Origin of the sequence: Streptomyces sp. WI03-4A (assembly GCF_033792105.1) — a bacterium.
In the GTDB taxonomy this organism is placed as follows: Bacteria; Actinomycetota; Actinomycetes; order Streptomycetales; family Streptomycetaceae; genus Streptomyces; species Streptomyces collinus_A.
In genome coordinates, this window is sequence record NZ_JARAUO010000011.1 from 102,894 (window position 1) to 159,831 (window position 56,938).

The window sequence follows — 56,938 nt, forward strand, 5'->3', positions numbered from 1 at the left end:
CCCGACCGGTGGACCCGGCGTAGTACAGGATGCGATCACCGCTGAGCGCCGTGATCTGCGTCCAGTCCGTGGCGAAACTGCCCGCCGGGAAGACCCTGACGTCCGCGAGGCCGTTGTCGGCGTCGACCGAGCCGACGCAGCCCCGACCGGTGGACCCGGCGTAGTACAGGATGCGATCACCGCTGAGCGCCGTGATCTGCGTCCAGTCCGTGGCGAAACTGCCCGCCGGGAAGACCCTGACATCCGCCAGTTCGCCGCTCTCCACATCGACGGAGCCGATGCAGCCGCGCCCGGTCGCCTTGGCGTAGTACAGAATGCGATCACCGCTGAGCGCCGTGATCTGCGTCCAGTCCGTGGCGAAAGTGCCGCCGGGGAAGACGGTCTCGTCCGCGAGATCGTTGTCGGCGTCGACGGAGCCGATGCAGCCGCGCCCGGTGGGCTTGGCGTAGTAAAGGACGTGATCGTCGCTGAGTGCCGTGACCTGGGTCCAGTCGGTGGCGAAAGTGCCGCCCGAGTAGACGGTCTCGTCCGCGAGATGGTTGTGGACGTCGACGGTGCCGATGCACCCACGCCCGGTGGGCGCGCTGTAGTAAAGAATGCGATCCGACATCACATCGCCTTTCTGGCCTGTTTCCTCGTCTGCGAACCACGGCAGGGACCTGGCCGGTCGCACGATAGGAAGGCAGGCGTGACGCCGGTCGGTAACCGGCATCACCAGGATGCGAGGCGCTCGCTTCGATGGCGGGCGGCCGCCCCCTCGGCGCTTCTGCCACTTACTACCTCAGCCGGCGCGACCCCTGTCCTGCCACCGCTGCTTTCACGAGCGCGAAGACCGCTCGGTGCCGGGGGCCGGTATCGCACTTCTCCCAGTATGGGCACCGGGCGTCGCATCATGCGACTTGGCGTCGTGGTGGCCGAGGGGTGACGTGGTGACCTGACTCGCCTTCATCCATGCTTCAACCAACCCGCTGGTTGCAGACGTTGAGGGTTGTAAATCATCCAGCGTTCAATGGTTCTCGCCGTATCCATTCGATTTCGGACCACCGGCCGCTTGTTGTCTCCGCATCAGAGCAACTGTTCTCGCTGTGAACGTCGTTGTGGTCACGCTCCCGGCCGATCCCGTGCCGCTCTCCGTGGGGTGTGGGTCGGGTCGGTCTGCCGGGGGAAGCGGGTCGCCGCTGCCAGACCGGCCAGGCCGATCACGGCCAGGGAGAGCATCGCCGCCGCGTAGGCGCCCTTGGTCAGGCCAGAGACCAGGATCGTGCCGGCGATGGCCGTGCCGAAGGACGAGCCCAGGTTCGACACGCTCCGGGACAGTCCGGAGATCTCGCCCTGGCGCTCCTCCGGGAAGCTGGACTGCACGACGTTGACCGACGGGGTCAGCATGACGCCGAGGCCGAGGCCGATCAGCAGGAGGCCGGGGACGAACGCCCACGCCGTCGTGAAGGCGCCCGCCAGGACGACCAGGACGACGACGCCGAGGATGCAGAGGACGAAGCCGGTCACCACGAGCGTGCGCTGGGAGCGCCGTTCGGCCAGGCGCTCGGCGGACAGGGACGTCAGCAGCAGACCCAGCGTGGCCGCCGTGAAGACGACCCCGGTCTGGATGGCGTCGTAGTGGCGTACTACCTGGAGGTAGGCCGCGACCGTGAAGGACACGCCCATCAGCATCAGCCACTGAACGTTCTGGGTGACCAGCCCCAGGTTGGACGTGCGGTTGCGGAACAGGCTGAGCGACAGCAGCGGTTCCCTGCCCGACGCCTCCCTGGCCCGCACGTAGCGGAAGAACCACCACAGCACGCCGGCCCCGAGGACCAGCAGGGCGACCATGAGCCAGATGTCGTTGTCCGCGGCCAGGATGCCCATGACCACCAGGACCAGACCGGCTGACGACAGGACCGCGCCCAGGGTGTCGAAGGTACGGGTCGGATCGGGCGGCAGCGGATCGTCCATGTGGCGGCTGAGCAGTATGATCACCGCGATGATCATGGCCTGGAACACGAAGGCCGCGCGCCAGCTGACGGCCGTGGTGATCAGGCCGCCGATCAGTGGTCCGGCGGCGGCGCCGAGGCCGCCCAGCGCCATGATGATGCCGAAGGCGCGGGCCCGTGAGGTGACGTCCGGGTAGAGCAGCGTCGCGAGGATGTAGACGGGTGGGATGAGCAGGGCGGTGCCGACGCCCTCCAGGATCGAGTTGCCGAGGATCAGTACCCCGAGCCCCGGCGAGGCCGCGCTCAGCAGGGCCCCGATCGCGTAGACGACGAGGCCGGTCAGGAAGCACCGTTTGCGTCCGTAGCGGTCGGTCAGCTTGCCGCCGGGGATCATCAGCGCGGCCATCACCAGCAGGAAGACGGTGATCGCCACCTGCACCCCCTGGACGGTGGTGTCCAGGTCGGTGCTGATGTCGTTGATCATCACGTTCATGTTGGAGCCGGCGAAGCTGCAGATGAACTGGGCCAGAGCCAGCGCGGCCAGCACCTTGCGCTGCCCCGCCGCCCGCTCGCGCTCGACTGTCTCAGCCACGAGGCCAACCCTCCGGCAGCACCGCGGGCGATGCCTCACCCCTCGGGGGTGAGATGGACGCCCGGAACACGCGCGGACGTCGGGGTCAGTGCTCTTCGGCCGGTCGTACGGCGTTGGTCACGGCGGAGACGACGGCGGTGCCGACGAAGGTCCCCACCATGACGAGCCCCACGCCGATGACGAAAAGGCCGCTGGAGTCGTCCGACCAGTCGACGTAGGCGGCCGCGGTCAGGCCGGCCGTGGTGCCGAGGACGGCGCCCGCGACGTAGTCCCGGTAGGCCGCCCAGCCGACCGCAGCGAGCAGGGTCAGCACCAGGCCGATCACCTGCCATGCCTGGTACGGGCCGGTCGTCGAACCGTCGGGGTGCACGTCACGGTGCTGGTCCCAGCCGAGCCAGGCGGCCCACAGAGCCGGGGCGAGCGCGGCCAGCGCGAGGATCGACACCAGCTGGGCAACGGGTTTGTGCAGTCCTGTTCGCATGCCCCCAGCGTCGCGGCTCCTGCGGTCACCGCCCAGAGCGTTCGTACTCAGTCCCGTCCGAGTACGAACGCCCGGGCGTCGGGTGGCCGTCAGGCGGCCAGTTCCGTCTCCGCCTCCAGGCGCTCCGCCTCGCTCTTGGCGGCCAGGGCGTTGGCCGCCGCGTTGAAGCGCTCCATGGACGAGGGATGGTCCGGGCCGAGGACGTACTCCTTGAGGGTGCGGCGGGCCAGGGCCATCGGGTCGGTGCGCGGGGCGCGGACCGAGTCGAGGATCTCGGTCAGGCGGGTGCAGTCGCGGTCCAGCAGGTAGGCGCCGCCCGCGGTGGTGTAGGCGGCCCGGAACTCCTCGTCCGGCAGGTCGTGGGCGTTGGTGAGGACGTAGGGCTTCAGGCTCGCCACGAAGTCCGCGACGACCGAGGAGACGTCGCTGATCAGGATGTCGGCCTGGTTGAAGCAGTCGTAGAGGGTGGGGAGGCTCTTGAGGATCACGTTGTGCCGGACCGGGCCCCTGGTCTCCCAGAAGATGCGGTGCCACTCGGCGCGCAGCTCCTGCCACTCGGCCGCCGCGGCGCGGTCGGGCAGCCGGGCCTCGCGCAGCTGCTCGGCGTCGTCGCCGCCGAGGCGGCCGGCCAGCTCGTCGAGCCGCTCCTGGATCTCCTTCAGGCGGGGCCTGGCCGCGGCGACGGCGGCCTCGGCCTCGGCGGCGCCGCGCTGCTCGTTGTCCGTGCGCAGCAGCTCGCGGATCGCCCGGTCGGCCTCGGCGGCCTCGGCCGAGCGCTTGCCGGTGAGCGGGTGCGGCTTGTAGACGACGCGGACGTTCTCCTGGAGGAGCTTCTCGATCAGGGGTACGCCCATCGGGATCAGCGACGTGTGGCAGTCGTCGTCGCTCCAGCCCTCCCAGGTCGGCGCGTACAGGACCACCGGGAGCGGGCCGGGGGTGTGCTCGGCGTGCAGGCGGATCGGGGCGAGCTGCGGGCGGCCCACCTCGACGATGGCGCTGTCGCTGATGGCGTGCCGGACGCGCTGGTAGCGGTCGCGGCCCGCGCGGCCGGCCACCCAGATCTCGTCGTACACCTTGCTGACCCGGTTGCTGCTGGCGAGCTTGTCGCTGTCGCCGTGGCCGATGAAGACGTGCTTGGCCTCGGCGACGCGCAGCATGTGCACGTTCTTGCCGGCGTTGCCCGGGTAGAGGACGACCCGGACGCCGGACAGCTCCAGCTCCGCCAGGTCGTCGGCCTTGGGGACGCAGACCACCGGGAGCCGGGTGCGGCTGAGATGGCGGAAGGAGGCCCGCTCCCGCAGGATGATCACCGGTCGCATGTCGAGTTGCTCCAGCGTCTCGATCCACATGTTCACCTGGTACATGAAGTCACGGGAGACCGCGGCGAAGCTGAAGTAGAGCGCCACCTGGGGACGGTAGTCGGCGAGCCGGCGGTTGACCTCGGCGAAGACCTCGTCCCGCGCGGGCATCCGGCGGACCCTGCGGTACTGGAGCAGCAGCGCGAGGACGCCGAGCACGGGGACCGCGACGGTGACCGCGAAGCCGGCGTACGCCAGGCCCCAGCCACCGGTGGCCAGCGCGGCGAGCAGGCCGGCGTGGGCCGGCAGGTCCAGGTGGAGCAGCTTGCGCAGGAAGCGCCGGTACAGGAAGCCGGGCGGCTGCTTGGGTATGGGCAGCTCGCTCATGTCCAGGTTGCGCACCCCCAGCGGCAGCACCCGGCGCCGGCGGACGGCGTGGTGCAGGGCGGTGTAGAGCATCATCGCCGCGAAGTGGGCGCTGAACACGGCGAGCGCGGTGACGAGCACCGCCTCCGGCGCGTCCGTCCGGCTGGCCAGCGCGAGCAGCATCACGGTACGGACCGCGAACCGCAGCGGGCGGGTGAGCTGGAGCGTCGCCAGTCTGCGCACGAAACCCGGGGCCCTGGAGTGCAGCACCTCGTCGGCGATGTAGGTCACGGCCGACGCCGCGACGAAGCCCCACAGGGAGGGCAGCAGCGCGAAGACGGGCAGCGCGGCGAAGCCGCCGGCGAGCAGGAGCACGAGCAGCAGGTCGGTGACCCCGCGCACGCGCAGGGCACCGCACAACCGACGGATCGTCATGGGCAGGTTTCCTCTTTCCGACTGGCGCGCACGGTGGGGCAAACGCCGTTGTTCACCAGTTCGACGTAAGAAGCGGGCGAAGAGTTGTACACCGTCCGGAAAGAAGACATCCACATTCCGTTTCCCTGTGGTAAGCCCCCGACCAGCCCTGTGACCTGCCGGTACAGTCACCGCAGGGAAGCGGGGGTACGGGAAAGCCGGGGACCGCGAAACGGGGAAGGGGAGACGGCGTGCGACTTCGCTGTGCGGTGCTGGACGACTTCCAGGGGGCGGCCACCGGGTCGGCCGACTGGTCGGTGATCGAGGACCGGGTGGAGGTCGTCGCGCTGCGCGAGCACCTGGACGGCGAGGACGCCCTCGCGGCGGCGCTCGCCGGCTTCGACATCGTCGTCACCCTGCGCGAGCGCGTCCCGTTCCCCGGCTCGCTGCTCGCGCGTCTCCCCCGGCTGCGCCTGCTGGTCGCCTCCGGGATGCGCAACAGCGTCATCGACTACGCGGCGGCCGAGGCGCACGGGGTCACGGTGTGCGGTACGGCGAGTTCCTCCACGCCTCCGGTCGAGCTGACCTGGGCGCTGCTGCTGGGCCTCGCCCGCGGGATCGTCACGGAGAACGACGCGCTGCGCTCGGGCGGCCCCTGGCAGTCCACCGTAGGCGCCGACCTGCACGGCCGCCGGCTCGGGCTGCTCGGGCTCGGGAAGATCGGCGAGCGGGTGGCGCGGGTCGGACTCGCCTTCGGCATGCACGTCAGCGCGTGGAGCCGGAACCTGACCGGGGAGCGGACCGCGGAGGTGGGCGTGGACCTCGCCCCCTCCAAGGAGGACCTGCTGGCCACCAGCGACTTCGTCTCCGTCCACCTGGCCCTCTCGGAGCGCACCCGGGGACTGGTCGGCGCCGCCGAACTGGCCCTGATGAAGCCGGACGCCTATCTGGTGAACACCTCGCGCGCCGCGATCGTCGACCAGGACGCCCTGCTGGCCGCACTGCACGAGGGCCGGATCGCGGGGGCCGGTGTCGACGTGTTCGACGTCGAGCCGCTGCCCCCGGGTCACCCGATGCGCACCGCGCCCCGCCTGCTGGCCACGCCCCATCTCGGCTATGTCTCACGGGCCAACTACGCGACCTACTACGGCCATGCGGTGGAGGACATCGCGGCCTACCTGGCGGGGGCTCCGGTACGACGGCTGCCCTGACGCCCGTGCCGGACCGGCCCCGGCCGGTCAGCCGGCTTCCGGCCGGCGGTAGACGCCCTCGCTCCGGTGCAGGTGGTGGAGGTCCACCAGGTAGCGCCGGAGCGTCACATGGTCGACGCCGTCGGAGTCCTCGCACCAGGCCCGCAGCCGCTCGTTCACCACGCGTTCCGGATACGCGGCGCCCGGCTCGAAGGTCTGCTCGGCGATGTGCCGCAGCACCAGCTTCTTCCGGGTCCACTGGGCGGGCAGGCGCAGCAGCCGCCCGTCGCGGACGAAGGTGGCCAGGACGGCGGCATCCGGCCCGCCGCCGGTCCGGAGCGCCGGCCGGCCGCGCCGGAGCAGCCCGCGGAACAGGTCGTAGGAGACGGTCAGTCCGTCCGGTGTGCCGTCCACGACCACGCCCTGCTCGCGCAGTCGCAGCAGGGCGAGGGCCGTGTCCTTCGCGGACAGCCCGGCCACCTGGGCGACCCGCTCGGGACCGTCCGCGCCCAGCGCCACGGCGGCCAGGGCGCGCATCCGGCTCTCCTCCGCCAGCAGTCCGATCAGCCGCCTGGCCCGCTCGGCCGCATCGGTGTCCGTGTCCGTGTCGGTCTCGGTGTCGGGGGTCATGACCGGAGGTTAGGCGGGCCGCCGGACCCGGCGCCTCCCATTAACGCCGGTCGCTGTCACCGCAGCGCAGCGGCACCGCCCGTTGAAAGGGTGATCTCCCGCTGATCAGCGTGACCCGCCCGGCGCGACACCGTTGACCGGGAAAGTGCGGTGGCTGGTCCGCCGCCGCACACCACCGAGCAACAAAAGGAGAACGTGATGTCTCGCTTCGCGAAAGCGGCCGCCGTCGCTCTCGGTACGGGTGCCGTGGTCATCAGCGGCGCCGGTCTGGCCCTGGCCGACGCGGGCGCCCAGGGTGGGGCCGCCAACTCGCCCGGCGTGCTGTCCGGCAACGTGGTCGAGGTTCCCCTCCACGTGCCCGTGAACGTGTGCGGCGACACCGTCGACGTCATCGGCCTGCTGAACCCCGCCTTCGGCAACGGCTGCGCCAACACGCACACCACCCCCGTCACCCCGGGCAACCCGGGCCCCGGCGACGACGGCTACGGCAGCTGATCGCGTCCCACGGACACGGCTCACGCGTACCGGTAGATCCGGCTCATGTCCTCCAGCTCGTCCGGCGTCACACCCCAGGGCGGCAGCTTCTGGTGCCGGGCGACGACCCGCTTGTGCTGGGGGTCGCCGGTGCCGGGCGGATCGGCGGGCAGGTAGCGGTGCGACCGGTGGGCGCGCTGCCACCGCTCCCACTGCAGGTCGAGGAAGGCGTGGTGCAGCCAGAACACCGGGTCGTTGACGGACGCGCCGCCGAGCATCGCGCCGCCCACCCAGCGGTGCACCCGGTTGTGGTTGCGCCAGGAGGAGCTGCCGGTGCCCGGCCCCCAGCCCTCCAGCTTGTTGCGGAAGCCGCGGGTGACCGTCGAGTCCCAGGGGCGGACGTCGTAGACGGGATCGTCGAGGGCCCACTGCAGCTCGCTGCGGGTGGGGAGCTGGAGGGGTGCCGCGGCACGGCCGAGGTCCCGGGTGAGGAACCTGCCGTCCGTGATGCCCTCCTTGATGGTCCAGTGGCCGGCCGCGTAGGCGAACGGACCGGTCGTCACCTGCCGGTCGGAGCGCCGCCCGTTGCCGCCGAGCAAATCCTTCGTCCAGGGTGAGGACGTCGTCGTACGGTCCCGGGTCCAGTCCCAGTACGGCACCGTCACCGAGGAGTCCACGCGGCGCAGCGCCCGCTCCAGCTCCAGCACGAACCTGCGGTGCCAGGGCAGGAAGGACGGCGTCATGTGCGCGGTGCGCAGGCCGGCCTCGCCGTCGGCGGTGTAGTAGTCGATGTGCATGCGCACGAAAGCGTCGTACTCGCCCCGCCGTTTGAGTTCCAGCAGGGCGTTGACGAACCGCCGGCGCTCGGTGGGGGTGAGTGCGCTGACGTTCTTACGCACGTACGCCATGCTGTCCCCCCATGTCGTGCCCCATCCGCCCGCCGCCCGCCGGACCGGGCGCGAGCTCGCGCAGGCGCTGGCCGGGGCCCATCTCGTCCACGGCCGCGCGGGTCGCCTCCAGCGGCGTCCGGTACGAGCTGTAGTGGTCGACCATGCTCAGCCAGGTGCCGTCGGCCCGGCGCATCAGGTGCAGCGGGCGGCCGTCGATGGTGACCTGCCAGTCACCCCCGACGAGGCCCCGGTGGCCGGCGACCGGGATCACGACGCCCTGGATGCGGCGGCCCCGGTACGTCTCGTCGAAGGAGCCGCCCACGGGTCCGTCCGACATGGGCAGGGGGCGGGAGGCGGCGACCACCGGCGCCAGCGCCACGGCGGCGGCGGAGGCCAGCAGCCCCCGCGCCACCTCTCTTCGCGAGACTCTTACCGTCCCCACCGCGACCTGCTGTTCGGCTCCCACCGCGACGCCACCGGCACCCACGACCATCTCTCGCTCCTCGTCCCGTGATCGGATTCCGCACGGGTAACCGCCGGAAGGCGCGCGGGGTCACCGCCGAGGGGCCATCCGGTGGGTGCGGGAGCGTGTACGGCCGGTGTCAGAGGCCGGGGCCGAGGCCCAGGTTCGCGGCGGGCACCGTGCGCACGACCGGGGCGAGCAGGCCGGCCTGCGGGAGCTTGGGCTCCGGCAGGCCGAAGTGGTGCGGGTCGGGGGCGGTCAGCGGGGCGTCCAGGGACAGGCCAGGGCCCGCGGTGCGCAGGTCGGAGGCGGGGGCGTCGACACCGACGTGGTCGAAGTCGTCGCCGGGGACGCGCGGCAGGGGCGCCCGCAGGTTCGCGCCGGGCAGTGCGCTGTGCAACGGCACCTGGGGCAGCGTGCGCTCGGGCAGCAGCCGCCCGGTGACGTACCGCGGCCCCTCGGGGGCGCCGGGCTTCACCAGCGGCACTTCGAGGCCGACCTTCGGCACCTCGGTGCCGAGGGACTCGGAGACGCCGTTCAGCGGCACGGGGACGGGGACCGCGCCGGCCGCCAGGGCGGGGGCGGCCGCTCCCACGGCGGCCGCGACCCCCGTGACGACGGCGGCAAGGGTTCCTCGGGTGGTCGGCTTCATGTCAGGTACGGTCCTTTTCGGGGTGAGCGGAGTTCGAGGTCCGTATCGCCCAACGAGCCGGGAAACGGCTTCAGTTCACAATTCGCCCGGCCGCAGCAATGGTCAGCTCGTCCAGAAATCCCACCAACGGGTCGCGACGATCGTGGCGGCCCGGGCCAGTACGCCGTAGGCGACCAGTCCGAGACCTCTGCCGCCGGCCAGGGTCCGGGGCATCAGCGGCGCAGGCTGCGGGCGGGCAGGATGATGTGGGCGGCGCCGGTCAGGGTCTCCTCGGCGCCGGCGAAGGCGGCCAGCGCGGCCGGTTCGACGACCTGGCCGGGACGTCCCTCGGGCCAGGCGAGGGTGGTGAAGACGAGGTAGGCGTAGCCGCGCGCGGCGACGGCGGCGAGCCACTCCGGCGGTGCCTCGGCCTGGGCGACCATCTGCGGCATGTTGACGACGGCCTGGCCGGCCTCGACGAGCAGGGTGATGGGCAGGCTCGGCTTCGAGGTGCCGTCCACCACCTGCCCGCCGACCGGCAGGTTGTTGCTCGTCAGCAGGTGCCTGATCGCGGCGGCGGTGGCCTCGGGGCCGCCCTCCGTGTCACCGAGGGAGTAGGCCAGCAGGTACGGCATGTCGGTGCCGTCGGGTGCCTCGCCGCTCCAGGCGAGGACGACGAGCGTGCCTAGGTCGGCGGGGCGGAAGGGACGGGCTTCGCTTGGGCTTGAGGTCACCGCGCGACCCTATCGACGGGGCGCGGCGCGGCCCGGTGGCGTCTCACCCGTCCGGACCAGTACCCGCAGCCGCTCCACACGATCGGGGGAAGCGGTCTCGAACAGGCCGGGAGCCGGCTCCGCGGTGTGCGGTGCCGGCTCCTCCCGGTGGTGCGGGCGGCTGCGTCAGCTCTGCAGCGGCAGGCCGCCGAGCAGCGGGTTGTGCTGGTTCAGGGCGGCGGTGGCGCCCTTGACGGAGTGCAGGACGGAGTCGGCGTTCTCGGTGTCGAGCGCGTGCGACTGCTGCTGCAGCGGCATGACGTCCTTGACGGTCAGCCCGCCCCGGGTGATCGAGTCCACGGCGCCGTTGAGGCTGGTGGGGGTCAGCTCGGCGGTGGTGTGGGCGAACGCGGGCGCGGCGACGCCGGCGAGAGCCACGGAACCGGCAAGGACGGCGGCGGCCTTCAGGGACTTCATCGGGTTCCTCTCTTCGGCGACTCGCGTCACCCCGGGGAGACGTACTGGCGCCGTGCCTAACGAGTGCCCGCGGGGCCGGAAACCCCGGCCCCGGAAGACATATGAGATCCCGTGGGCGCCCGCCGCCCGCGCGTCACCCGGTCGGCAGCGCGGGGGCCTGCGGCAGGCTGGGCAGGGCCGTGCCCGGCGCGGTGGGCAGTCCAGCGAGGGTCGAGTCGATGAGTTCGAGCAGGTCGTCCACGACGCCGTTGGCGGCGGACAGCACTCCGTCGAGGTCGGCGGTGACGGCCTTGAGCAGGTTGTCGATGGCGGTCTGCAGCGCGGCGAGCAGGTCGCCGGCGGCGTCGCGGGCCGCGGGCTCCTTGGCGGCGGTGCCGGTGGTGAGCGAGGTCAGGGCGGCCGGGGACGGCACGGCGGAGCCGCTCGCGTCGGTGGCGACGCTCGGGGTGACGGGGGCGCTCGGGACGGCGGGCGCCGTCGGGGTGGCCGCCGTGGACGGCGTGGCGGCGGTGCTCGGCACGGCCGGGGCGGTGGGAGCGGTCGAAGCGGTCGGCGTGGCGGGGGTGCTCGGCGTCGCCGCGGAGGTGGGGGTCGCCGCGGAGGTGGGGGTGGCCGCCGTGCTCGGGGCCGCCGCCGCGGCCTTGGCGATGGCCTCCCGGGCCGCGTCGCCGAGCTTCTTGGCCTCGCCGGGGGTGAGCCGCCCTTTGCTCAGCGACTCGTCGACCAGGTCGACGACGGGGTCGAGGCCCGCGTCGGTGCCGTGCAGGGACCGCACCTCGGCGAGCAGCGCGTCCGCGCCGGGTACGGGCGAGTGCGCGCTCGTCCGGGTGCGCTCCCGGGCCGAGTCGGCGGCGACGGCGACGGGACCGGCGATCCCGATCACGAGGGCGGCGCAGAGGGTGGTGGACGCCAGGCGCCGTACGGGCAGCACACGCATGAGGGTTCCTTTCGGTGGGGCAGGGGTCTGAGCCCACCGTTGAACTCTCCGTGACGGCTCGCAACCGCTCGCGTACGGTGCGTGAACCATCTGGGGGAACGCGCGAACCGGCCGTCCGCCCGCGACGACGCGCGGGCGGACGGCCGGTCCGAGGGGTGCGTCCCGACGTCAGCCGTTGGCCGCGATGTTGCCGAACGCCGGGTTCAGCAGGCCGATGACGTTGATGCTGTCGCCGCTGACGTTGACCGGCACGTGGACCGGGACCTCGACGACGTTGCCCGACACGACACCCGGCGAGTTGGCGGCGCCGCCATTGGCGCCGGCGTCGGCGCAGGCCACACCGGCGGCGCCGGCGACGGCCGCGACAGCGGCGGAGGTCAGGACCAGACCCTTCGCGATACGCGACATGGAGAGGAGCTCCTTGAAATCGACACAACATCCGGGCGGATGCCCGGCGCTGTGTCAACGCGCCGCACGCCGTGGGGTTGTGCCGCCAATCGAGTGACGTCCGTGGCGGTGACCCGCCGGGCTCCCGGCTCGTTCCCAAGGGGACGCGTCGTGGGCCGGCGCGCTCTTCGTCGTCGTGGACGCGCGGGCGTGACCCCGCGTGCCCACCCGCAACCCCGAGCGCCCCCGTGAGCGAGGAACCTGTCGATGCACCAGCCACCACCCCCTCCCCGGCCGCGGGTCCTGCACGTCACGCAGCCTGTCGACGGCGGTGTCGCCCGCGTCGTAGGGGACCTGGCGCGGGCTCAGCTGACGGCCGGTCTGCGCGTCGCGGCGGCCTGCCCGGGCGGTGAACTGGGCGCGGGACTGCGGGAGCTGGGGGTCGACGTGCGCCCGTGGCGGGCCGGTCGGTCGCCGGGGCCGGGGCTGTCCGGCGAGATACGACGGCTCGCACGGCTGGTCGAAGAGGTACGGCCCGAACTGGTGCACGCGCACAGCGCCAAGGCGGGACTCGCCGCCCGGCTCGCCGTCCGCGGCCGGGTCCCGACCGTGTTCCAGCCGCACGCGTGGTCGTTCGAGGCCGTCGGCGGCCCCACCGCCGCGCTGGCGCTGCGCTGGGAGCGGTGGGGGGCCCGGTGGGCGGACCGCGTGGTGTGCGTCAGCCAGGCGGAGCGCGCTACCGGACTGCGCGCCGGAGTGCACGCCTCGTACGCCGTCATTCCCAACGGCATCGACCTCGACCGTCACTCCCCCGCGCCTGCGGGGCCCGCCCGCGCCGCCCTGCTCCCGGACCTCGACCCGGCGGCGCCGCTCGTCGTCTGTGTCGGGCGGCTGTGCCGGCAGAAGGGCCAGGACCTGCTGCTGCGCGCCTGGGAGCACGTCGTGCGCCGGCTGCCCGGCGCCCGGCTGGCGCTGGTCGGCGACGGACCCGACCGGGACGCGCTGCGCCGGCGGGCCCGCGCCCTCGGCCCCGCCGTCCGGTTCGCGGGTGCCGTCACCGACACCGTGCCCTGGTACCGGGCCGCCGACCTGGTGGTGCTGCCCTCGCGCTGGGAGGGCATGGCCCTGGCCCCGCTGGAGGCGCTGGCCTGCGGCCGACCCGTCGTGCTCACCGACGTCGACGGCGCGCGCGAGAGCCTGCCGCCGGCGCTCCCGCCCCACTGCCTGGTGCCGCCGGAGGACCCCGGGGCGCTGGCCCGGGCGATCACCGCGCTGCTGTCCGACGCGCCGCTGCGCGCGTCACTCGGCGAGCGGGGACGCGGGCACGTCCAGTCCACGCACGACGTGCGGCACACCGCCGACCGGGTCGCGGACCTGTACCGCGAACTCCTCGGCGCCCGGCCGCCCGTGTCCACCGAGCGCAGGGAGTTCCTCCACCCGTGACCGCGGAACGCACCGTCCCCTCCCCCGGCGCCCCCGGCGCCCCTGCCGGCTCGCGACCGCAGGAGCCCGGCCACTCGCCCGCCCCGGTACGGCCGACCCGCGCGCCCGGCGGCTTCCGGTTCCCGGTGCGACGGCTGGCCGCGCGGCCCGCCTCGCCCCTGCCACTGCTCACCGCCGACCTGTTCGCCGCGCTGGTGGGCGCGCTCGCGATCGGCCCGGCCACCCAACCGGCCCCGCTGGTGGCCGTGTTGCTGGGCGGGGCGCTGCTGCTGCGCCCGCGCCCCGCCCGTCCGGTGCCGGGGGTGCTCGACGAACTCCCGGCGGTCTGCGGCCGGATCGCGGTCCTCTGGCTCGCGCTCGGCGCGCTGGCGGCCGCCCACGACCCCGGCCGCGCGCTGTCCGCCCGCACCCTGCTGCTCGGCTGGGCGGCGCAGGCGGTGGCGGCCTGCGCGGCGCGCGGTGCCGTGCACTGGCGCCGCCGTGTGGCGCTGACGTGCCGTCCGCGCACCGCCCTGGTCGTCGGTCCGGCGGCGACCGCGCAACGGGTGGCCGCCGCGCTGCTGCGCCACCCGCGCTGCGGGGTGCGGCCGGTGGGCGTCGTCGCCGAACGTCCCGCGGGCCGGGGCGGGCTGCCGGTGCTCGGCACCGGTGAGGAGGTGCAGCGGGCGCTCATCCAGAACGGGGTGCGGGTCGTGCTCACCGTCGGGCCGGCCGTGCGCGCCGAACGGGGCCCGCTGCTGCGGGCCTTGGCGGAGTCCGGCTGCGCGGTGTGGGAGGTGGACGCGGACGGCCCGGCGTTCGAGATGCGCGACCAGCTCGCCGGGTTCTCCGTCCGCCGCCTCGACCTGGGCACCCGGCACCACGGCAGCATCGGCAAGCGGCTGCTGGACGTGACGGTGTCCGGTGCCCTGCTGGTGCTGGTCAGTCCGCTGCTGCTGGTGTGCGCGGCCGTGCTGCGGCTCACCGAGGGGCCCGGCGTGGTGTTCCGGCAGGAGCGCATCGGCGCCGGCGGGCGGCCCTTCACGCTGCTGAAGCTGCGCACCCACCGCCCGGTGGACGAGCGGGAGGCGGCGACCCGCTGGAGCGTGGCGGGCGACGACGGGATGAGCCGCTTCTGCCGCTTTCTGCGGCAGACCTCGCTGGACGAGCTGCTCCAGCTGTGGAACGTCGTCCGCGGCGACATGAGCCTGGTCGGCCCGCGGCCCGAACGCCCTTACTTCGTCGCGCAGTTCAGTCGCACCCACCCGGGCTACGCGGCCCGCCACCGGGTACGGACCGGCATCACCGGCCTCGCCCAGATCAACGGCCTGCGCGGCGACACCTCCATCGAGGACCGGGCCCGCTTCGACAACGCGTACATCGACACCTGGTCGCTGTGGCAGGACGTCTGCATCCTGCTGCGCACCGCGGCCGCGCTCGTGCGTTCCACGGGGAGCTGACCGATGAGCCTCGCCCTGAACCCGCGCCGCCCCGGGCCGGCCCCGGTGCTGTCCGTGGTGGCCGTGGTGGCCCTGCTCGCGCTGCCCCTCACCCCGGGGGGCGAGGGCGGCGCCGGACCGGCCGACGTGGTGTCGGCGCTGGTCGTCGGCCACTGCGCGATACGGCTGCTGCGCGCACGGCGGCGCCCGCTGTCCCGTGCGGCCGCCGTGGTCCTCGGCCTGCCGGTCACCGGTCTCGCGCTCGCCGCGATGGACGCGGTCTCCCCTGGCGCGGGGGTCGCCGGCCTCGGCCGCTACCTGCAGATCTTCGTCCTGGTCCCGGCCGCCGTCCTGCTGCTGGTCCGCCACCGGTCCGACTTCCGGCTGCTCGCCTGGTCCCTGGTGGGGCTCGCGCTGTGGCAGGGCGCGCTGGGCGTCCAGCAGTACGCCACCGGGACCGGCGCCTCCTATCAAGGCGAGGACATCCGCGCGGTGGGCACGTTCGGGGCGTCGGACGTGATGGGCATGGCGACCGTGGTGTCGTTCGGGCTGGTGTGCGCGGCCGGTCTGGCGCTCGGCCGGGCCCCGGTGCGCGAGCGGGCGGTCGCGGCCGCCTGCGCGCTCGTCCTCCTCGTCCCGCTCGCCCTGTCCTTCAGCCGGGGCGCCTGGATCGCCACCGCCGTGACGCTCACCGTCCAGCTCGTGGCGGCCGGGCCGCGCCGGGCGCTGCGGGTCGGAGCGGCCGCCGTGGCCGCGGGTGTGGTGCTGGTGGGCGGTCTCGGGCTGGGCTCCGCGATGCTCCAGGAACGGATCGACAGCATCACGCGGGTCACCGACGCGCCCGACCAGTCGGTCACCGACCGGTACACGATGTGGGCGGCGGCCACCGACATGTGGCGGCAGCGGCCGCTGACCGGTGTGGGGCTGAAGGGCTTCCCCGAGTACCGCGACGGGCACGCCTCGCTCGCCCTGTCCTCGGGCAGCGACACGGAGGGCGCGGGCGCCGCCTACCGCAGGCAGCCGCTGCTGTCCCCGCACAACATGTACCTGCTGGTGCTCGGTGAGCAGGGCCTGGCCGGTCTCGTGGGCCTGGTGGGCGGCTGGCTGGCCCTGCTGGTGTGCGTGCTGCGGGGGGTGCGCCGGGCGCGCCGCTCGGGCCGGGGCCAGGAGTGCGCGCTCATCGCCTGCGGGCTGCTGGTGTGGCAACTGGTCGACTTCGCCTATGCCGACATCGGCGGCAGCTCGACCGTACTGACCGCGGTGTGCCTGGGGCTGGTGGCCTGGTGGGCGCTGGTGGGCGCGGACGAGGTCGTTCTCGTACCGGACGCCGCCGCCTCCGACGCGGGCGCGGACGGCTCCGCCGGGTGTGCCGCGCGGGCCGCCGCGGGGGAACGGGCCGCCGGGGAGGCCGGGGTCCGGTGACGGTGACGCCCTCCCCCGAAGCCCGCCCCACCGGCGGGAGCGGTGCGGTGCCCGGACCGGACGACGGCGACGGCGACGGCCCGGTCGTGCTGCCGTCACCCCGGGCCGGTGCGCGGGCCGATGCGCACGCCGGTACGCCCGCCGGGGCGCGGACCGATGCGCCCACCGGTGTCCGTGCCGGGGGGCGTGCTGGGGAGCGCCCCGTCCCGGTGCGGCCGGCCGGGTCCGGGCAGGCGCCGCCCAGCCGGGGCTTCCTGGCCCGGGCCGCCCTGATCACCGCCTCCCTCTCGGTCGCCGGCGCGCTGCTCGGGCTGGTGCGTGACCAGTCGCTGGCGCGGCTGTTCGGGGCCGGCCGGGACACGGACGCCTTCCTGGTCGCCTGGACCCTGCCGGAGTTCGCGGCCACCCTGCTCATCGAGGACGGGCTGGCGTACGCGCTGGTCCCGGCGTTCAGCGTGGCTCTGGCCCGGCGTGCGCAGGGGGCGCCCGGCGACCCCGTCCGGTCCCTGGTGGCGGGCACCCTGCCACGGCTCGCACCGGCCTTCGCCGCGGTGGCCGTGCTGCTCGCCGCGGCCGCGCCCTGGCTGGTCGGGGTGCTCGCGCCCGGCCTGCCCGACCCGGCGCTCGCCGTGGACTGCACCCGGCTCACCGCGAGTTGCGTGCTCAGCTTCGGGCTGGCCGGCTACTGCAGCGCCGCCCTGCGGGCCCACCGCAGCTTCCTGGCCCCGGCCGCGATCTACGTCGCCTACAACACCGGCATCGTCGTCACGATGTTCACCCTCGGCGGCCGCTGGGGCGTGCGCTCGGCCGCGTTCGGGGTGGCGGTGGGCGGCTGCCTGATGGTGGCCGTACAGCTTCCCTCACTGGTACGGCGGTTGCGCACCCGTCGGCCGGCCGGGACCGGTGCGGAAACCGGGACGGGGAGCAGTCCGGACACCGGTGCCGGGACCGATGCCGGGACAGTGCCCGGGCACCGGCCGGTGGACGCCGCGCTGATGGCGACCGTGCTGCTGTTCGCGCTGGTCCGGCAGTCGCAGGTGCTCGTGGAGCGGTACCTGGCCTCCGGACTGCCCGCCGGCGCCATCTCGCACCTCAACTACGCGCAGAAGGTCGCGCAGATCCCGATGACGCTGTCGACGATGCTGTGCACGGTCACCTTCCCGGTGGTGGCGCGCGCGCTCGCCGACGGCGACACCGAGCAGGCCCGGGACCGGGTGGAGCGCGACCTGGTGGTGGCCTCCTGGCTGGTGCTGCTCGGCACGGCGGCCGTCGTCGCCTGCGCCCCGCAGATCATCCAACTGCTCTTTCAGCGGGGCGCGTTCACGGTTCATGACACGGCGGCGACCGCGGGCGTGATGCGGGTGTACGCGCTCGGGCTGCTCGGCCAGACCCTGACGGGTGTGCTGGTCCGCTCCTACTTCTCGGCGGGCCGCGCCGCCTGGTACCCGGTCGCCGCCATGGCCGCCGGCCTCGCCGTCACGTTCTGGGCGGGCGCCGGGACGGTCGGCTCCTGGGGGGTCACCGGGATCGCCGCGGCCAACGCCGCCGGCATCACCGTCACCGCGGTCCTGCTGCTGGCGGGCACGGCGAGCGGTCCGCGGGGACGCTCCGTCCTTCCGGGCGGCCCGCGCGGTGTGCCGGTACGTGCCCGGCGTGTACTCGCCGGAGTGGGCGGACCGCTGGCCGCGGCCGCGGTGGCCGCGGTGGCCGGCGCCCTCGTGGCGAGCCGGGTGGGCGGCCCGTACGCCGGTCCGGCCGCCGGTGGCGCCACCGTGACCGCCGTGTTCGTCCTGCTCGGCCGCGCGCCGGGCGCCCGGGGCGGGGCGTCCGGCCCGCCTCCCCTCCCGCTCACCCGCGTCGTGCCCTTCCTGCCCTCCCTCAGCCAGTCCTTCATCCGACGCCTTCTCCTTCCTGTCCGCACCCTCGTACGGAGGCTCGTCCATGCCGTCCGCCGTTGAGTCGCCCCGCCGTCCCCGGGCCGCCGGGCCGGGCACCGTCCCGTGGATCGCCATGTACCACTCGGTCGGCGACTGTTCCGACGACCCGTACCGGGTCACCGTGACCCCGGACCGGCTGGAGCGGCAGTTGCGCTGGCTGCGCGGCCGGGGGCTGCGGGGTGTGTCGGTCGCCGAGCTGCTGGCGGCCCGCGCCCGGGGTGAGGGCCGCGGTCTGGTGGGCCTCACCTTCGACGACGGGTACGCCGACTTCCTCACCGGCGCGCTGCCCGTGCTCACCCGCTGGGAGTGCACGGCCACCCTGTTCGTGCTGCCCGGCCGGTTCGGCGGCGACAACGCGTGGGACCCGCTGGGCCCGCGCAAGCCGCTGCTCACCGCGGACGCCGTCCGGGAGGCCGCCCGTGCGGGCGTGGAGATCGGCTCGCACGGTCTCACCCACGTCGACCTCACCCGAGCCGACGACACCGTCCTCGGGACCGAGACCGCCGGGAGCCGGACCCTGCTGCGAGAGCTGACCGGGACCCCGGTCGGCGGGTTCTGCTACCCGTATGGCACCCTCGACCGCCGGGCCGTCGACGCGGTGCGCGCGGCCGGGTACGACTACGCCTGCGCCATCGCCCCCGGCGCACTGACCGGCCCGCACGCCCTGCCCCGCGTGCACATCGGGCAGAACGACGCCGGCCTGCGCCTGTTCCTGAAGTACCGGCTGCACCGGCTGCGCCGCCGCCCCGTCGCGGAGCCGCGATGAGGGCGCTGCACGTCATCACCGGGCTCGGCACCGGCGGCGCCGAGCAGCAACTGCGGCTGCTGCTGCGGCACCTGCCGGTGGACTGCGACGTCGTGACGCTGACCAACCCCGGGCCGGTCGCCGAGGGGCTGGCCGCCGACGGCGTCCGCGTGGTCCACCTGGGCATGCGCGGCAACCACGACCTGGCAGCGCTGCCCCGCCTGGCCCGCGTGATTCGGCGCGGCCGCTACGACCTGGTGCACACCCACCTCTACCGGGCCTGTCTGTACGGCAGGATCGCCGCCCGGCTCGCCGGGGTCCGCGCGGTCGTCGCCACCGAGCACTCCCTCGGCGACTCGCAGATGGAGGGCCGCCCGCTCACGGCCGGGGTGCGCGCCCTGTACCTGGCCGGTGAGCGGCTCGGCCGGTCCACGGTGGCGGTGTCCCCGACGGTCGCCGAGCGGCTGACGCGCTGGGGCGTGCCCGGGCCGCGCATCACGGTCGTGCCCAACGGCATCGACCTGGAGCGGTTCCGCTTCGACCCCGAGCGGCGGCTGCGCACCCGGGCCCGGCTCGGGCTGCCGGACGACGCGTTCGTCATCGGCGGCGTCGGCCGGCTCGCCCGGGGCAAACGCTTCGACGTCCTGATCCGGGCGCTGTCTCGGCTCCCCGGCGACTGCCGGCTGCTGCTGGTCGGCGGGGGCGGCGAGGAGGGCGCGCTGCGCGGGGCCGCCCGGCGGGCCGGGGTCGCCGACCGGGTGGTCTTCGCCGGTGAGCGGCCCTACGGGTGCGACCCCGCCGCGGGCCCCGACCTGCCCGCGCTGGCCTCGGCGATGGACGTGCTCGCCTCGCCCTCCGCCGAGGAGGCGTTCGGGCTGGCCGTCGTCGAGGCGCTCGCGGCCGGACTGCCGGTGCGCTACGCCTCCTGCCCGGCCGTCGAGGACCTGCCGCCCGGGGCCGCCCCGGGCGCCCTGCGCGTCGAGGGCGGCACCGACGCCTACACCCAGGCGCTCGCCGAGGTACGCGCCGCCGGACCCGGCCCGCGCACCGCCCCCGAGGCCGCCCGCCACTACTGCATCGCCCGCAGCGCCAGCCGGCTCATGGACGTCTACGCGGCGGCGCTCGCCCGTACCGTCCCCGAGCCCCGATCCTCCCAGGGAGTCAGCCCGCCATGACCGAGAATCCCCACAGGCACCACCGCCCGGCCCGCCTCACCCGCGCCCGCGCGCTGCCGCCCTGGACGCTGGTGGCGGCCGGCGTCCTCGCGGGCGGCCTGCTGGGCGGCGCGTACGGGGAGTTGAAGCCGCCGGTGTACACGGCCACCAGCTATGTGGTCGCCGTACCCACCGAAGGGTCCGACACCGCCTCCGCGCTCGGCTTCGCCCAGGCCTACGGCCGGGTCGCCACCCAGCTCGCGGTGCTCGGCGACGCGCAGCGGCAGGCCGGGGTGCCGGTGGACACCCTGCGCACCGACGTGCGCACCGCGACCTCGCCGGACGCCCCGATGGTGGCCGTGTCCGCGACCTCGGGCCGCCCGGCCGAGGCCGCCGGCATGGCCGACGCGGTCGCCCGTTCCCTGACCCGGCACGCCAACGCGACCAAGAGCCGGACCCACGTCGAACTCCTGCAGTTCTCGCGGGCGTTGCCGCCGACCGCGCCCTCCTCGGCGTCCGCCGGACTCACCGCGCTGGTGGGGGCGAGCGCGGGCGGGCTGCTCGGCGGTCTGGCGCTGCTGGTGCGGCCGAGGCGCCGGGTGCCGGAGCCGGTGCGGGCGGCCACCGTGCCCGCGCCCGCCCTCGCCGCCGACGCGCGCGGCCAGCTGTGACGGCGACGTACCCGGCGCGGCCGGAGTGCGCCACCGCTCCCGTCGGCGGACTCGTCACCGAACTCGTCACCGACGAGGCCGCCTTCGCCGCGCTCGGCCCGGCCTGGGGGCGGCTGTACGGGCGGTGCGGGACCGCGACCCCGTTCCTGAGCCACGCCTGGCTGCACTCGTGGTGGCGGTCGTACGGCAGGCCGGGACGGCTCAGGCTGCTGCTGGTGCGCCGCGGCCCGGGCGGTGAACTGGCCGCCGCGGCTCCGCTGATGCTGGTTCACCGTCCGCTGCCCGCGCTGGTGCCGCTGGGCGGACCGATCTCCGACTACGGGGACGTGCTGCTGGACGACGGCGACGACGGGAGCGCGGCCGGTGCCCTCGCCGAGGCCCTGTGGCGGGCGGCGCGCACGGCGCTGATCGACTTCCGCGAGGTGCGGCCGGGCGGCGCGGCGGAGCGGGTGCTCGCCCGGTGGCGCGGGCCCCGGCGCGCGCTCGACGACTCGCTGTGCCTCGAACTGCCCGCCGTACCCATGGACGAGCTGGTCGCCCGGCTGCCGTCGGGCAAGGCGCAGCGGGTGCGGGCCAAGCTGCGCAGGCTGACCGCGCTGGGCGTGGAGCGGCGGGTGGTCGGGCCCGGTGAGGTGGCGGCGGCCCTGCACCGGCTGCTGGAGCTGCACCGCTCGCAGTGGCGGGGGCGGGGCGTGACGGCCGAGCATCTGCGGCCGCGGTTCCGGGAGCATCTGGTCCGCGCGGTGGGCCCGATGGTCCACGCCGGTGACGCGGTGGTGACCGAGTTCCGGCTCGGCGGCGAGGTGGTCGCCGTCGACCTGACGCTGCTGTCCCCGGGTCTGGCGGGCGGTTATCTGTACGGCGCCGATCCCCGGCTGCGGGAAGCGAAGGCGGACGTGGCCGTGATGCTGCTGGACGCGTGCAGCGGGCACGCGGCGGCGGCCGCGCGCGGCGCGGCGGGCGGCCGGGGCGTGCTGAGCCTGCTGCGCGGCGACGAGCCGTACAAGCACCACTGGCGTCCGGAACCGGTGGTCAGCCGCCGGCTGCTGCTGGCCAGGCGGCGCACCGCCCCGCTGCTCGCGGCCGTGCTCGGCGCGACGGCCGTCCGGCGGCGGGGCGGGCAGGCGCTGCGCCGCTGGGGGCCGGGGCGCCGGGACTAGAGGGTGCGCGGCCACCGGTCGGCGGGGAGACAGACGTTCCGGCCGAGCCAGTACGCGACCCAGCCGCCCAGGTCCAGCGACGAGCAGGTGTCCGGGAGCCGCTGCGCGGGCGTGGGCGCAGGGGCGGGCGGGGATGTGGGCGTCGGTGCCGGCGGGGTGGTCGGCTCGGGGTCCGGGGTCCGTGCGCCGGTGCGGCCGTACAGCGCGGACCGGTAGACCGCGGACGCCATGGGGTTCCGTCCGCACTGCCACACGCCGTGCGGGCAGTAGTCGGTCAGCGTGTTGTACAGCGGCCGGTGCGCGTCCATCCAGGCGAGCATCCCGCGCATGTACGTGGCGTCGTCGCCGTTGCGGAAGAGTCCCCACTCCGGGTACGAGAGCGGCTTGCCGTGGGCCCGGGCGAAGTCCACGTGCCGCTGGAGGCCGTATGGTTCCGTCACCTGCTCGTCGAAGGACATGCCGGCCGGCTGGTCGTAGGAGTCCATGCCGACGATGTCGACCGTGCCGTCCCCGGGGTAGCACTCGGTCCAGGGGACGGCGTCCCGGCCGCGGCTGGGGGTGAAGTCGAACCGGAACCGCTGGCCGGGGACCGCCCGCATGGTCCTGACGATCCGGTTCCAGTAGGTCTTCCAGGACTCCGGGTCCGGGCCGCAGCGGTGGGTGTAGGTGACGCCGTTCATCTCCCAGCCGAGCACGACGACCGTGTCCGGCACGCGCAGGTCGACCAGCCGCTCGGCGAGGGCGCGGAAGTGCCGGTCGAACCGCCCGGCCGCGCCCTTGCGCAGCAGCGAGCGCACCTGGTCGTCGGAGAGGTCCTCCTCGTTGCGCTCCTGCATGGGCACGTTGAGGACGAGCGTCCGGCCCGGCTTCTCGCGCCGCCACCGCGCCCACGGGTCGAGGAAGCCGGGCGGACCCTCGATGTCGCTCCATGTGCCGCCGGGCAGATAGGTGTGCGCGACGGTCGGTTCGGTGCCGCCGAGCCAGTCGCCGAACGCGGCCATCCGGGCCAGGCCGCTCGGGCCGGAGCCGAGGAACGCGCCGAACGGCGGGGACGCTTGCGTCTGGGCGGCGGAGGAGCCGGCCGGCCGTGCCGCGCCGGTCGCGGGTCCGGGTCCGGGTCCGGGTCCGGCCACCAGGGCGACCGCGGCGGCGACCGCCGCCGCCACCATCGTCAGCCGCCGGGCGCGGGCCCGTCGCACTCGCGGAGCCATGCCCGCTCCTTCCGCCACTGGACCGCGCCCCGGTCGGCCGATGCCTGTTATCGACACCCAGTCATATCGGCACGGTGTCTGCCACCACGGCTACGGCGTTCAGGTGGCCCTGGCCGCCGCACGGGCGAACCGCGCGCACGACGCGGCCTCGGCGCGTGGGGCCGGCGGGCTGGCGGTTCCCGGCCGGACGGCGTGGCGAGGTGCCCGGAGGCGCTACGGCGCTGAAGGATGCGGTACGGCGCCACTGCGGAGGGCGCCGGTGCGGGACGCGGGGTGCCGGGCACTGGGGTCCGGCACCCGGCACGTCACCGGCCCGAGGCTCCGCGGCCCCGTCGGTACAGGATGGTCCCGCCGGCGATCAGCGCGGCGCTGGCGGCCGACGCTCCGAGGATGGTCCCGGAATCGGCGCCGGTGTGCGCGAGGCTCGGCGGCTGTCCCGGGTGGTGGCTTCCGTGGTGCGGCGGAGTCCAGTCCTCGCCGCCGTACGGGGGCGGGGTGGGCTTGTCGTGACCGCCGTACGGAGGAGGCGTCGTGTGGTCGTCGCCGCCGTACGGGGGCGGGGTGGGCTTGTCGTGACCGCCGTACGGAGGAGGCGTCGTGTGGTCGTCGCCGCCGTACGGGGGCGGCGTCGTGTGGTCGTCACCGCCGTACGAGGGCGGGGACGAGGGGCCGCCGTACGGGGGCGGGGTGGTGTGGTCGTCACCGCCGTACCCGGGGGGCGCCGTGTGGCTCCCGCCGCCGTACGAGGGCGCCTTGGTGTGGTCGCCGCCGTGGTGCGGGGACGGCATCGTGCGGTCGCCCGTGGGACCGCCGGGGAAGCCGCCCCGGTCACCGGGGACGCCGGGGCCTTCGGGGTGGTCGCCGGGGACGCCGGGGACTTCGGGGTCGGGGTGGTCGCCGGGGACGCCGGAGTGGCCGCCCGAGGTGTGCTCGGAGGCGTCCGAGCCGCCCTGCGGGCTGCCGTGCCGGACACCGCCGTCACTGGTCTGGCCGGAGCCGTTCGCACAGGAGTTGCCGAACGCGGGATTCAGCGCGGCGACCGCGTCCACGGAGTTGCCGCAGACGTTGACCGGGACGTTCGCCGGGACCTGGACGGTGTTGCCGGACAGCACACCGGCCGAGTGCTGGGCGGCACCCTGGGCACCCGTGTCGGCGAGCGCCTGACTTCCGTAGAAGGACAACATGCCCGTCGCGGCGGCGGCCACGACCATGCCCTTGCTGAGGGTCTGTCGCAATCTCGTTGTCTTCCTGCTCGGAGAAGTGGGAAAGCCGGCCTCGGACGAGGAGCCGATGGATCGACGGTCCGAGGCCGGCCAGAACACAGCCGGAGAGCTGGCGCGTTGCGCGGACGCTCAGTGGTTGACGCAGGCGGCGCCGAACGACGGGTTCAGCAGCGCGATGACGTCGACGGTGTCGCCGCAGGCGTTGACCGGGATGTGGACCGGGACCTCGACGACGTTGCCCGACAGGACGCCGGGGGAGTTGGCAGCCCCGCCGGTGGCACCCGAGTCGGCGAAGGCGGGGACGGCCCCACCCAGCGCCAGGATCGCGCCGGCGACGACAGCAGCGCTCTTCTTCATGAACTTTCCCTTCTTAGCGGTCATGCCCTGTGACGGCCGAAACCGAGCGAGCGCAACTTGAACGGCTCGCACCATGACCGGCAGGCTGTAAAACGAGGGATAGACAGCCGAAGAAACTGCGGAACGCGCGTCCTCATAGAATTCACTCGAACGCCCCCACAAATTTGACATATTGGCGGAGCGTCAGAGAAACGGTTCTTCGAAATAGGCAGCAAAAGACCGCCCGGGCGGCGGTGGATGCACCGGCACGCCACCCGGGCGGTGTTCCGTCGGCAGGCCGAGGCGGGTGCCTCAGCCGTTGCCGGCCAGGACCGCGATGTCGTCCGCGACGTGCGACAGCGGCTCGTCGTCCTTGGCCTGCGTCGAGTTGTCGGCGCACTGCTGGGTCTGCGGGGCGGACAGGGCCGAGATGTCCTGGACACCGACGTTGGCGAGGACGGCCACCAGGGACTGGGCGTCCGCCTTGACCGGCAGGCCGACGCACAGCTTGTTGACCGAGCTCTGCACCAGGGTGGCCTGCGGGCTCATGTTGCCCCGGGTCACCGAGTTGCCGAACGAGTCCTGCGCCGCGTTTCCGCTCAGCGAGGTGGTGCCGGTGTCGTCGCCGAGGGCAAGCGCCTGGGGGGCTGCCGCCGCGGACACACCAACGAAGGACGCGGCGACCGCCGCCGCGGCCATTGCCTTCTTCAGCATTTCGCTTTCCTTTCCTTGGCTCCTCGCCAAGACGCATGTTCCTGCCTCGCATCAACCGGACCCGGCCGGAATGGTTGCGGGGTGTCACCCGATCGGATCGTTCTGAGTGGCGGAATTCGGGGAATTCCCCTCTCGACTCCGCAAGCCCCTCCCCAGGCACCGTGTGGGCCATCGGAGTGAACGAGAGCAACCCCGTACGGCGGTCGGCAGTTGATGCAGGTCGCTCCGGTGGACGGGGTTTCTCCAGAAGGGAATCAGCAAGTGATCAAGAAGGTTCTGGCCTCTGCCGCGGTCGCCGCTTCCGTCGTCGGTTTCACCGCGACCGCCGCGTCGCCGGCCCTGGCCATCGGTGACGACCACGGCACCACCTCGCTGAGCGGCAACGACGCGGTGCAGTCGTACGGCAACTCGGCCACCTACGGCAACATGAGCCCGCAGCTCGCCCTCATCCAGGGCTCGTTCAACAAGCCCTGCATCGGCCTGCCGGCCAAGGTCGACGCCCAGTCGATCCTGGCCCTGGTCAACGTCGGTGTCCAGGACATCCCGATCCTGTCCGCCCCGCAGACCCAGCAGTGCACGGAGAACTCGACCCAGGCCAAGGGCGACGAGCCGCTCTCGCACATCCTGGACGACATCTCCGCGCTGTCCGGCAACGGCTGATCCGCAGACCCCCGGGCCTCTCTCACGGGCCCGCGCCGACGGGCCGCCGCGTTCTTCCGGTGGCCCGTCGGCCTGTTCGGGACCGCCTCACGGCGCGGGAGACCGTGCCGCACCAGGCGCCGGTCGACTGATCGTACCGAGCTACTCCGAACGGGGCAAAGGCCGCAACCGCGGCCGGATCCCCGGCGTTGATGATCACAACTCCTCCCCAGAGTCCGCCTCTCGAAAGGGAACGAACATGAAGAAGCTGTGGGCAACCGCGGCTGTCGCCGCCTCCGTCGCCGGTCTGGCGGGCTTCGCCGCCCCTCAGGCCCTGGCCATCGGTGACGACCACGGCACCACCTCGCTGAGCGGCAACGAGGCTCAGCAGTCCTTCGGCAACTCGGCCACGGCCGGCAACCAGAGCCCGCAGCTCTCGCTGGTGCAGGGCTCGCTCAACAAGCCGTGTGTCGGCCTGCCGGCGAAGGTCGACGCCCAGTCGATCCTGGCCCTGGTCAACGTCGGCGTCCAGGACATCCCGGTCCTGTCCGCCCCGCAGACCCAGCAGTGCACGGAGAACTCGACGCAGGCGAAGGGCGACGAGCCGCTCTCGCACATCCTCGACGACATCTCCGCGCTGTCCGGCAACGGCTGAGCGAGCGCTCCGCGAGCGGCGGGTCACCGGTTCCTCCGGTGACCCGCCGCTCCGCGTGCTATCCGCGGTACAGCGCCTCGATCTGCTCGGCGCAGGCCGCCGCCACCGCGTGCCGCTTCACCTTCAGCGACGGCGTGAGCAGTCCTTTGTCCTCGGTGAACTCCCCCTCGATCAGCGTGAAGGCGCGGATGGACTCGGCGCGCGAGACGGCCTCGTCGGCATGGTCGACCGCCTTCTGCACCCATGCGCGCAGCCGCGGGTCGTGGACCAGTTCGGACACCGGGGTGCCGACGGGGAGCCGGTGCACGGCCAGCCAGTGGGGCGACCGCCTCGGGTCGAGGGTGATCATTCCCCGCTCTCCCCGGTGTCCTTCCGGCCCGTCCGGACGGTGTCGTCCGCCTGCCGGATCGCGTCGGCGAGCGCCTGTACGTCCTTGTCCTCGGTGGTTCCGGCGAGTGCGGCGGCCTGGCCGGCGAGCCGGGCCAGGCTCGGGGCGCCGGGGAGGGCGGGGCCGTGGTCGGTGCCGGCGGCGCGCAGGGCGTCGGCGAAGTAGGCAGCGACCGCCGTGACCTGGAAGCGGGGGCTCGCCGCCCGGACGGAGTCCCGCAGGGCACCGGTCTCCAGGGCCCCGGAGCGCTCGTGCGGGGCCCGGGTCGCGGGGTCGAGCCAGCGGACGGTGGCGGTGGCGAGGTGGCCGTCGGCGTCCGGCCTGGTGCGCACCGCGTACAGGGCGGTCACGGTGTGGCCGGGGCCGACCTCGCCGCCGTCCACGCGGTCGTCGCGGAAGTCGTCGTCGGCGACCGCCCGGTCGTCGTAGCCGACGAGGCGGAACTCGGCGACGGTCTCGGGGTCGAAGGCGACCTGGGCCTTGGCGTCGCGGGCGGTCAGGCCGATGTTCTGCGGGAGCTGGACGCAGAACACCCGGCGCGCCTCGGCGGTGTCGGAGACGTAGGCGGTGTGGCCGTCGCCCTTGTCGGCGAGGCGTTCCATGAGGGCGTCGCCGTAGTCGCTGCCGACGCCCACGCCGAAGAGGGTGATGCCGTGCTCGCGGCGGGCGGAGTCGATACGGCGCAGGATGGCCTCGGGGCGGGTCTCCCCCGTGTTGGCGAGGGCGTCGGAGATCAGCACGACCCGGTTGGTCGCGCCCTCGCGCAGGCCCTCGACGGCGGTGTCGTAGCCGGCCTCGACGCCCGCGCCGAGGTTGGTGGAGGTCAGGGCCCGCAGTCCGTCGACGGCGTCGTGGATCTCGCCGCGGTGGCCACCGAGCCGGGTCATCGGCAGGACGGTGCGGGCGTGTGTGCTGAAGGTGACGACGGCCACCGAGTCGTCGTCGCGCAGCCGGTCGGCCATGGTGTCCAGGGACCGCTTGGCGAGGTCGAGCCGGCCGGGTTCGTCCATGGAGCCGGAGACGTCGATGACGAAGGTGAGCGCGGCGGGCGGGCGGTTCCGGTCCGGGTCGGCGGCGCGGGTGGCGAGGCCGACGCGGACCAGGGACCAGTCCGGCCGGGCGGTACGGGCGCCGTCGACGGTGACGGAGAAGCCGTTGCCGTCGGGCCTGCGGTAGTCCTGGCGGAAGCTGTTGACGAACTCCTCGGGGCGGACGCTCGACGGGTCGGGCACGCGGCCGTCGGCGAGGGTGCGGCGGGCGTAGGTGTAGGAGGCGGTGTCGACGTCGAGGGCGAAGGTCGACAGATGGCGGTCGCCCGGTGTGGGGGCCGCGGACCCGGAGTAGCGCTCGCCGGGGGCGGGCGCGGGGGCGGGCAGGCCGCCGTGCTTCTCGGCGGCGTCGGACCGGTCCGCGGAGCCCCCCGCCGAGCAGGCCGTCAGCAGCAGGGCGCCCGCCGCGGCCACCGCGAGCAGTGCGCCGCGGGTCCGCCGGGTGCGTGGTGCTCGTGGTGTGCACGGTGTCCGTCGTGTGCGGTTCGGCTCCATCTCGGGTTCCCCCTCGGTCCGTTGACGTCGGCGTGTGGTCGTGTGCGACCTCTGCCGACTGTGACGGTGCGGGGGCCCGGAACGTGCGACCCGTGGTGTTGCGGATGGATCTCGAACCGGCCACGGTGACGGCCCGCCGAGACCCGCCGGTGACCCCTCGGTGACCTAGGAGACGATGTCCTTGCGGGCGAAACCCCGGAAGGCCAGGGCGAACAGCACCAGGGCGTAGGTGACGGAGACGGCGGTGCCCTGGATCATGCCGGACCACTCGGGGTGCGGCTGGACGGCGTCCGCCCAGGCGAACTGCCAGTGCGCGGGCAGGAAGTCGCGCCAGTGGCCGAGGGCGGTGACGGCGTCGAGCACATTGCCGACGATGGTCAGGCCGACCGCGCCGCCGACCGCGCCGAGCGGGGCGTCCGTCCGGGTCGACAGCCAGAACGCCAGTCCCGCGGTGACCAGTTGGGACACGAAGATGTACGCCACCACGACGACCAGGCGCTGTGCCGCCGTGCCTGTGGCCAGCGCTCCGCCGGTGGGGATCTGCAGCGGGCCCCAGCCGTAGGCGGCCGTGCCGACCACGAGGGCCACCAGGGGCAGCAGCACCATGGCGGCCAGGCTGGTCCCGAGCCCCACGACCAGCTTGGACCACAGCAGGCGGGCCCGGGGCACGGGCGCGGCGAGCAGGTAGCGCAGGGAGGACCAGCCGGCCTCCGAGGCGACGGTGTCCCCGCAGAACAGGGCGACCGGGATGACCAGCAGGAAGCCGGCCGAGACGAACAGGTTCACCGCGGCGAAGTTGGCGCCCGACGCGGTGGCCGTGTCCATCAGCGTCACCCGGCCGTTGCGGTCCGACGGGTCGCCGCCGATCGCGAAGGCGATGAGCAGGACGAACGGCAGGACGGCGAGGATCGCGCCCATGACCAGCGTGCGGCGCCGCTTGAGCTGGCGGATCAGCTCGACGCGCAGCGGCAGGGTGTGGCCCGCGCGGTAGCCGGAGGCGACCTCGGCGGGCTCGGTGAGCGTGCTCACGGGGTACCTCCGATCAGGGTGAGGAACGCGTCTTCCAGGCGCCGGTGCGGGCCGACGGAGGCGACGGGCACCTCCAGGCGCACCAGCTCCACGACCAGCCGCTCGGCGGTGCCGCCGGGGTCGAGGCGGACCAGCAGTCCGTCCTCGGTGCGGACGGCGGAGGCGACGCCGGGCAGGGCGGCCACCTTCTCCGCGACCGGCTCCTCCACGGGCGTGCCGGTGCCGACCAGCAGGCTGTCGCCGGAGCCGATGATCTCCCGTACCGGTCCGGCCTGGACCAGCCGGCCGCGGTCCATCACCACCAGGTGGGTGCAGGACTGCTCGACCTCGGCGAGGAGGTGGCTGGAGACGATCACCGTGCGGCCCGCGGCCGCGTAGCGGATCATCACCTCGCGCATCTCGCGGATCTGGGGCGGGTCGAGGCCGTTGGTGGGCTCGTCGAGGATGAGCAGGTCGGGCAGGCCGAGCATGGCCTGGGCGATGGCCAGGCGCTGGCGCATGCCCTGGGAGTAGGTGCGCACCGCCCGGGCCAGGGCGTCGCCGAGGCCGGCGATCTCCAGGGCCTCCGTCAGGTGGGCGTCCTCGGGCGGCCGGCCGGTGGCCCGCCAGTACAGCTCCAGGTTCTCCCGGCCGGACAGGTGGGGCAGGAAGCCCGCGCCCTCCACGAAGGCGCCGACCCGGGACAGGACGGGCGCGCCCGGGCGGACGGCGTGGCCGAAGAGGCGGATCTCGCCGTCGTCCGGCTTGATCAGGCCCATGAGCATGCGCAGGGTGGTGGTCTTGCCGGCGCCGTTGGGGCCGAGCAGGCCGAGGACCTGGCCCTTCTCCACGTGGAAGGACAGCTCGCGCACCGCGTACCGGTCGGCGGCGCGGGCGTACCGCTTGCTCAGGCCCGTTATCCGCAGCGGGACGTCGGCGAGCGCGGGGTCGGGCGCGGGGGCCGCGGTGCGGCGGCGGCCGGTGAGCAGCAGGGCGAGCGCGGCCGCCGCCCCGGCCAGGGGCAGCCACCACACCCAGGCGGGCAGGGGGGCCGCGGCGGTGGTGACGGCGGGGGCCGTCGGCACGCTCAGCCCGCCGGTGACGGAGACGGTGTAGGTCGCCGGGGCGGCGGGTGAGGCGTAGCCGAGGTCGGTGGAGGCGAGGACCAGGCGGAGCCGGTGGCCCTTCTGCACCTCGTGGTCGATCGCCGGGAGGGTGATCGTGACGTCCTTGCCGTGCCGGGCGCCGGTGACCCTGAGGGGTGCGACGAGCTGGGAGGGCAGCACCTGCCGGGTGCCGTCGGGGCCGACGTCGTAGACCTTGCCGAACAGGACGGCGTCGTCGCCGCTCGAAGTGACGTGGGCGGTCACGGTGGGGGTGCCGGTGATCCGCAGGTCGCGGGTGAGCGGCGCGGAGTCGAACTTCGCGTACTGGCCGGGGAAGTCCACGGAGAGGCCGACACCGAGCGCGGAGAGCTGGGCGAGCCCGCCGGAGCCGCCGAGGCCGGGCAGGGCGGACACGGCGGGCGGGCTGGCACCGGCCGGGTTGGCGATGTGCTGCGTGCCGCCGGTGAGGGCGACGGTCCGCCGGTGGTCGCGCAGGCCGGGGTAGGTGTCCGCGCTCGCGCCGCGCAGCAGGGCGGCGCCGTCGGTGGAGTCGACCCCGCCCGTGCGGGTGATCCGGAAGGCGGGGCCGGTGCCGGTGGAGGTGTCGCCCTTGAGGTAGCGGTCGAACCAGGCCGTCACCCGGCGCTGGACCCGGCCGCTCTCCATGTCGCCGCCGTCGTGCCCGCCCGCGATCCAGTCGACGTCGACCGGGGCGCCGTTCGCGCGGATCGCCCGCGCGGCGGCGTCGGACTGGGAGAGGGTGAACAGGGAGTCGGTCTGGCCCTGCACCAGCAGGGTGGGCACCTTGATGCGGCCACCGACCGCGGACGGCGAGCGCTCCTCCAGCAGGGCGCGGGCGGCCGCGTCCGGGGTGCCCGACTCGGCGACCCGGTCGTACATCCGGCACAGGGCGGGTTCGAAGCGGGCGCAGCCGCCGCCGGTGTTGAAGAAGACGCCGGCCCACAGCTTCTTGAACACGCCGTCCGGGAAGAGGGCGTCGGCCAGGTTCCAGTAGGTGACGGCCGGGGCGATGGCGTCGACGCGGCGGTCGTGTCCGGCGGCGAGCAGGGAGATCGCGCCGCCGTAGGAGCCGCCGGTCACGCCGACGCGCGGGTCGCCGGGCCGGTCGAGGCGGACCTGGGGCTGCTTCGCGAGCCAGTCGATGAGCCGGGAGACGTCGGCGACCTCGTGCCCGGGGTCGTTGAGGCCGATCCTGCCGGTCGACTTCCCGAAGCCGCGTGCGGACCAGGTCAGGACCGCGTACCCGTCCCGGGCGAGGCCCTCGGCCTGCTGCCGTACGTCGTCCTTGCTGCCGCCGAAGCCGTGCGCGAGCAGGACGGCGGGGCGGCGGCCGGTGGAGCCCGCGGTGAAGTACGAGGTGTCGATGCGCGTGCCGTCGGCCATGGCCATGACGCGGTCGCCGCGGTGCACCGGCGGGGGGCTGTCGGAGGCGACGGCCGTCCAGGTGCCGGCGCCCGCGAGCACCACCACGGCGGCCGCGGCGGCCATCAGCCGCCGCGGCCCCTTCAGCAGCCCGCGCAGCGCGGGCCCTCGAAGATCCATGCCTCAACGGTACGGGCCGCCGCCGACAACCGACGCTGCCGCTGGGCTGAACCCCGGACCCTCCTCGGGGAGTACGGACCCGCCGCCGCGTACTTCGGGTGCGGTACGGGCGCCCCGGACGGACGACGTCGTCCCCGCCTCGGGAGGCGGGGACGACGGGGGTGCGCGGTGGGGCCGTCACAACGGCCGGGTGACCGTCAGGACTGGACGTCCTCGGGGACGGACACCACCCAGCGGGTCGCCTGGCGGGGACGGAGGTAGAAGGCCCAGTAGAGGGTGGCGACGGCGGTGATGCCGCCGGTCCACAGCAGGTAGGAGACGTCCTGCTCGACGAGGATGTAGACGAGGACGGCGATCAGCACGATCGGCATGGCCGGCCACAGCGGCATCCGCCAGGCCTTGCGGGTGCCGTGCGCGCCGCGCCGGGCGAGCAGGGCGGCGATCGCGACCAGCAGGTACAGGCCGGTGACCGCGACGCCGGTGACGCCGTAGAGGGTGTCCAGGTTGACGAAGCAGAGGAAGGCGCCGGGGACCCCGACGACGAGGGTGGCGACCCAGGGGGAGCCGAAGCGGCCGAGCTTGGACAGGGCGCTGTTGACCGGCGCCGGCCAGGCCTTGTCGCGGGCGGAGGCGAACAGGACGCGGGAGTTCTGGATGACCATGACGATGCCCGCGTTGATGATCGCGAGGGCGACGCAGAGGCTGACGAAGGTGCCGACGGCCGAGTTGCTCCAGGCGATGACCATGCCGGAGATGTCGCCGCCGGTCAGGGCCTTCAGGTCGCCGGCGCCCAGGGTGATCGCCACGACCGGCACCAGGATGACGACGCTGGAGATGGCGAGCGTGGCGAGGACGGTGCGGGCCACGTTGCGGCGCGGGTTCTCCAACTCCTCGGAGAGGTAGACGGCGGTGGAGAAGCCCTGGGTGGCGAAGAGGGCGATGGCGAGTCCCGAGAGGACCATCGCGCCGGTCACCGGGTTGACGTGCGCGTGCTCACCGGCGATCTGCAGGTTGCCGAGGCTGCCGAGCCCGCGCTGGGAGTGGGTGAAGCCGAGCACGGCGACGACACCGGCCGCGACGACCTCCAGCACCAGGAAGATGCCGGTGATCCAGGCGTTGGCGCGCAGGTCGAGCAGACCGGCGAGGGTGGCCGCGAGCATCACGCCGGCGCCCGTCCAGGCGGGGTCCAGGTGGATGACCGGGGCGAGGTAGTCGGCGGTGCCCATCGCGATGACCGGGGGCACGATCATCACGACGAGGAGCGACATCACGAAGGCGAGCCAGCCGGCGAGCCGGCCGGCGAGGGTGGAGACGATCGCGTACTCGCCGCCCGCGCTCGGCACGAGGGTGCCGAGCTCCGAGTAGCACAGGGCGACGGGGATGCAGAGCAGCGCGCCGATGACGAGGCAGAGCGCCGTCGCCGTGCCCAGGCTGGAGAACAGGTCCGGCACGATCACGAAGAGCGTGGAGGCGGGCGTGACGCACGAGAGGGTGAGCAGGGTGCCGCCGACGACGCCGATGGAACGCTTGAGCTTCTGAGGACTGTCGGAGGCTGCTGCGAGTGCTGCTTCGGCAGAGCCTGTCTCGACAGGACGGAGCGTGTCGGTCATGCGGCGGAATCCGATCGACTGGTGCGACTGAGGGTGGGCTCGGGAGCGCTATCGCCTCCGGGCGGCTCGTCGTGCGTTCGTCTGGTCCGCTCCCGGCGTGCATAGGGAACCCCGACGAAAACCACCCCGTCAATGGCTGTTTACCTTCGAAATCCGCACTCGGTGAGCGGCCGACGCCACATCACTTTCTTAGGCAGCGACGACGTATAGAGACATCCATCAAGACCATGTGATGCATGACCTTGCTTTCCAAGGTATTTAGCCGTCAAACCCTTCGTCATCCGTTTGATCCCGCAAGAACGGGAACCGCAGCCAAGGTTGCAAAAAAATGTCAGGCCGTCCGGTATCCGGACGGCCTGACGGGGGCCGGAGGCGACCTCCGGGTGACGCTCAGTGGTTGCGCGGGAAGCCCAGGTCCACGCCTGCGGGGGCGTCGGCCGGGTCGGGCCAGCGGGTGGTGACGACCTTGCCGCGGGTGTAGAAGTGCGTGCCGTCGTTGCCGTAGATGTGGTGGTCGCCGAAGAGGGAGTCCTTCCAGCCACCGAAGCTGTGGTAGCCGACCGGGACCGGGATCGGCACGTTCACGCCGACCATGCCCGCCTCGATCTCCAGCTGGAAGCGGCGGGCGGCGCCGCCGTCCCGGGTGAAGATCGCCGTGCCGTTGCCGAACGGCGAGGCGTTCATGAGGGCCACGCCCTCCTCGTAGGTGTCCACGCGCAGCACGCACAGCACCGGGCCGAAGATCTCGTCCTGGTACGCCTTGGCGCTGGTCGGCACCTTGTCCAGCAGCGAGATGCCGATCCAGTGACCGTCCTCGAAGCCCTCCACGGTGTGACCGGTGCCGTCGAGCACGACCTCGCAGCCCTCGGCCGCCGCACCCTCGACGTAGGAGGCCACCTTGTCCCGGTGGGCCTTGGTGATCAGCGGGCCCATCTCGGAGGCCGGGTCGTTGCCGGGGCCGATCTTGATCTTCTCGGCCCGCTCGCGGATCTTCTCCACCAGTTCGTCGCCGATGGAGCCCACCGCGACGACCGCGGAGATGGCCATGCAGCGCTCGCCCGCCGAGCCGTAGGCCGCCGAGACCGCCGCGTCCGCCGCCGCGTCCAGGTCGGCGTCCGGCAGGACCAGCATGTGGTTCTTGGCGCCGCCCAGAGCCTGCACCCGCTTGCCGTTCGCGGAGGCCGTGGTGTGGATGTAGCGGGCGATCGGGGTCGAGCCGACGAAGGAGACGGCCTTGACGTCCGGGTGCTCCAGCAGGCGGTCCACGGCGACCTTGTCACCCTGCACCACGTTGAAGACACCGTCGGGCAGACCGGCCTCGGCCAGCAGCTCCGCGATCTTCAGGGAGGCCGACGGGTCCTTCTCGGACGGCTTGAGCACGAAGGTGTTGCCGGTCGCGATGGCGATCGGGAACATCCACATGGGAACCATCGCCGGGAAGTTGAACGGCGTGATGCCGGCGACCACACCGAGCGGCTGGCGGAGGGAGGAGACGTCGACGCGGCTGGCGACCTGCGTGGACAGCTCGCCCTTGAGCTGGACGTTGATGCCGCAGGCCAGGTCGACGATCTCCAGGCCGCGCGCCACCTCGCCGAGCGCGTCGGAGTGCACCTTGCCGTGCTCGGCGGTGATCAGCTCCGCGATCTCGTCCCGGTGGGCGTCCAGCAGGGCGCGGAACCGGAACAGGATGGTGGTGCGCTGGGCCAGCGAGGACTGGCCCCAGGTCGCGAAGGCGTCCTTGGCCGCCGCGACGGCCGCGTCCACCTCCTCGACCGACGCGAACGCGACCTTGGTGGTGACCGCGCCGGTCGCCGGGTCCGTGACCGGCCCGTACGTGCCCGACGCGCCTTCGACGGCCTTGCCGCCGATCCAGTGGTTGACGATCTTCGTCATGCCCAGATACTCCCTTTACAGATGGCGGCGTCGGGTCGAGACGTGCCGTTCGTACAGCTCCCGTGCCTTGACCGCGGACGATCGGGTCGCGGTCTCGGCCACAGGAACATCCCACCAGGCCTGCGCCGGAGGCGCGCCCGACACAGTGTCGGACGTTTCGGTCTCCACGTAGACACATGTGGGAGTGTCGGCGGCCCGTGCCTCGGCGAGCGCCGCGCGCAGGTCCCGTACGGTCTTCGCGCGCAGCACCCGTATACCCAGGCTGGCCGCGTTGGCCGCGAGGTCGACGGGCAGCGGGGCGCCGGTGTATGTGCCGTCGTCCGAGGTGAAGCGGTAGGCGGTGCCGAACCGCTCGCCGCCCACGGACTCCGACAGACCGCCGATGGACGCGTAGCCGTGGTTCTGCACCAGCAGGATCTTGATCGCGACGCCCTCCTGCACGGCGGTCACGATCTCCGTCGGCATCATCAGGTACGTGCCGTCGCCGACCAGCGCCCACACCTTCCGCCCGGGCGCGGCGAGCTTCACCCCGATGGCGGCCGGGATCTCGTAGCCCATGCAGGAGTAGCCGTACTCCAGGTGGTACTGGTCGTGCGAGCGCGTCCGCCACAGCTTGTGCAGGTCGCCGGGGAGCGAGCCGGCCGCGTTGACGAGGATGTCGGACTCGTCGACCAGGGCGTCGAGGACGCCGAGGACCTGCGGCTGGGTCGGCCGGACGTCCGGTTCCTCGGCCTCGAAGCAGGCGTCCACCCGCTGCTCCCAGCGCTCCTTGTCCTCGGTGTACTCGGTGACGTAGGAGTCGGCGACCTCGTACCCGTGCACGATGAGCGCCTCGGTCAGCTCGGACAGGCCGCTGCGGGCGTCGGCCACCAGCGGCAGCCCGGCCATTTTGTGCCCGTCGAAGGGCGCGATGTTGAGGTTCAGGAAGCGGACGTCCGGGTGCGCGAAGAGGGTGCCGGAGGCGGTGGTGAAGTCGGTGTAGCGGGTGCCCACGCCGATCACGAGGTCCGCGGTGCGGGCCAGCTCGTCGGCGGTCGCGGTGCCGGTGTGCCCGACGCCGCCGACGTCCTGCGGGTGGTCGTGGCGCAGGGAGCCCTTGCCGGCCTGGGTGGAGGCGACCGGGATGCGGGTGGACTCGGCGAACTCGGCGAGGGCGTCCTCGGCGCGGCTGTGGTGGACCCCGCCGCCCGCGATGACGACGGGCCTGCGGGCCGCCCGGACCGCCCGGACCGCCTCCGCCAGCTCGGCCGGGTCCGCGCCGGGGCGCCGCACGGTCCACACGCGCTCGGCGAAGAACTCCTCCGGCCAGTCGTACGCCTCCGCCTGGACGTCCTGCGGCAGGGCGAGGGTGACCGCGCCGGTCTCCACCGGGTCGGTCAGGACCCGCATGGCGGCCAGCGCGCCGGGGATCAGCGCCTCCGGCCGGGTGATGCGGTCGAAGTACCGGGAGACCGGGCGCAGGGTGTCGTTGACCGAGACGTCGCCCGCGTGGGGCACCTCCAGCTGCTGCAGCACCGGGTCGGCGGGGCGGGCGGCGAAGACGTCGCCGGGCAGCAGCAGGACCGGGAGGTGGTTGACGGTCGCGAGGGCGGCTCCGGTGACCAGGTTGGTGGCGCCCGGGCCGATCGAGGTGGTCACCGCGTGGGCCGACAGCCGGTTCGACTGGCGGGCGTAACCGACCGCCGCGTGCACCATGGCCTGTTCGTTGCGGCCCTGGTGGAAGGGCATGGCGCCGGCGTACTCGACCAGCGCCTGGCCGAGACCGGCCACGTTGCCGTGCCCGAAGATGGCCCAGGTGGCGCCGATCAGCCGCTGCCGCCGGCCGTCCCGTTCGGTGTACTGGGCGGTGAGGAAGCGTACGAGTGCCTGCGCGACCGTGAGCCTCGTCGTCGAGGTCGTCATCGGTACCCCCCTGTGCTCGCTGTGTGGTCCGGGTGGAAGCGGATCCGCCACTCGCGGTTCTCACCGGGCCCCGCCATGACGTTCAGGTAGTACATGGCGTGGCCCGGCTGGGCGATCGACGGGCCGTGCCAGCCGTCGGGGACGAGCACGGCGTCGCCGGAGCGGACCTCGGCGAGGACGTCGGAGCCGCCCTCGCGGGAGGGGAATACGCGCTGATAGCCGAAACCGTTCGGTCCGTCGATCTCGAAGTAGTAGATCTCCTCCAGCTCCGACTCCTCGCCCGGCCGGTGCTCGTCGTGCTTGTGCGGCGGGTACGAGGACCAGTTGCCGCCGGGGGTGACCACCTCGACGGCGATCAGCCGGTCGCAGTCGAAGGAGCCGGCGGCGGCGAAGTTGCGCACGTCGCGGGCGCAGCCGCCGCTGCCACGTCGTTCGACGGGAACCTCCGGCGCGGGGCCGTAGCGGGCGGGGAGTCGTCGCTCGCACTTCGCTCCTGCCAGGGCGAAGCGGCCTCCCGCGCCGGAGGCGATCTGGACCCGGGCGTCCCTGGGCGCGTACGCGAAGTCGGAGACGTCCGCGAACACGCTGGTACGGCCCTGGAGTTGGAACTCGGCCTGCTCGGATGGTGCGGTCTCGATTTGTACGGTACATCCGCCTTGCAGCGGAAGGACGATCCATTCGCCGTCCCCGGTGGTGAACGTATGCGTACTGTCCGGTGTCAACTCCACGACACGCAGGCCGGCGTACGTCCAGCCGGCCCGCTCGGGGCCGATGTCGACGGCGTACCGGTCGTTCGCGGTGGCACCCCGGGGCAGGTGCAGTCCGGTGCTGGTCATGCGGCCCTCACAGCAGTCCGACGGCGGTGTCCACGGCGGCGGCCACATCGCCGTCCGCCGGGTACAGCAGCGACCGGCCGGCCACCAGGCCGCGGACGGTGGGCAGTTGGAGTGCCCCGCGCCACTTCTCGTACGCGGCGACCTGCTCCTCGGGTGAGTCGCCGACGTCACCGCCGAGCAGTACGGCCGGCAGGGTGGAGGTCTCCATGACCCGTGCCATGTCGTCGGGGTTCTCGGTGACCGGCACCTTCAGCCAGGTGTAGGCGGAGGAACCGCCGAGGCCGGAGGCGATGGCGATGGACCGGGTGACCGCCTCGGCGGACAGGTCGTTGCGCAGGGCCCCCTCCGGGGTGCGCCGGCTGATGAACGGCTCCACGAACAGCGGCAGTCGGCGCGCGGCCATGTCGTCGACGGCGCGGGCGGTGGCCTCCAGGGTGGTCAGGGAGCCCGGGTCGGCGTAGTCGATGCGCAGCAGCACCTTGCCGGCGTCGAAGCCGAGGCGCTGGATGTCCTCGGGGCGGTGGCCGGTGAAGCGGTCGTCGAGTTCGAAGCTCGCGCCCCGCAGGCCGCCGCGGTTCATCGAGCCCATGACGATCCGGTGGTCGAGGGCGCCGAGCAGCAGCAGGTCGTCCAGGATGTCGGCGGTGGCGAGGACGCCGTCGACGCCGGGCCGGGACAGCGCCAGGCACAGGCGTTCCAGGAGGTCGGCGCGGTTGGCCATGGCGAGTGCGCGGTCGCCGACGCCGAGCGCGCCACGGGCCGGGTGGTCGGCGGCGACGATCATCAGGCGGCCGCTCTCGGTGAGCAGCGGGCGGCGGGCCCGGCGGGCGGCGGCCTCGGCGATCGCCTCGGGGTGGTGGGTGCGGGTGTGGACCAGCGCCGCGACGTCCACGCACGGCCGGCGGGCCGCGTCGCCGCCCTCGGTGTGGGTGCCCGCCACCCGGCCGGCCCTCACCGCACCGCTCCGCTGTCGAGCGCGGCGGCCACCTCGTCCGGGGTGGGCATCGCGGAGGAGCACTCCAGGCGGGAGGCGACGATGGCGCCGGCCGCGTTGGCGTGGCGCATGACGGTCTCCAGGTCCCGGCCCGCGAGCAGTCCGTGGCACAGGGAGCCGCCGAAGGCGTCGCCGGCGCCGAGGCCGTTGAGGACGGTGACCGGCAGGGGCGGGACCTCGGCCGACTCCCCGGAGGCGCTGACCGCCAGGACGCCCTTGGGTCCCTGCTTGACCACGGCGAGCTCGACGCCGGCGGCCAGCAGCGCGCGGGCCGCCGCGTGGGGTTCGCGCAGCCCGGTGGCGACCTCCACCTCGTCGAGGTTGCCGACGGCGACGGTGGTGTGGCGCAGGGCATCGGCGTAGAAGGGGCGGGCCTGGTCCGGGTGGGTCCAGAACATGGGCCGCCAGTCGAGGTCGAAGACGGTCGTGCCCGACCTGGCGCGGTGGGCGAGGGCCGTGAGGGTCGCCGTGCGGCTCGGCTCCTCGCTCAGGCCGGTGCCGGTGACCCAGAAGACACGGGCGTCCCGGACGGCGTCGAGGTCCAGTTCGTGGGGGTGGATCTCCAGGTCCGGGGCCTTGGGGCGGCGGTAGAAGTAGAGGGGGAAGTCGTCGGGCGGGAAGACCTCGCAGAAGGTGACGGGCGTGGGCAGGCCGGGTACCGGGGTGACCCAGCGGTCGTCGACACCGAAGCCGCGCAGGGCCTCGTGCAGATAGGCGCCGAACGGGTCGTCGCCGGTACGGGTGATCACGGCGGTGCGGCGGCCGAGGCGGGCGGCGGCGACCGCGACGTTCGCCGCCGATCCGCCGAGGAACTTGCCGAAGGACGACACCTGGGCGAGCGGGACGCCGGTCTGCAGCGGGTAGAGGTCCACCCCGATCCGCCCCATCGTGATCAGGTCGTACGCCATCGGCTTCCCTTCGTCACGGCTCTTCCCGGCTTTGTAGTCCTGCCCGCCGAACCCTGTCAATGTTTTGTCCGGACATTCGGACCAGTGCTTGACACCTCTTTCCGCGGCCCTTCACGCTGGCGGCCATGACGTCCTTGTCACCCTCCTCACTGTCCCGTATCCGGATCGGATCGGCGCCCGACTCCTGGGGTGTGTGGTTCCCGGACGACCCGCGGCAGGTGCCCTGGCGGCGCTTCCTCGACGAGGTGGCCGCATCCGGCTACAAGTGGATCGAGCTCGGTCCCTACGGCTACCTGCCGACCGATCCCGCGGTGCTCGCCGAGGAGACCGGCCGGCGCGGCCTGAAGGTGTCGGCCGGCACGGTCTTCACGGGCCTGCACCACGGCGCCGCCGTGTGGGACGAGACCTGGGCGCACGTCAGCGACATCGCCGCCCTGACCCGGGCGACGGGCGCCCGCCACCTCGTCGTCATCCCGTCCTTCTGGCGCGACGACAAGACGGGCGAGGTGCTGGAGCCCGACACCCTCACCGCCGGTCAGTGGCGCGACCTGACCTCGCTGACCGAACGCCTCGGCCGCGAGGTGCGTGAGCGGTACGGGCTGACGGTCGTCGTCCACCCGCACGCCGACACCCACATCGACAGCGAGGAGAACGTCGCCCGCTTCCTCGACGGCACCGACCCCGACCTGGTGTCGCTGTGTCTGGACACCGGGCACTACGCGTACTGCGGCGGGGACAGCGTCAAGCTGATCGAGACCTACGGCGAGCGGATCGGCTATCTGCACCTCAAGCAGGTGGACCCGGAGATCCTGGCCGACGTGAGGGCGAACGGCACGCCCTTCGGCCCGGCGGTCGCGCGGGGCGTGATGTGCGAGCCCCCGTCCGGCGTGCCCGCCCTGGAACCGGTGCTCCGGGCCGCGCGGCGGCTGGACGTCGACCTGTTCGCGATCGTCGAGCAGGACATGTACCCCTGCGAGCCGGACGCGCCGCTGCCGATCGCCCGGCGCACCCGGGCGTTCCTGCGGTCCTGCGGAGTGTAGGAACGCCCGCGGGTACGCGCCCGGGGGATCAGTCCCCTCTTCGGCCCCGGTTGCCCGGCCGGGAGGCGACCCAGGTGCGGACGGTGTCCGCGTACCAGTAGGGCTTGCCCCCCTCCACGTGGTCGGGCTCGGGCAGCAGGCCGTGCTTGCGGTAGGACCGTACGGTGTCCGGCTGCACCCGGATGTGTGCCGCGATCTCCTTGTAGGACCAGAGCCTTCGGTCGGTCATGAGTCGCACCTCCCTGCGCGCGCCGCGGCGGCGGCCGGGGGCGGCCGTCGGGGGAGCCGGGCGCTGCGCCGGCGATCACCAAGCCTGTGCCCGGTGAACGACGCTCCGTGACGATGCGACTACGGCTGTCGACCGGGTGTGACCGAGAGCCCGCGTACCCGCGACATGTGTGACGAGAAGCGGGTGTTTGTGACGGGCTCGCAGCATAAGTCGGCCCCGGTGTCCGGGCGGGTCGCGTTGACACGGGCGCCCGGGCCGGCCGCTGGGAAAAGGACCTGTGCCCCACCGGCCGTCTGGGGCACAGTCGCCCCATGAGCTTCTCCGTCAAACCCGTCCTGACCGGCCGGAAGACCGTGCTGCGCCCCTTCACCGAGGCCGACACGGCCGCCATGTGGGAGATCGTCGGCGACCCCGAGGTCGTCCGCTTCACCTTCGAGCCGTCGACCGACCTCACCGAGGAGGGGCTGCGCTCCTGGTACGGCTCCCGGGCCGGTGCCCCCGACCGCCTGGACCTGGCCGTCACCGACCCGGAGACCGGCGAGGTGCTGGGCGAGGTCGTCCTGTACGCGTACGACCCGGACGGCCGCAGCTGCACCTTCCGCACCCTGATCGGCCCCCGGGGCCGTGGCCGGGGCATCGGCACCGAGGCGACCCGGCTGATCGTCGCCCACGCCTTCGGTGAACTCGGACTGCACCGGATCGAGCTCGCGGCCTGGGCGCACAACCACCGGGCCCTGCGCGTCTACGCGAAGGTCGGCTTCGTGGTCGAGGGCGTCAAGCGGGAGGTGCAGCTCCGGGACGGCGTCTGGGCCGACGAGGTGATCATGTCGATCCTCGACCGCGAGTGGGCCGCGCTCAGCGCCACGGCTCGATGACCGTGACCCCCGCTCCGGGCGCGGCGCCCATGGCGGCGAGGGCGGCCGGGGCCGCGTCGAGGGCGATCGTCCGGGTCACCAGCAGGTCGGGACGGAGCGCCCCGGACCTGACCAGCTCCAGCATCCCGGGGTAGGCGTGCGCCGCCATGCCGTGGCTGCCGAGGAGTTCGAGCTCCAGGGCGATGGCGCGGGCCAGCGGGACCGGGGTGGTGCCGTCGTCCGAGGGCAGCAGGCCCACCTGGACGTGCCGGCCCCGGCGGCGCAGGGAGCCGACGGAGGCCGCGCAGGTGGCGGGTGAGCCGAGGGCGTCCAGGGAGAGATGGGCGCCGCCGCCGGTCAGCTCCCGGACGGCGGCCGCCGGGTCGGCCAGGCCGGTCGCGTCGACGCACTCGGCCGCGCCGAAGCTCCGTGCCAGGCCGAGGGCCTCGGGCGAGACGTCGACGGCGACCACCCGGGCCCCCGAGGCCGCCGCGATCATCACCGCCGACAGTCCGACCCCGCCGCAGCCGTGCACCGCGACCCACTCCCCCGCCGCCACCCGGCCCTGGCGCACCACCGCGCGGAAGGCGGTGGCGAAGCGGCAGCCGAGGGCGGCGGCCGTGGCGTACGCCATACCGTCGGGGATCGCGACCAGGTTCACGTCGGCGTGGTCGAGGGCCACGAACTGGGCGAAGGAGCCCCAGTGGTGGAAGCCTGGCTGGGTCTGGCGCTCGCACACCTGCTGGTCGCCGGCCGCGCAGGACGGGCACGTGCCGCAGGCGCAGACGAAGGGCACGGTGACCCGGTCGCCGGGCCGCCACCCGGTCACCCGGGACCCCACCGCCTCGACCACACCGGCGAGTTCGTGCCCCGGCACATGGGGCAGGGTGATGTCCGGGTCGTGCCCCATCCAGCCGTGCCAGTCGCTGCGGCACAGCCCGGTCGCCTCGACGCGGACCACGACCCCGTGCTCCACCGGCTCCGGGTCCGGCACCTCCCGCACGGCGGCCGGCTCCCCGTACTGCTCGAACACCACGGCTCTCATGCGCCACACCCTTCCATGGCGGCCGGCGGCCTCACACCCCCGCCGTCTCCTTCACCTCCGCGGGCGCGGCCGGCTCGCCCTCGCTGAGCCCGAACCTGCGGTGGAAGCGGCGCAGCGGTGCCGGGGCCCACCAGGTGGCGCGGCCGGTGAGCCGCATGATCGCCGGGACCAGCAGACTGCGCACGACCATCGCGTCCATCAGCACCGCGAGGGCGATGCCGAGGCCGAGCATCTTGGTGTTGGTGACCCGGGAGGTGCCGATGGCGACCATGACGACCGCGAGGATGACCGCCGCCGCCGTGATCAGCCCGCCGGTGCGCTGGAGGCCGTGGCGGACCGCCTCGTTGTGGTCGCCGGTGCGGTCGTACTCCTCCTTGATACGGGAGAGGAGGAAGACCCCGTAGTCCATGGACAGGCCGAAGGCCACGCAGAACATCAGGACGGGCAGAGTGGTCTCGATCGAGCCGGGACTGGTGAAGCCGAGCGGGCCGGAGAGGTGGCCGTCCTGGAACACCCAGACCACCGCGCCGAACATCGCCGTCAGGCTGAGCGCGTTGAGCACCACCGCCTGCAGGGGTATCAGCACGCTGCCGGTGAGCAGGAAGACCAGCAGCAGGGTGACGATCGCGATGAACGCCCCCGCCCAGGGCAGCCGCTCGCCTATCGCGTGCTTGGAGTCGACGAGGACGGCGGCCGTACCGGTCACCTCGGTGCCGAAGGGGGCCTTCAGCGCGCGCAGGTCGCCGACCAGCCGCTGGGCGGCGCCGTCGACGGCCTCGCCCCGGGGCTGCACGGTGAAGTAGGCCGTGTCGCCGTTGACCAGCGGGCCGTCGACCCGGGCCACCTCGGTCAGGGCGGCGACCCGCTCCTTGTAGGCGGCGTACTGCGCCGGGGTGGCCCGGCCCTCGGCGAGGACCTCCAGGCCGCCGCCGGGACTGCCGGGGAACCCGTCCCGCAGATGCTGCTGCACCACGTGCGACTCGGCGCTCGACGGCAGCTGGCGGTCGTCCGCGGTGCCGAACCGCACGCCCGTGAACGGCAGTCCGAGGATGACCAGCAGGACGGTGGTGCCGACGGCGAAGAGCGGGGCGCGGCGCATCACGAGCGTGGCCGTGCGGGCCCAGGCGGTGCCTTCGGTGCCGGGCTTCCCCGGTTCCCGGCCCCGGCGCAGCAGGCGGCGCAGGTCGAGGGAGTTGACCCGGTGGCCGAGCAGGATCAGGGCCGCGGGGAGCAGGATGAGGGCGGCCGCCGCGGCGAGCAGGACCACGGCGATGCCGGCGTAGGCGAAGGACCGCAGGAAGTACTGCGGGAAGACCATCATGGCGGCCAGGGAGACCGCGACGGTGAGGGCGGAGAACAGGACCGTGCGCCCGGCTGTGCGCAGGGTGGTGCCGATCGCGGTCAGCGGGTCGGCCCCGGCGGACAGCTCCTCGCGGTAGCGGCGGACGATGAAGAGGGCGTAGTCGATGGCGAGCCCGAGGCCGAGGGCGGTGGTGAGGTTCAGCGCGAACACCGAGACGTCGGTGAAGGCCGTCAGTCCGCGCAGCACCGCGTTGGTGCCGAGGATCGCGACGATGCCGATGCCCAGCGGCAGCAGGGCCGCGACGGCGCTGCCGAAGACCATCACGAGCAGCACGAGGGTGATCGGCAGGGCGATCATCTCGGCGCGGGTGAGGTCCTCCTTGATGGTCGTCTGCATCTCGTGCCGTACCGCGACGATGCCGCCGATCTTCACCTGGACCGGGCCGTGCGTTCCCCGGTAGTGGGGGGCCAGGCGGTCGAGGGTCCTGCCCATCGCGTTCTCGTCGCCGGTGATGCGGGCGGCGATCAGGGCCTCGTGGCCGTCCTTGGCGCGCAGGGCGGGGGCGGCGGCGGGGGTGGCCTGCCAGTAGGAGCCGACGCCGGTCACGCCGTGCTCCGCGCTCAGCCGCTCGGCGAGGCGGCGGGCCTCGGCGGCGACCGCCGGGTCGTCGACCGAGGCGCGGCCGGAGTCCACCAGCAGGAGCAGGTTGGGCTGGGAGCCGGGGAACTCGCGCTCCAGCGCCTTGGTCGCGTAGGTCGACTCGGCGGCCGGGTCCTCCCAGCCGCCGCTGCCCAGGTGGTCGGCGACGCCGCTGCCGGCCAGCACGGCGAGCGCGGTGAGCAGGAGGGCCACCAGCAGCGACAGGCGCGGGCGGGCGGTGACGAAGCGGGTCCAGCCGCCGGGCCGGGGCGGTCCGTCCTCGTCGGGCGTCGCCGTGTTGACTTCGGTCATCGTGCGGTGTCCCCTTCACCGTGACCCACATCTGTGCAGGCAGGCGTCTGTGCAGGCAGGCAGCATGGGTCGGTCATTGCCAATAAACTGGCAAACACGAGAGATCGCTCGCGTTCCACCAGAATGCGAGCGACCGCTCGTGTTTGTCAATCGCCTGCGAAGGGCTGGGGATCACGCGTGTCCGACACCTCGGAGACCTCGGAGAAGGAACAGCCGCGCCGCCGCCAGGCGCGCGGCGAGCGCCGCATCGCCCAGCTGCTCGCCGCCGCCGCCCAGGTCTTCTGCACCAGCGGCTACACGGCCGCCAGCACCAACGCCATCGCCCGCGAGGCGGGCGTCTCACCGGGCACCCTCTACCAGTTCTTCCCGAACAAGGAGGCGATCGCGGTCGAGCTGGGCGACCGGCTCATGCACGAGATGCGGGAGACCTACGGCGAGGCGCTCGCCCCCGTCGACCCCGCCACGCCGCTGGAGGAGGCCGTCGGCGCCGCCGTCGACCGGTTCATGGCCTTCAACACCGCGCACCCGGTGTTCTTCGCGCTGATGCACGGCCCCGACATCCCGGGCGGGATCACCGACGCCCACGACCAGCTGCACGCCACCCTGATCGAGCGGGTCGAGGGCCTGCTCGCCTCGCTCCTGCCCGACACCCCGGCCGCCGACATCACCCGCACGGCCCACGTGTGCCTCGGCATCTACAAGGCCGGTCTCGAACTGGTCCTCGGCCACGAGGACGCCGAGCGGGCGGCCTACGTGCAGGAGGTCAAGAACGTGCTGATCCGCTACCTCGAACCCCTGGTGGGCGACCGGCTCGGCCGTACATGACCCCTCGGCGGTCCCCGGACTGCGGCCCCGGGTGCATCTGCCTACAGTGCGGATAGATCACCCCGCAGGAGCCCGAGGGGGACCCCGTGACCCACTCCCCGCCGCCCGGCATGCCCCGGGCCCGTATCCCGGGCCCCCAGCAGCCCCCGCCGCCGTTCCCGCGCATCGCCGCGGGCCTGTGGAAGCGCTGCCTGGCCGGCGGGCTCGCCGCCTGGACACTGATCGCCGTCGCCGCGTACACGACGCGCGGCGCGGCGGCGCTGCCGGCCCTGTTCCTGCTCGGCGGCTTCCTGGTCCCGGTCACCTTCGTGCTGTGGGCGTACGAGCGGCACAGCCGGGACCTGGGCGTCAGCGCGATCCTGGGCTGCTTCCTGGCCGGCGGCGCGCTCGGCGTGCCGGCCACCACGGTGACCGAGCCGTACCTGCCCCGCCTCTCCCCCGGCATGTTCACCGCCGTCGCCCTGGTCGAGGAGGCGGCCAAGCTCGGCGCGCTGGCGTTCGCGCTGCGCCGGCAGCCGGGCATCCGCGGGACACGGGCCGGGCTGGTGCTCGGCGCGGCGGTCGGCCTCGGCTTCGCGGCCCTGGAGGGCTGCGGACACGCCTTCGGAGCAGCCGTCGCGGCCGGGGACGCCGACCTCAGGGGCCTGCTGGAGACCGAGCTGCTGCGCGGGGTGGTCGCCCCCTTCGGGCAGGGTCTGTGGACGGCGATCGCGGGCGGCGTGTTGCTGTCCCTGCGCCGCCCGAACGGGCACTTTCGGCTCGCCGCGCCGGTCGTCGGCACCTGTCTGGGCGTCTCGATGCTGCACGCTCTGTGGGACGCCACGCACGGCCTCGCGATCTGGCTGGTGGCCCTGCTGTCGGGCACCGGTCTGGACGCGGAACCGTTCGCCCAGGGGTACCTGCCCCGGCCCGGCGCCGTGGAGCAGCACCTCTTCGTGGTGTTCTCGGTCGGCGGCCTGGCACTCGTCGGGCTGCTCGGGGCCGCCTGGGCACGGTCACTGGCGCACCGGGACTCCTCTTGGAGAAATACCCCCTAGGGGTATAGTCTGGGGACGTGGTGGGGCTCCACCGTGAGCCTCACCGGCCCCACCCGCCTCGACGAGGAGAACGACATGAGCGCCCAGACCGAGACTTCGGGCTCCGTGACCACCGTCTACCAGGTGACCGGCATGAGCTGTGGACACTGCGAGGGCTCCGTCTCCGGCGAGATCTCCCAGATCCCCGGCGTCGACTCGGTCAAGGCCGTCGCGTCGACCGGCGAGGTCACCGTCGTCTCCTCGGTCCCGCTGGACGACGAGGCCGTGCGCGCCGCCGTGGACGAGGCCGGCTTCGAGCTGGCCGGCCGGGCCTGAGCCCGGGCCCCGTCAGAGCGGGCCGAAGCGTCCGGGCCCGCAGCGCACGGGCCCCGCAACCTTTCCCCGACCGGGCCGTGCCGACCAGCTCATACTGGATCCGTACGGTCCGGTCCGATGTCTGGAGTCCGGACATGACCAGCACCACCGCAGAAACCGGCACGGCGAGCGCGATAGGCAGCACGTCCGAGGTCGAGCTGCTCATCGGCGGGATGACGTGCGCCTCCTGCGCCGCCCGCGTGGAGAAGAAGCTCAACCGCATGGACGGCGTGAGCGCCACGGTGAACTACGCGACGGAGAAGGCGAAGGTCAGCTACGCCGAGGGCGTGGCCGTCGCCGACCTGATCGCGACCGTGGTGCGGACCGGCTACACCGCCGAGGAGCCCGCGCCGCCGCGGCCCGAGCCCGCGGCCGAGGAGGAGCCGGCCGAGCGGGACCCCGAACTCGCCGCGCTCCGGCACCGCCTGCTCGTCTCCGCCCTGCTCGCCGCCCCGGTCGTCCTGCTCGCCATGGTGCCCGCGCTGCAGTTCGACAACTGGCAGTGGCTCTCGCTCACGCTCGCGGCGCCGGTCGTCGTCTGGGGCGGATGGCCGTTCCACCGGGCCGCCTGGACCAACGCCCGGCACGGCGCCGCCACCATGGACACCCTGGTGTCGGTCGGCACGCTGGCCGCGTTCGGCTGGTCGCTGTGGGCCCTGTTCTTCGGTGACGCGGGCATGCCCGGCATGCACGACGAGTTCCGGCTCACCGTCTCCCGGACGGACGGCGCCTCCACCATGTACCTGGAGGTCGCCGCCGGTGTGGTCGCGCTGATCCTGCTCGGCCGCTATCTGGAGGCCCGGTCCAAGCGGCGCGCGGGCGCGGCCCTGCGGGCCCTGATGGAGCTGGGCGCCAAGGACGTCGCCGTGCTGCGCGCGGGGCGCGAGGTGCGGGTGCCGGTGTCCTCGCTGGCCGTCGGCGACCGGTTCGTCGTACGACCCGGCGAGAAGATCGCCACGGACGGCACCGTCGTCGAGGGCGTCTCCGCGGTGGACGCGTCCATGCTCACCGGCGAGTCCGTACCGGTGGACGTCGGCCCGGGCGACCAGGTCACCGGCGCCACGGTCAACGCGGGCGGCCGCCTGGTGGTCGAGGCCGGCCGGGTCGGCGCCGACACCCAGCTCGCCCGGATGGCGAGGCTGGTGGAGGACGCGCAGAGCGGCAAGGCCGAGGTGCAGCGGCTCGCCGACCGGATCTCCGCCGTCTTCGTGCCCGTGGTCATCCTGATCGCGCTCGGCACGTTCGGCGTCTGGCTGGGCGTCACCGGCGACACCGCCGCCGCGTTCACGGCCGCCGTCGCCGTCCTGATCATCGCCTGCCCGTGCGCGCTGGGCCTCGCCACGCCGACCGCGCTGATGGTCGGCACCGGCCGGGGCGCCCAGCTCGGCATCCTGATCAAGGGCCCGGAGGTGCTGGAGTCCACCCGCCGCGTCGACACGGTCGTCCTGGACAAGACCGGCACGGTCACCACCGGCCGGATGAAGCTCCAGGACGTGTACGCCGCCGACGGCGAGGACGAGCAGCGGGTGCTGCGGCTCGCGGGCGCGCTGGAGCACGCCTCCGAGCACCCGGTCGCCCGCGCGATCGCCGCGGGCGCCGAGGAGCGGGCCGGGGCACTGCCGGCCGTCGAGCACTTCGAGAACGTGCCCGGACGGGGCGCACGCGGCCGCGTGGAGGGCCACGAGGTGGCCGTGGGGCGGCTCCTCGGGGCGCTGCCGGAGGAACTGGCCCGGGCCGCCCGGCAGGCCGAACGTGCGGGCCGTACGGCCGTCCCGGTCGGCTGGGACGGGCGGGCGCGCGGTGTCCTCGCGGTCGCCGACGCGGTCAAGGGGACCAGCGCCGAGGCGGTGCGCGACCTGCGCGCGCTCGGGCTGACGCCGGTGCTGCTCACCGGGGACAACCGGACGGTCGCCGAGTCCGTCGCGCGGGCCGTCGGGATCGACGAGGTGATCGCCGAGGTGCTCCCCGAGGACAAGGTGGACGTCGTGCGGCGGCTGCAGGGCGAGGGACGCGCCGTGGCGATGGTGGGCGACGGCGTCAACGACGCGGCCGCGCTGGCCACCGCCGACCTGGGGCTGGCGATGGGCACCGGCACCGACGCGGCCATCGAGGCGGGCGATCTGACCCTGGTCCGGGGCGACCTGCGGGTGGCGGCGGACGCCATCCGGCTCTCCCGGCGCACCCTGGCCACCATCAAGGGCAACCTGGTGTGGGCCTTCGGCTACAACGTCGCCGCGTTGCCGCTGGCCGCCGCGGGGTTGCTGAACCCGATGATCGCCGGCGCGGCGATGGCCTTCTCCTCGGTGTTCGTGGTCACCAACAGCCTGCGGCTGCGCCGTTTTCGTTGAGTGACCGCAAGTTACCGGCGGTTAGATGCAGGGGAAGTAAGAGACCCCCTAGAGTCAGGCGCGAGCCTCACATAAGCTCTTCACAAGGCTCGCGCATCATCCTTACGCTGGGGCACCGATCGCCGTATCGGGGCTCTTGCGCACCTAAAGGACATATGCAAGAGACGCAGATCACAGTGATGCGAACGTAACCATCGAAGGGCTTCGACGGTCTAAGTTGGCGATGTCAGAAACAGCGTCTTGGGGGGCGCTGACTGACATCTGGGGATGTCTTGGGGGACTTCCTCAGAGATGCGTTGCCGGGGCACGCACACAGGGAAGCTTTGAGCGGCCCTCCCAGCGTGCGTTGTCCCGGCAGATCGCACATCACTGGAGCACGACGGGTCAGCCCGCCGTGCTCGGACAGCGGTTCAGGCGCTGTCTCTCCGAGCGCCCGGCCGGATCCCGTGGGGGGAATCCGCACCGGGACATGGGAAGGCGCCCTGGTCGTCGGCCCGTGGGGGGACCGGCGTCTCAGGGCGCCTTCCGCTTTTCGTCTGTCACCGCCGGCGGCGGTTCAGGGCCTGCCGGTCCGGCAGGCCCTCGCGCTCTATGTGCTCAGCGCTCCTCGACGGGCACGAAGTCCCGCTCCACCACGCCGGTGTAGATCTGGCGCGGGCGGCCGATGCGGGAACCCGGCTCCTTGATCATCTCGGTCCACTGGGCGATCCAGCCCGGCAGCCGGCCGAGGGCGAACAGGACCGTGAACATCTCGGTCGGGAAGCCCATGGCCCGGTAGATCAGACCGGTGTAGAAGTCCACGTTCGGGTAGAGCTTGCGCTCGACGAAGTAGTCGTCGGAGAGCGCGTGCTCCTCCAGCTTCAGGGCGATGTCGAGCAGCTCGTCCGACTTGCCGAGAGCGGAGAGGACATCGTGCGCGGCGGCCTTGATGATCTTGGCGCGCGGGTCGAAGTTCTTGTAGACCCGGTGGCCGAAGCCCATCAGGCGGACGCCGTCCTCCTTGTTCTTCACCTTGCGGATGAAGGTGTCGACGTCGCCACCGGACTCCTGGATGCCCTCGAGCATCTCCAGGACGGACTGGTTGGCACCGCCGTGCAGCGGACCCCACAGGGCGCTGATGCCGGCCGAGATCGACGCGAACATGTTGGCCTGCGAGGAGCCGACCAGGCGGACCGTGGAGGTCGAGCAGTTCTGCTCGTGGTCGGCGTGCAGGATCAGCAGCTTGTCCAGCGCGGCCACCACGACCGGGTCGAGGTCGTACTCGTCCGCCGGGACCGAGAAGGTCATGCGCAGGAAGTTCTCGACGTAGCCGAGGTCGTTGCGCGGGTAGACGAACGGGTGACCGATCGACTTCTTGTACGCGTACGCCGCGATCGTCGGGAGCTTGGCGAGCAGGCGGATCGTGGAGAGGTTGCGCTGCTTCTCGTCGAACGGGTTGTGGCTGTCCTGGTAGAAGGTGGACAGCGCCGAGACGACCGAGGACAGCATCGCCATCGGGTGGGCGTCGCGCGGGAAGCCGCGGTAGAAGTTCTTGACGTCCTCGTGCAGCAGGGTGTGCCGCGTGATGTCGTTCTTGAAGGTGGAGAGCTCGTCGACCGTCGGCAGCTCGCCGTTGATCAGCAGGTACGCCACCTCGAGGAAGGTGGAGCGCTCGGCCAGCTGCTCGATGGGGTAGCCGCGGTAGCGGAGGATGCCCGCCTCGCCGTCGAGGTAGGTGACCGCGGATTTATAGGCGGCCGTGTTGCCGTAACCGCTGTCCAGAGTCACCAGACCGGTCTGGGCGCGGAGCTTCCCGATGTCGAAGCCCTTGTCACCGACGGTGCTGTCGACCACCGGGTAGGTGTACTCGCCGTCGCCGAACCGCAGTACTACAGAGTTGTCGCTCACGTCTTCCCTCACCGACGTAGTGCCTCATCTTCGAGGTGCCCTGACTGTCTCTACCATCCCCCATTTGGCTCAGGAGAGTGCACTCGGGGTCGACCATTGGGCCTATCGACGGCACTCAGTGCCGCCAACCTGCTCATCCTGCCCCCTCGGACCCGCATCTGGAAGTGCTCTGTGACCTTTGCGACTCGTTTGATCGATCATTTTTTGTGATCCGCGCCGTCGCCCCTGGTCAGGACCGATCAGCAGCCGGCCAGCCGGAAGTCCAGTGCCGTACACCGCCGTCCGGCGGAGACGGTGCGCACCGCCTGGCCGATCGCCTTGCGTGAACCCACCAGGACGACCAGTCGTTTCGCCCGTGTCACCGCCGTGTACAGCAGGTTCCGCTGGAGCATCATCCACGCGCCGGTGGTGACGGGGATCACCACCGCGGGATATTCACTTCCCTGCGAGCGGTGAATGGTGACCGCGTACGCGTGGGCCAGTTCGTCCAGTTCGTCGAACTCGTAGGGCACCTCCTCGTCCTCGTCCGTCAGCACCGTCAGCCGCTGGTCGACCGGATCGAGCGAGGTGACCACGCCCACGGTGCCGTTGAAGACGCCGTTCGCCCCCTTGTCGTAATTGTTGCGGATCTGCGTGACCTTGTCGCCGACGCGGAAGACCCGGCCGCCGAACCGCTTCTCGGGCAGGTCGGGCCTGCCGGGGGTGACGGCCTGCTGGAGCAGGCCGTTGAGGACGGCGGCACCGGCCGGACCGCGGTGCATGGGCGCCAGCACCTGCACGTCCCGGCGCGGGTCGAGCCCGAACCGGGCCGGGAGACGGCGGGCGGCCACGTCCACGGTGAGCCGGCCGGCCTCCTCGGTGTCGTCCTCCACGAAGAGGAAGAAGTCCTTCAGCCCGTCGGTGAGCGGGTGCAGCCCTGCGTTGATGCGGTGCGCGTTGGTGACGACGCCGGACTGCTGGGCCTGCCGGAAGACCCGGGTGAGCCGCACCGCCGGGACCGGGCCGCCGTCGGCCAGCAGGTCCCGCAGCACCTCCCCCGCGCCGACGCTCGGCAGCTGGTCCACGTCTCCGACGAACAGCAGGTGCGCCCCCGGCGGCACGGCCTTGACCAGCTTGTTGGCGAGCAGCAGGTCGAGCATGGACGCCTCGTCCACGACCACCAGGTCGGCGTCCAGCGGGCGGTCCCGGTCGTAGGCCGCGTCACCGCCGGGCTTCAGCTCCAGCAGCCGGTGGACGGTGGAGGCCTCGGTGCCGGTCAGTTCGGCGAGGCGCTTGGCGGCCCGGCCGGTGGGGGCGGCGAGCAGCACCTTGGCGCGTTTGGCGCGGGCCAGTTCCACGACCGAGCGGACCGTGAAGGACTTGCCGCAGCCGGGTCCGCCGGTGAGGACGGCGACCTTCTCGGTCAGCGCGAGCCGTACGGCGGCCTGCTGCTCGGGCGCGAGGTCGGCGCCGGTGCGCTCCTTCAGCCAGCCGAGCGCCTTGTCCCAGTCCACGTCCCGGAAGGCGGGCATCCGGTCCTCCTGGGTGCGCAGCAGCCGCAGCACCTGGGCGGAGAGGGACAGTTCGGCGCGGTGGAAAGGCACCAGGTAGACAGCCGTGACGGACTCGGAGCCGCCGTCGAGCGCCGGCACCTTCTCGCGGACGACCCCCGGCTCCTCGCCCTCCTCGCCCGGCCCGGCCAGCTCGGCGAGGCACTCGATGACCAGCCCGGTGTCGACCTGGAGCAGTTTGACGGCGTCGGCGATGAGCCGCTCCTCGGGCAGGAAGCAGTGCCCCTGGTCGGCGGACTGGGACAGGGCGTACTGCAGGCCCGCCTTCACGCGCTCGGGGCTGTCGTGCGGGATGCCGACGGACTGGGCGATCTTGTCCGCGGTGAGGAAGCCGATGCCCCAGACGTCGGCGGCCAGACGGTACGGCTGGTTCCGGACGACGGAGATGGAGGCGTCGCCGTACTTCTTGTAGATGCGCACCGCGACGGACGTCGAGACCTCGACGCTCTGGAGGAAGAGCATGACCTCCTTGATCGCCTTCTGCTCCTCCCAGGCGTCGGCGATCTTGCGGGTCCGCTTGGGGCCGAGGCCGGGGACCTCGATCAGCCGCTTCGGCTCCTCCTCGATGATCCGCAGGGTGTCCAGGCCGAAGTGCTGGGTGATGCGGTCGGCGAAGACCGGGCCGATGCCCTTGACCAGACCGGACCCCAGGTAGCGGCGGATGCCCTGGACGGTGGCCGGCAGGACGGTCGTGTAGTTCTCCACCGTGAACTGGCGGCCGTACTGGGGGTGGGAGCCCCAGCGGCCCTCCATGCGCAGGGACTCGCCGACCTGGGCGCCGAGCAGGGCGCCCACCACCGTGAGGAGATCGCCGCCGCCGCGGCCGGTGTCGACCCGGGCGACCGTGTAGCCGTTCTCCTCGTTGGCGTACGTGATCCGCTCCAGCACTCCTTCGAGCACGGCGAACCGCCGTTCGCCCGTGGGGTTCCCCGCCTGTTGAGCCATGCGCAGACGGTACCGGCCGGCTCTGACATCACGATCCGGTCTCAGGGCCTTGCGGATGGCCGTGTAATCGATTCCAATCCTCCGTGTAATCGATTTCATGCGTTCCACGAGGAGGTGGAGCCGGCGATGGCGAGCATCAAGGACGTCGCCGCGGCCGCGGGTGTCTCCGTGGCGACGGTGTCGCGCGTCCTGAACGAGCACCCGTCGGTCAGCGCGGACGCGCGGCAGCGGGTCATGGCCGCCGTGCAGGACCTCGGCTACCGGCCCAACGCCGTCGCCCGCTCCCTGCGCACCGACCAGACCCGCACCCTCGGCCTGGTCATCAGCGACGTGCTGAACCCCTACTTCACCGAGCTGGCCCGCGCCGTCGAGGAAGAGGCGCGGGCACTCGGCTACAGCGTGATCATCGGCAACGCCGACGAACGCCCCGACCTCCAGGACCACCACGTGCGGACCCTGCTGGACCGGCGGATCGACGGGCTCCTGGTCTCCCCCACCGACGGCGGCTCCCCGCTGATGCTGGACGCCGTGCGCGCGGGGACGCCGATGGTGTTCGTGGACCGCTGGATCCCCGGAGTCCAGGTGCCGGTCGTGCGGGCCGACGGCCGCGAGGCCGTGCGGGACCTCGTCGCCCACCTGTGCCGGCTCGGGCACCGGCGGCTCGCGATCATCGCGGGACCGGCGGCCACCACGACCGGCAGCGAGCGCGTCGACGCCTTCCGGGACGCCATGGCCGAACACGGGCTCCCGCTCCCGGACGCCTACATAGGGCAGGGCGACTTCCAGGCCGGCAGCGGACGGCGGGTCACCGAGGGGTTCCTCGACCTGCCCGAGCCGCCGGAGGTGATCTTCGCGGCCGACAACCTGATGGCACTCGGTGCCCTGGACGCGGTCCGCGCGCGCGGGCTGCGCGTCCCCGACGACATCGCGCTGGCCGCCTTCGACGACATCCCGTGGTTCGTGCACACCGATCCGCCGGTCACCGCGATCGCCCAGCCCACCGGCGAGCTGGGCCGGGCCGCCGTACGGGCCCTGGTCGACCGCATCGAGGGACGGCCCCCCGCGTCCGTCACCTTCACCGCCCGGCTCGTCGTACGCCGCTCGTGCGGCGAGGCGGCCCCCTCCTCCTCCCCAGTGCAAAGGAGCACGTCGTGAGCGACCCGGACGAGTTGCTGCGCATCGAGGGCATACGCAAGACCTTCCCCGGCGTGGTCGCGCTGGACGGCGTCGACTTCGACCTGCGCCGGGGCGAGGTGCATGTGCTGCTCGGTGAGAACGGCGCGGGCAAGAGCACGCTGATCAAGATGCTCTCCGGCGCCTACACCCCCGACGCCGGGCGGATCCTGGCCGGCGGCGAGGAGGTGCGCATCCACGGTGCGCAGGACTCCGAGCGTCTCGGGATCGCCACCATCTACCAGGAGTTCAACCTGGTCCCCGACCTGACGGTCGCGGAGAACATCTTCCTCGGACGCCAGCCGCGCCGGTTCGGGATGATCGACCGCAAGACGATGGAGGCGGACGCCGCCGTCCTGCTCGACCGCGTCGGGGTCGACGTCTCGCCCCGCGCGCGGGTGCGCGAACTCGGTATCGCGCGCCTGCAGATGGTCGAGATCGCGAAGGCGCTGAGCCTGGACGCGCGCGTGTTGATCATGGACGAGCCGACCGCCGTACTCACCTCCGAGGAGGTCGAGAAGCTCTTCGCCATCGTGCGCAGGCTGCGCGCGGACGGGGTGGGCGTCGTGTTCATCACGCACCACCTGGAGGAGATCGCCGCCCTCGGCGACCGTGTCACCGTCATCCGTGACGGGAAGTCCGTGGGCCAGGTCCCCGCGTCCACCCCCGAGGACGAGCTGGTGCGGCTCATGGTGGGCCGCTCGATCGAGGCGCAGTACCCGCGTGAACGGCCCGAGAAGGGCGCCGCGCTGCTCACCGTCGAGGGCCTGACCCGCGACGGCGTCTTCCACGACGTCGGCTTCGAGGTGCACGCCGGCGAGGTCGTCGGCATCGCCGGGCTCGTCGGGGCCGGCCGTACGGAGGTGGTGCGGGCCGTGTTCGGCGCCGACCCGTACGACAAGGGGGCCGTGAAGGTCTCCGGTGCCCCGGTGCGGCGCGGCGACGTCAACGCCGCCATGGCGGCCGGCATCGGCCTGGTCCCCGAGGACCGCAAGGGCCAGGGACTGGTGCTCGACGCGTCCGTCGAGGAGAACCTCGGCCTG

The 56,938-nt window shown here is 73.2% G+C and carries 50 protein-coding genes and 1 pseudogene (1 of these 51 running past the window's edge); 20 read left to right on the top strand and 31 right to left on the bottom strand.

Annotated features, from left to right (window positions below; genetic code table 11):
- The 4 genes from PV343_RS14680 to PV343_RS14695 form a co-directional block, all read right to left on the bottom strand.
- Nucleotides 1-610 (bottom strand): hypothetical protein (locus tag PV343_RS14680; RefSeq protein WP_319147340.1); only part of this gene is annotated, 610 nt, incomplete at its 3' end.
- 491 nt (nt 611-1,101) lie between these two features.
- Nucleotides 1,102-2,523, bottom strand: a complete 1,422-nt coding sequence (locus PV343_RS14685; RefSeq protein ID WP_319147341.1) for an MFS transporter — start codon at nt 2,521-2,523, stop codon at nt 1,102-1,104.
- Nucleotides 2,524-2,608: 85 nt separating this feature from the next.
- Nucleotides 2,609-3,004, bottom strand: coding sequence for a hypothetical protein (locus tag PV343_RS14690; protein ID WP_319147342.1), 396 nt, complete (start codon nt 3,002-3,004; stop codon nt 2,609-2,611).
- An 89-nt stretch (nt 3,005-3,093) separates the two neighbouring features.
- Nucleotides 3,094-5,103 (bottom strand): hypothetical protein, encoded by a 2,010-nt coding sequence (locus PV343_RS14695; RefSeq protein WP_319147343.1) that lies wholly within the window; start codon nt 5,101-5,103, stop codon nt 3,094-3,096.
- A 230-nt stretch (nt 5,104-5,333) separates the two neighbouring features.
- On the opposite strand from PV343_RS14695, the gene PV343_RS14700 reads away from it, so the two are divergent.
- Nucleotides 5,334-6,293, top strand: coding sequence for a D-2-hydroxyacid dehydrogenase family protein (locus PV343_RS14700; protein WP_319147344.1), 960 nt, complete (start codon nt 5,334-5,336; stop codon nt 6,291-6,293).
- 27 nt (nt 6,294-6,320) lie between these two features.
- Here PV343_RS14700 and PV343_RS14705 read toward each other — a convergent pair whose 3' ends face one another.
- Nucleotides 6,321-6,902, bottom strand: a complete 582-nt coding sequence (locus PV343_RS14705) for a DUF2087 domain-containing protein (RefSeq protein ID WP_319147345.1) — start codon at nt 6,900-6,902, stop codon at nt 6,321-6,323.
- Nucleotides 6,903-7,100: 198 nt separating this feature from the next.
- Between PV343_RS14705 and PV343_RS14710 the strand changes: the two genes are divergently transcribed.
- On the top strand, nt 7,101-7,397 hold the full coding sequence (locus tag PV343_RS14710) for a chaplin (protein ID WP_319147346.1): 297 nt from the start codon (nt 7,101-7,103) through the stop codon (nt 7,395-7,397).
- A 20-nt stretch (nt 7,398-7,417) separates the two neighbouring features.
- Here PV343_RS14710 and PV343_RS14715 read toward each other — a convergent pair whose 3' ends face one another.
- The 7 genes from PV343_RS14715 to PV343_RS14745 all read right to left on the bottom strand — a co-directional run bounded on the left by PV343_RS14715 (nt 7,418) and on the right by PV343_RS14745 (nt 11,895).
- The gene (locus PV343_RS14715; protein ID WP_319147347.1) at nt 7,418-8,284 is read right to left on the bottom strand and encodes a tyrosinase family protein; all 867 of its coding nucleotides are present in this window, start codon (nt 8,282-8,284) and stop codon (nt 7,418-7,420) included.
- Complete coding sequence (locus PV343_RS14720; protein ID WP_319147348.1) at nt 8,268-8,759, bottom strand: tyrosinase cofactor; 492 nt, start codon at nt 8,757-8,759, stop codon at nt 8,268-8,270. Before PV343_RS14720 ends, PV343_RS14715 begins: the two co-directional genes overlap by 17 nt.
- A 109-nt stretch (nt 8,760-8,868) precedes the next feature.
- Nucleotides 8,869-9,381, bottom strand: a complete 513-nt coding sequence (locus PV343_RS14725; RefSeq protein WP_319147349.1) for a hypothetical protein — start codon at nt 9,379-9,381, stop codon at nt 8,869-8,871.
- Nucleotides 9,382-9,593: 212 nt separating this feature from the next.
- Complete coding sequence (locus PV343_RS14730) at nt 9,594-10,094, bottom strand: DUF5949 family protein (RefSeq protein WP_319147350.1); 501 nt, start codon at nt 10,092-10,094, stop codon at nt 9,594-9,596.
- A gap of 165 nt (nt 10,095-10,259) precedes the next feature.
- Nucleotides 10,260-10,550, bottom strand: a complete 291-nt coding sequence (locus PV343_RS14735) for a hypothetical protein (RefSeq protein WP_133923906.1) — start codon at nt 10,548-10,550, stop codon at nt 10,260-10,262.
- Between the two features lie 133 nt (nt 10,551-10,683).
- Entirely contained in the window at nt 10,684-11,487 is an 804-nt protein-coding gene (locus tag PV343_RS14740; RefSeq protein WP_319147351.1) for a hypothetical protein, read from the bottom strand.
- A gap of 168 nt (nt 11,488-11,655) precedes the next feature.
- A complete protein-coding gene (locus PV343_RS14745; protein WP_319147352.1) occupies nt 11,656-11,895 on the bottom strand; it encodes a chaplin family protein in 240 nt (79 codons plus the stop codon).
- 246 nt (nt 11,896-12,141) lie between these two features.
- On the opposite strand from PV343_RS14745, the gene PV343_RS14750 reads away from it, so the two are divergent.
- From PV343_RS14750 to PV343_RS14785, 8 genes are read left to right on the top strand one after another with little or no spacing between them, the layout of a single operon-like run.
- Nucleotides 12,142-13,317, top strand: a complete 1,176-nt coding sequence (locus tag PV343_RS14750) for a glycosyltransferase (RefSeq protein WP_319147353.1) — start codon at nt 12,142-12,144, stop codon at nt 13,315-13,317.
- A complete protein-coding gene (locus PV343_RS14755; RefSeq protein WP_319147354.1) occupies nt 13,314-14,756 on the top strand; it encodes an exopolysaccharide biosynthesis polyprenyl glycosylphosphotransferase in 1,443 nt (480 codons plus the stop codon). Before PV343_RS14750 ends, PV343_RS14755 begins: the two co-directional genes overlap by 4 nt.
- Before the next feature lie 3 nt (nt 14,757-14,759).
- Complete coding sequence (locus PV343_RS14760; RefSeq protein WP_319147355.1) at nt 14,760-16,157, top strand: O-antigen ligase family protein; 1,398 nt, start codon at nt 14,760-14,762, stop codon at nt 16,155-16,157.
- Entirely contained in the window at nt 16,154-18,115 is a 1,962-nt protein-coding gene (locus PV343_RS14765; protein ID WP_388239922.1) for a lipid II flippase MurJ, read from the top strand. Before PV343_RS14760 ends, PV343_RS14765 begins: the two co-directional genes overlap by 4 nt.
- Nucleotides 18,099-18,860: a polysaccharide deacetylase family protein gene (locus PV343_RS14770; protein ID WP_319147356.1), complete on the top strand. Its 762-nt coding sequence runs from the start codon at nt 18,099-18,101 to the stop codon at nt 18,858-18,860. Before PV343_RS14765 ends, PV343_RS14770 begins: the two co-directional genes overlap by 17 nt.
- Nucleotides 18,857-20,014: a glycosyltransferase gene (locus tag PV343_RS14775; RefSeq protein ID WP_319147357.1), complete on the top strand. Its 1,158-nt coding sequence runs from the start codon at nt 18,857-18,859 to the stop codon at nt 20,012-20,014. The genes PV343_RS14770 and PV343_RS14775 overlap by 4 nt, the downstream gene beginning before the upstream one ends.
- Nucleotides 20,011-20,664: a lipopolysaccharide biosynthesis protein gene (locus PV343_RS14780; protein ID WP_319147358.1), complete on the top strand. Its 654-nt coding sequence runs from the start codon at nt 20,011-20,013 to the stop codon at nt 20,662-20,664. Before PV343_RS14775 ends, PV343_RS14780 begins: the two co-directional genes overlap by 4 nt.
- Nucleotides 20,661-21,824: a GNAT family N-acetyltransferase gene (locus PV343_RS14785; protein WP_319147359.1), complete on the top strand. Its 1,164-nt coding sequence runs from the start codon at nt 20,661-20,663 to the stop codon at nt 21,822-21,824. Before PV343_RS14780 ends, PV343_RS14785 begins: the two co-directional genes overlap by 4 nt.
- Here the strand turns inward: PV343_RS14785 and PV343_RS14790 are convergent.
- The 4 genes from PV343_RS14790 to PV343_RS14805 all read right to left on the bottom strand — a co-directional run bounded on the left by PV343_RS14790 (nt 21,821) and on the right by PV343_RS14805 (nt 25,308).
- The gene (locus PV343_RS14790) at nt 21,821-23,035 is read right to left on the bottom strand and encodes a glycoside hydrolase family 26 protein (protein ID WP_319147360.1); all 1,215 of its coding nucleotides are present in this window, start codon (nt 23,033-23,035) and stop codon (nt 21,821-21,823) included. The two genes, PV343_RS14785 and PV343_RS14790, sit on opposite strands and share 4 nt — an antisense overlap.
- 305 nt (nt 23,036-23,340) lie before the next feature.
- Nucleotides 23,341-24,270 (bottom strand): chaplin family protein, encoded by a 930-nt coding sequence (locus PV343_RS14795; RefSeq protein WP_319147361.1) that lies wholly within the window; start codon nt 24,268-24,270, stop codon nt 23,341-23,343.
- Between the two features lie 117 nt (nt 24,271-24,387).
- Nucleotides 24,388-24,615, bottom strand: coding sequence for a chaplin (locus PV343_RS14800; protein ID WP_319147362.1), 228 nt, complete (start codon nt 24,613-24,615; stop codon nt 24,388-24,390).
- 291 nt (nt 24,616-24,906) lie between these two features.
- The gene (locus PV343_RS14805) at nt 24,907-25,308 is read right to left on the bottom strand and encodes a rodlin (protein ID WP_319147363.1); all 402 of its coding nucleotides are present in this window, start codon (nt 25,306-25,308) and stop codon (nt 24,907-24,909) included.
- A gap of 261 nt (nt 25,309-25,569) precedes the next feature.
- Between PV343_RS14805 and PV343_RS14810 the strand changes: the two genes are divergently transcribed.
- Entirely contained in the window at nt 25,570-25,968 is a 399-nt protein-coding gene (locus PV343_RS14810) for a rodlin (RefSeq protein ID WP_020940170.1), read from the top strand.
- A 238-nt stretch (nt 25,969-26,206) separates the two neighbouring features.
- Nucleotides 26,207-26,602 carry a rodlin gene (locus PV343_RS14815; RefSeq protein ID WP_020940171.1) on the top strand — a complete coding sequence of 132 codons (396 nt, stop codon included), beginning with the start codon at nt 26,207-26,209 and terminating at the stop codon, nt 26,600-26,602.
- A 58-nt stretch (nt 26,603-26,660) separates the two neighbouring features.
- On the opposite strand, the pseudogene PV343_RS14820 reads toward PV343_RS14815, so the two are convergent.
- The 10 genes and pseudogenes from PV343_RS14820 to iolC form a co-directional block, all read right to left on the bottom strand.
- Nucleotides 26,661-26,951, bottom strand: a pseudogene (locus PV343_RS14820) (long-chain fatty acid--CoA ligase); the annotation flags it as partial.
- On the bottom strand, nt 26,948-28,534 hold the full coding sequence (locus PV343_RS14825; protein ID WP_319147364.1) for a vWA domain-containing protein: 1,587 nt from the start codon (nt 28,532-28,534) through the stop codon (nt 26,948-26,950). The pseudogene PV343_RS14820 and the gene PV343_RS14825, both read right to left, overlap by 4 nt.
- A 165-nt stretch (nt 28,535-28,699) precedes the next feature.
- Nucleotides 28,700-29,563: an ABC transporter permease gene (locus PV343_RS14830; protein WP_319147365.1), complete on the bottom strand. Its 864-nt coding sequence runs from the start codon at nt 29,561-29,563 to the stop codon at nt 28,700-28,702.
- Nucleotides 29,560-32,211, bottom strand: a complete 2,652-nt coding sequence (locus tag PV343_RS14835) for an alpha/beta fold hydrolase (RefSeq protein ID WP_319147366.1) — start codon at nt 32,209-32,211, stop codon at nt 29,560-29,562. The genes PV343_RS14830 and PV343_RS14835 overlap by 4 nt, the downstream gene beginning before the upstream one ends.
- Nucleotides 32,212-32,408: 197 nt before the next feature.
- Nucleotides 32,409-33,821 (bottom strand): APC family permease, encoded by a 1,413-nt coding sequence (locus PV343_RS14840; protein ID WP_319147367.1) that lies wholly within the window; start codon nt 33,819-33,821, stop codon nt 32,409-32,411.
- Nucleotides 33,822-34,211: 390 nt separating this feature from the next.
- Nucleotides 34,212-35,714 carry a CoA-acylating methylmalonate-semialdehyde dehydrogenase gene (gene mmsA / locus PV343_RS14845; protein WP_319147368.1) on the bottom strand — a complete coding sequence of 501 codons (1,503 nt, stop codon included), beginning with the start codon at nt 35,712-35,714 and terminating at the stop codon, nt 34,212-34,214.
- Between the two features lie 15 nt (nt 35,715-35,729).
- Complete coding sequence (iolD, locus tag PV343_RS14850; RefSeq protein WP_319147369.1) at nt 35,730-37,616, bottom strand: 3D-(3,5/4)-trihydroxycyclohexane-1,2-dione acylhydrolase (decyclizing); 1,887 nt, start codon at nt 37,614-37,616, stop codon at nt 35,730-35,732.
- Nucleotides 37,613-38,452: a 5-deoxy-glucuronate isomerase gene (gene iolB / locus PV343_RS14855; protein ID WP_319147370.1), complete on the bottom strand. Its 840-nt coding sequence runs from the start codon at nt 38,450-38,452 to the stop codon at nt 37,613-37,615. Before iolB ends, iolD begins: the two co-directional genes overlap by 4 nt.
- 7 nt (nt 38,453-38,459) lie before the next feature.
- On the bottom strand, nt 38,460-39,392 hold the full coding sequence (locus PV343_RS14860) for a deoxyribose-phosphate aldolase (protein WP_415923494.1): 933 nt from the start codon (nt 39,390-39,392) through the stop codon (nt 38,460-38,462).
- 11 nt (nt 39,393-39,403) lie between these two features.
- On the bottom strand, nt 39,404-40,354 hold the full coding sequence (gene iolC, locus PV343_RS14865; protein ID WP_319147371.1) for a 5-dehydro-2-deoxygluconokinase: 951 nt from the start codon (nt 40,352-40,354) through the stop codon (nt 39,404-39,406).
- Between the two features lie 125 nt (nt 40,355-40,479).
- Between iolC and PV343_RS14870 the strand changes: the two genes are divergently transcribed.
- Entirely contained in the window at nt 40,480-41,394 is a 915-nt protein-coding gene (locus tag PV343_RS14870; RefSeq protein ID WP_319147372.1) for a sugar phosphate isomerase/epimerase family protein, read from the top strand.
- 28 nt (nt 41,395-41,422) lie between these two features.
- Here the strand turns inward: PV343_RS14870 and PV343_RS14875 are convergent, their stop codons facing one another.
- Nucleotides 41,423-41,623 carry a helix-turn-helix transcriptional regulator gene (locus tag PV343_RS14875; RefSeq protein ID WP_133923887.1) on the bottom strand — a complete coding sequence of 67 codons (201 nt, stop codon included), beginning with the start codon at nt 41,621-41,623 and terminating at the stop codon, nt 41,423-41,425.
- Nucleotides 41,624-41,934: 311 nt separating this feature from the next.
- On the opposite strand from PV343_RS14875, the gene PV343_RS14880 reads away from it, so the two are divergent.
- Entirely contained in the window at nt 41,935-42,498 is a 564-nt protein-coding gene (locus PV343_RS14880) for a GNAT family protein (RefSeq protein ID WP_319147373.1), read from the top strand.
- On the opposite strand, the gene PV343_RS14885 is transcribed toward PV343_RS14880, so the two are convergent.
- Together PV343_RS14885 and PV343_RS14890 are read right to left on the bottom strand one after the other, a co-directional pair.
- The gene (locus PV343_RS14885) at nt 42,479-43,522 is read right to left on the bottom strand and encodes a zinc-dependent alcohol dehydrogenase family protein (RefSeq protein WP_319147374.1); all 1,044 of its coding nucleotides are present in this window, start codon (nt 43,520-43,522) and stop codon (nt 42,479-42,481) included. The genes PV343_RS14880 and PV343_RS14885 overlap by 20 nt on opposite strands.
- 31 nt (nt 43,523-43,553) lie before the next feature.
- A complete protein-coding gene (locus tag PV343_RS14890) occupies nt 43,554-45,776 on the bottom strand; it encodes an MMPL family transporter (protein ID WP_319147375.1) in 2,223 nt (740 codons plus the stop codon).
- Nucleotides 45,777-45,953: 177 nt separating this feature from the next.
- Here PV343_RS14890 and PV343_RS14895 point away from each other — a divergent pair, with 177 nt between their 5' ends.
- From PV343_RS14895 to PV343_RS14910, 4 genes are all read left to right on the top strand, one after another.
- Nucleotides 45,954-46,601 carry a TetR/AcrR family transcriptional regulator gene (locus tag PV343_RS14895; RefSeq protein ID WP_319147376.1) on the top strand — a complete coding sequence of 216 codons (648 nt, stop codon included), beginning with the start codon at nt 45,954-45,956 and terminating at the stop codon, nt 46,599-46,601.
- Between the two features lie 86 nt (nt 46,602-46,687).
- Nucleotides 46,688-47,638: a PrsW family glutamic-type intramembrane protease gene (locus PV343_RS14900; RefSeq protein ID WP_319147377.1), complete on the top strand. Its 951-nt coding sequence runs from the start codon at nt 46,688-46,690 to the stop codon at nt 47,636-47,638.
- 75 nt (nt 47,639-47,713) lie between these two features.
- A complete protein-coding gene (locus PV343_RS14905; protein WP_319147410.1) occupies nt 47,714-47,953 on the top strand; it encodes a heavy-metal-associated domain-containing protein in 240 nt (79 codons plus the stop codon).
- 134 nt (nt 47,954-48,087) lie between these two features.
- The gene (locus PV343_RS14910; RefSeq protein ID WP_319147378.1) at nt 48,088-50,340 is read left to right on the top strand and encodes a heavy metal translocating P-type ATPase; all 2,253 of its coding nucleotides are present in this window, start codon (nt 48,088-48,090) and stop codon (nt 50,338-50,340) included.
- Nucleotides 50,341-50,937: 597 nt separating this feature from the next.
- On the opposite strand, the gene PV343_RS14915 is transcribed toward PV343_RS14910, so the two are convergent.
- Both PV343_RS14915 and PV343_RS14920 read right to left on the bottom strand, forming a co-directional pair.
- Nucleotides 50,938-52,227, bottom strand: coding sequence for a citrate synthase (locus tag PV343_RS14915; protein WP_319147379.1), 1,290 nt, complete (start codon nt 52,225-52,227; stop codon nt 50,938-50,940).
- 239 nt (nt 52,228-52,466) lie between these two features.
- On the bottom strand, nt 52,467-54,722 hold the full coding sequence (locus PV343_RS14920) for an ATP-dependent RecD-like DNA helicase (RefSeq protein WP_319147380.1): 2,256 nt from the start codon (nt 54,720-54,722) through the stop codon (nt 52,467-52,469).
- A gap of 126 nt (nt 54,723-54,848) precedes the next feature.
- Here PV343_RS14920 and PV343_RS14925 point away from each other — a divergent pair, with 126 nt between their 5' ends.
- Together PV343_RS14925 and PV343_RS14930 are read left to right on the top strand one after the other, a co-directional pair.
- On the top strand, nt 54,849-55,877 hold the full coding sequence (locus PV343_RS14925; RefSeq protein WP_319147381.1) for a LacI family DNA-binding transcriptional regulator: 1,029 nt from the start codon (nt 54,849-54,851) through the stop codon (nt 55,875-55,877).
- Nucleotides 55,874-56,938, top strand: partial view of a sugar ABC transporter ATP-binding protein gene (locus tag PV343_RS14930; protein WP_319147382.1) — the 5' portion only. Its footprint extends 456 nt past the window's final position; 1,065 of the gene's 1,521 nt are visible here — the first part of the coding sequence; its start codon is at nt 55,874-55,876; its stop codon lies beyond the right edge, outside the window. Before PV343_RS14925 ends, PV343_RS14930 begins: the two co-directional genes overlap by 4 nt.

Bases quoted from the DNA above. Each gene is read 5' to 3' on its own strand.
- PV343_RS14690 (WP_319147342.1), bottom strand. From the start codon at position 3,004: ATGCGAACAGGACTGCACAAACCCGTTGCCCAGCTGGTGTCGATCCTC.
- PV343_RS14695 (WP_319147343.1), bottom strand. From the start codon at position 5,103: ATGACGATCCGTCGGTTGTGCGGTGCCCTGCGCGTGCGCGGGGTCACC.
- PV343_RS14705 (WP_319147345.1), bottom strand. From the start codon at position 6,902: ATGACCCCCGACACCGAGACCGACACGGACACGGACACCGATGCGGCC.
- PV343_RS14710 (WP_319147346.1), top strand. From the start codon at position 7,101: ATGTCTCGCTTCGCGAAAGCGGCCGCCGTCGCTCTCGGTACGGGTGCC.
- PV343_RS14715 (WP_319147347.1), bottom strand. From the start codon at position 8,284: ATGGCGTACGTGCGTAAGAACGTCAGCGCACTCACCCCCACCGAGCGC.
- PV343_RS14720 (WP_319147348.1), bottom strand. From the start codon at position 8,759: ATGGTCGTGGGTGCCGGTGGCGTCGCGGTGGGAGCCGAACAGCAGGTC.
- PV343_RS14725 (WP_319147349.1), bottom strand. From the start codon at position 9,381: ATGAAGCCGACCACCCGAGGAACCCTTGCCGCCGTCGTCACGGGGGTC.
- PV343_RS14735 (WP_133923906.1), bottom strand. From the start codon at position 10,550: ATGAAGTCCCTGAAGGCCGCCGCCGTCCTTGCCGGTTCCGTGGCTCTC.
- PV343_RS14740 (WP_319147351.1), bottom strand. From the start codon at position 11,487: ATGCGTGTGCTGCCCGTACGGCGCCTGGCGTCCACCACCCTCTGCGCC.
- PV343_RS14745 (WP_319147352.1), bottom strand. From the start codon at position 11,895: ATGTCGCGTATCGCGAAGGGTCTGGTCCTGACCTCCGCCGCTGTCGCG.
- PV343_RS14750 (WP_319147353.1), top strand. From the start codon at position 12,142: ATGCACCAGCCACCACCCCCTCCCCGGCCGCGGGTCCTGCACGTCACG.
- PV343_RS14760 (WP_319147355.1), top strand. From the start codon at position 14,760: ATGAGCCTCGCCCTGAACCCGCGCCGCCCCGGGCCGGCCCCGGTGCTG.
- PV343_RS14770 (WP_319147356.1), top strand. From the start codon at position 18,099: ATGCCGTCCGCCGTTGAGTCGCCCCGCCGTCCCCGGGCCGCCGGGCCG.
- PV343_RS14775 (WP_319147357.1), top strand. From the start codon at position 18,857: ATGAGGGCGCTGCACGTCATCACCGGGCTCGGCACCGGCGGCGCCGAG.
- PV343_RS14780 (WP_319147358.1), top strand. From the start codon at position 20,011: ATGACCGAGAATCCCCACAGGCACCACCGCCCGGCCCGCCTCACCCGC.
- PV343_RS14790 (WP_319147360.1), bottom strand. From the start codon at position 23,035: ATGGCTCCGCGAGTGCGACGGGCCCGCGCCCGGCGGCTGACGATGGTG.
- PV343_RS14800 (WP_319147362.1), bottom strand. From the start codon at position 24,615: ATGAAGAAGAGCGCTGCTGTCGTCGCCGGCGCGATCCTGGCGCTGGGT.
- PV343_RS14805 (WP_319147363.1), bottom strand. From the start codon at position 25,308: ATGCTGAAGAAGGCAATGGCCGCGGCGGCGGTCGCCGCGTCCTTCGTT.
- PV343_RS14815 (WP_020940171.1), top strand. From the start codon at position 26,207: ATGAAGAAGCTGTGGGCAACCGCGGCTGTCGCCGCCTCCGTCGCCGGT.
- PV343_RS14825 (WP_319147364.1), bottom strand. From the start codon at position 28,534: ATGGAGCCGAACCGCACACGACGGACACCGTGCACACCACGAGCACCA.
- PV343_RS14835 (WP_319147366.1), bottom strand. From the start codon at position 32,211: ATGGATCTTCGAGGGCCCGCGCTGCGCGGGCTGCTGAAGGGGCCGCGG.
- PV343_RS14840 (WP_319147367.1), bottom strand. From the start codon at position 33,821: ATGACCGACACGCTCCGTCCTGTCGAGACAGGCTCTGCCGAAGCAGCA.
- mmsA (WP_319147368.1), bottom strand. From the start codon at position 35,714: ATGACGAAGATCGTCAACCACTGGATCGGCGGCAAGGCCGTCGAAGGC.
- iolD (WP_319147369.1), bottom strand. From the start codon at position 37,616: ATGACGACCTCGACGACGAGGCTCACGGTCGCGCAGGCACTCGTACGC.
- iolB (WP_319147370.1), bottom strand. From the start codon at position 38,452: ATGACCAGCACCGGACTGCACCTGCCCCGGGGTGCCACCGCGAACGAC.
- iolC (WP_319147371.1), bottom strand. From the start codon at position 40,354: ATGGCGTACGACCTGATCACGATGGGGCGGATCGGGGTGGACCTCTAC.
- PV343_RS14870 (WP_319147372.1), top strand. From the start codon at position 40,480: ATGACGTCCTTGTCACCCTCCTCACTGTCCCGTATCCGGATCGGATCG.
- PV343_RS14875 (WP_133923887.1), bottom strand. From the start codon at position 41,623: ATGACCGACCGAAGGCTCTGGTCCTACAAGGAGATCGCGGCACACATC.
- PV343_RS14880 (WP_319147373.1), top strand. From the start codon at position 41,935: ATGAGCTTCTCCGTCAAACCCGTCCTGACCGGCCGGAAGACCGTGCTG.
- PV343_RS14885 (WP_319147374.1), bottom strand. From the start codon at position 43,522: ATGAGAGCCGTGGTGTTCGAGCAGTACGGGGAGCCGGCCGCCGTGCGG.
- PV343_RS14890 (WP_319147375.1), bottom strand. From the start codon at position 45,776: ATGACCGAAGTCAACACGGCGACGCCCGACGAGGACGGACCGCCCCGG.
- PV343_RS14905 (WP_319147410.1), top strand. From the start codon at position 47,714: ATGAGCGCCCAGACCGAGACTTCGGGCTCCGTGACCACCGTCTACCAG.
- PV343_RS14910 (WP_319147378.1), top strand. From the start codon at position 48,088: ATGACCAGCACCACCGCAGAAACCGGCACGGCGAGCGCGATAGGCAGC.
- PV343_RS14920 (WP_319147380.1), bottom strand. From the start codon at position 54,722: ATGGCTCAACAGGCGGGGAACCCCACGGGCGAACGGCGGTTCGCCGTG.
- PV343_RS14925 (WP_319147381.1), top strand. From the start codon at position 54,849: ATGGCGAGCATCAAGGACGTCGCCGCGGCCGCGGGTGTCTCCGTGGCG.